At 61.1% G+C, this 57,671-nt stretch carries 40 protein-coding genes and 1 pseudogene (1 of these 41 running past the window's edge); 27 read left to right on the top strand and 14 right to left on the bottom strand.

What is annotated here, in order from left to right:
- Nucleotides 1–450: 450 nt before the first annotated feature.
- From I2E45_RS05505 to I2E45_RS05515, 3 genes are all read left to right on the top strand, one after another.
- Nucleotides 451–1,167 carry a YoaK family protein gene (locus I2E45_RS05505; protein ID WP_055285721.1) on the top strand — a complete coding sequence of 239 codons (717 nt, stop codon included), beginning with the start codon at nt 451–453 and terminating at the stop codon, nt 1,165–1,167.
- A gap of 165 nt (nt 1,168–1,332) precedes the next feature.
- Nucleotides 1,333–2,499 (top strand): lactaldehyde reductase, encoded by a 1,167-nt coding sequence (gene fucO, locus I2E45_RS05510; RefSeq protein ID WP_022094861.1) that lies wholly within the window; start codon nt 1,333–1,335, stop codon nt 2,497–2,499.
- A 266-nt stretch (nt 2,500–2,765) separates the two neighbouring features.
- Nucleotides 2,766–3,785, top strand: a complete 1,020-nt coding sequence (locus I2E45_RS05515) for a M42 family metallopeptidase (protein WP_195444893.1) — start codon at nt 2,766–2,768, stop codon at nt 3,783–3,785.
- A 136-nt stretch (nt 3,786–3,921) separates the two neighbouring features.
- Here I2E45_RS05515 and mnmA read toward each other — a convergent pair.
- Together mnmA and cysK are read right to left on the bottom strand one after the other, a co-directional pair.
- Nucleotides 3,922–5,025 (bottom strand): annotated as a pseudogene (mnmA, locus tag I2E45_RS05520) (tRNA 2-thiouridine(34) synthase MnmA); the annotation flags it as partial.
- 178 nt (nt 5,026–5,203) lie between these two features.
- A complete protein-coding gene (gene cysK / locus I2E45_RS05525; protein ID WP_138374806.1) occupies nt 5,204–6,142 on the bottom strand; it encodes a cysteine synthase A in 939 nt (312 codons plus the stop codon).
- A gap of 253 nt (nt 6,143–6,395) precedes the next feature.
- Here cysK and I2E45_RS05530 point away from each other — a divergent pair, with 253 nt between their 5' ends.
- The gene (locus I2E45_RS05530) at nt 6,396–6,824 is read left to right on the top strand and encodes an RrF2 family transcriptional regulator (RefSeq protein WP_022094857.1); all 429 of its coding nucleotides are present in this window, start codon (nt 6,396–6,398) and stop codon (nt 6,822–6,824) included.
- 138 nt (nt 6,825–6,962) lie between these two features.
- Here the strand turns inward: I2E45_RS05530 and I2E45_RS05535 are convergent, their stop codons facing one another.
- The gene (locus tag I2E45_RS05535) at nt 6,963–7,328 is read right to left on the bottom strand and encodes a phage holin family protein (RefSeq protein ID WP_138112940.1); all 366 of its coding nucleotides are present in this window, start codon (nt 7,326–7,328) and stop codon (nt 6,963–6,965) included.
- 324 nt (nt 7,329–7,652) lie between these two features.
- Between I2E45_RS05535 and I2E45_RS05540 the strand changes: the two genes are divergently transcribed.
- The 12 genes from I2E45_RS05540 to I2E45_RS05595 all read left to right on the top strand — a co-directional run bounded on the left by I2E45_RS05540 (nt 7,653) and on the right by I2E45_RS05595 (nt 30,467).
- On the top strand, nt 7,653–7,952 hold the full coding sequence (locus tag I2E45_RS05540) for a YerC/YecD family TrpR-related protein (protein WP_006235366.1): 300 nt from the start codon (nt 7,653–7,655) through the stop codon (nt 7,950–7,952).
- Nucleotides 7,953–8,171: 219 nt separating this feature from the next.
- Nucleotides 8,172–11,270, top strand: coding sequence for a PD-(D/E)XK nuclease family protein (locus tag I2E45_RS05545; protein WP_195444826.1), 3,099 nt, complete (start codon nt 8,172–8,174; stop codon nt 11,268–11,270).
- Nucleotides 11,271–11,273: 3 nt separating this feature from the next.
- Complete coding sequence (locus I2E45_RS05550) at nt 11,274–14,906, top strand: UvrD-helicase domain-containing protein (RefSeq protein WP_195444828.1); 3,633 nt, start codon at nt 11,274–11,276, stop codon at nt 14,904–14,906.
- 176 nt (nt 14,907–15,082) lie between these two features.
- On the top strand, nt 15,083–18,886 hold the full coding sequence (dnaE, locus tag I2E45_RS05555) for a DNA polymerase III subunit alpha (RefSeq protein ID WP_195444830.1): 3,804 nt from the start codon (nt 15,083–15,085) through the stop codon (nt 18,884–18,886).
- 157 nt (nt 18,887–19,043) lie between these two features.
- Nucleotides 19,044–22,508 (top strand): DEAD/DEAH box helicase, encoded by a 3,465-nt coding sequence (locus I2E45_RS05560; protein ID WP_195444832.1) that lies wholly within the window; start codon nt 19,044–19,046, stop codon nt 22,506–22,508.
- A gap of 165 nt (nt 22,509–22,673) precedes the next feature.
- Nucleotides 22,674–23,036, top strand: coding sequence for a desulfoferrodoxin family protein (locus I2E45_RS05565; protein WP_195444834.1), 363 nt, complete (start codon nt 22,674–22,676; stop codon nt 23,034–23,036).
- A 117-nt stretch (nt 23,037–23,153) separates the two neighbouring features.
- A complete protein-coding gene (locus tag I2E45_RS05570) occupies nt 23,154–25,139 on the top strand; it encodes an NAD(+) synthetase (RefSeq protein WP_195444836.1) in 1,986 nt (661 codons plus the stop codon).
- A 137-nt stretch (nt 25,140–25,276) separates the two neighbouring features.
- Nucleotides 25,277–25,798, top strand: coding sequence for a crossover junction endodeoxyribonuclease RuvC (ruvC, locus tag I2E45_RS05575; protein ID WP_118405685.1), 522 nt, complete (start codon nt 25,277–25,279; stop codon nt 25,796–25,798).
- Nucleotides 25,798–26,418, top strand: coding sequence for a Holliday junction branch migration protein RuvA (gene ruvA, locus I2E45_RS05580; RefSeq protein WP_195444838.1), 621 nt, complete (start codon nt 25,798–25,800; stop codon nt 26,416–26,418). The genes ruvC and ruvA overlap by 1 nt, the downstream gene beginning before the upstream one ends.
- Nucleotides 26,418–27,485 (top strand): Holliday junction branch migration DNA helicase RuvB, encoded by a 1,068-nt coding sequence (gene ruvB / locus I2E45_RS05585; protein WP_022095140.1) that lies wholly within the window; start codon nt 26,418–26,420, stop codon nt 27,483–27,485. The genes ruvA and ruvB overlap by 1 nt, the downstream gene beginning before the upstream one ends.
- A 144-nt stretch (nt 27,486–27,629) precedes the next feature.
- The gene (locus I2E45_RS05590) at nt 27,630–29,297 is read left to right on the top strand and encodes a formate--tetrahydrofolate ligase (protein WP_195444840.1); all 1,668 of its coding nucleotides are present in this window, start codon (nt 27,630–27,632) and stop codon (nt 29,295–29,297) included.
- A 180-nt stretch (nt 29,298–29,477) separates the two neighbouring features.
- Nucleotides 29,478–30,467 (top strand): hypothetical protein, encoded by a 990-nt coding sequence (locus tag I2E45_RS05595; protein WP_195444842.1) that lies wholly within the window; start codon nt 29,478–29,480, stop codon nt 30,465–30,467.
- An 18-nt stretch (nt 30,468–30,485) separates the two neighbouring features.
- On the opposite strand, the gene I2E45_RS05600 is transcribed toward I2E45_RS05595, so the two are convergent.
- A complete protein-coding gene (locus I2E45_RS05600) occupies nt 30,486–31,667 on the bottom strand; it encodes a cation diffusion facilitator family transporter (RefSeq protein ID WP_195444844.1) in 1,182 nt (393 codons plus the stop codon).
- A 218-nt stretch (nt 31,668–31,885) separates the two neighbouring features.
- On the opposite strand from I2E45_RS05600, the gene I2E45_RS05605 reads away from it, so the two are divergent.
- Nucleotides 31,886–33,223, top strand: a complete 1,338-nt coding sequence (locus I2E45_RS05605; RefSeq protein ID WP_195444847.1) for a TFIIB-type zinc ribbon-containing protein — start codon at nt 31,886–31,888, stop codon at nt 33,221–33,223.
- 425 nt (nt 33,224–33,648) lie between these two features.
- On the opposite strand, the gene I2E45_RS05610 is transcribed toward I2E45_RS05605, so the two are convergent.
- The gene (locus tag I2E45_RS05610) at nt 33,649–34,698 is read right to left on the bottom strand and encodes a PDDEXK nuclease domain-containing protein (protein ID WP_229028365.1); all 1,050 of its coding nucleotides are present in this window, start codon (nt 34,696–34,698) and stop codon (nt 33,649–33,651) included.
- A 168-nt stretch (nt 34,699–34,866) separates the two neighbouring features.
- On the opposite strand from I2E45_RS05610, the gene I2E45_RS05615 reads away from it, so the two are divergent.
- Nucleotides 34,867–35,136, top strand: coding sequence for a hypothetical protein (locus I2E45_RS05615; protein ID WP_138340451.1), 270 nt, complete (start codon nt 34,867–34,869; stop codon nt 35,134–35,136).
- Nucleotides 35,137–35,232: 96 nt separating this feature from the next.
- Here I2E45_RS05615 and I2E45_RS05620 read toward each other — a convergent pair whose 3' ends face one another.
- From I2E45_RS05620 to I2E45_RS05630, 3 genes are all read right to left on the bottom strand, one after another.
- On the bottom strand, nt 35,233–37,728 hold the full coding sequence (locus tag I2E45_RS05620; RefSeq protein WP_195444848.1) for a phosphatidylinositol-specific phospholipase C: 2,496 nt from the start codon (nt 37,726–37,728) through the stop codon (nt 35,233–35,235).
- A gap of 305 nt (nt 37,729–38,033) precedes the next feature.
- Nucleotides 38,034–38,639 carry a hypothetical protein gene (locus I2E45_RS05625; RefSeq protein ID WP_195444850.1) on the bottom strand — a complete coding sequence of 202 codons (606 nt, stop codon included), beginning with the start codon at nt 38,637–38,639 and terminating at the stop codon, nt 38,034–38,036.
- A gap of 241 nt (nt 38,640–38,880) precedes the next feature.
- Nucleotides 38,881–39,480: a hypothetical protein gene (locus I2E45_RS05630; RefSeq protein WP_138112912.1), complete on the bottom strand. Its 600-nt coding sequence runs from the start codon at nt 39,478–39,480 to the stop codon at nt 38,881–38,883.
- Between the two features lie 379 nt (nt 39,481–39,859).
- Between I2E45_RS05630 and I2E45_RS05635 the strand changes: the two genes are divergently transcribed.
- The 7 genes from I2E45_RS05635 (at nt 39,860) to I2E45_RS05665 (ending at nt 50,388) form a co-directional block, all read left to right on the top strand.
- Nucleotides 39,860–40,492 (top strand): cyclodeaminase/cyclohydrolase family protein, encoded by a 633-nt coding sequence (locus I2E45_RS05635; protein WP_055310221.1) that lies wholly within the window; start codon nt 39,860–39,862, stop codon nt 40,490–40,492.
- A gap of 2 nt (nt 40,493–40,494) precedes the next feature.
- Nucleotides 40,495–41,349: a bifunctional 5,10-methylenetetrahydrofolate dehydrogenase/5,10-methenyltetrahydrofolate cyclohydrolase gene (locus I2E45_RS05640; protein ID WP_195444852.1), complete on the top strand. Its 855-nt coding sequence runs from the start codon at nt 40,495–40,497 to the stop codon at nt 41,347–41,349.
- A 101-nt stretch (nt 41,350–41,450) separates the two neighbouring features.
- Complete coding sequence (locus tag I2E45_RS05645; protein ID WP_195444854.1) at nt 41,451–42,974, top strand: C69 family dipeptidase; 1,524 nt, start codon at nt 41,451–41,453, stop codon at nt 42,972–42,974.
- A 99-nt stretch (nt 42,975–43,073) separates the two neighbouring features.
- Nucleotides 43,074–43,490, top strand: coding sequence for a hypothetical protein (locus I2E45_RS05650; RefSeq protein ID WP_195444857.1), 417 nt, complete (start codon nt 43,074–43,076; stop codon nt 43,488–43,490).
- 8 nt (nt 43,491–43,498) lie between these two features.
- On the top strand, nt 43,499–45,262 hold the full coding sequence (locus I2E45_RS05655; RefSeq protein ID WP_195444860.1) for an ABC1 kinase family protein: 1,764 nt from the start codon (nt 43,499–43,501) through the stop codon (nt 45,260–45,262).
- Between the two features lie 350 nt (nt 45,263–45,612).
- A complete protein-coding gene (locus I2E45_RS05660) occupies nt 45,613–49,476 on the top strand; it encodes a DUF4430 domain-containing protein (RefSeq protein WP_195444863.1) in 3,864 nt (1,287 codons plus the stop codon).
- Nucleotides 49,477–49,485: 9 nt separating this feature from the next.
- Nucleotides 49,486–50,388: a DUF4430 domain-containing protein gene (locus tag I2E45_RS05665; protein ID WP_271742255.1), complete on the top strand. Its 903-nt coding sequence runs from the start codon at nt 49,486–49,488 to the stop codon at nt 50,386–50,388.
- A gap of 159 nt (nt 50,389–50,547) precedes the next feature.
- Here the strand turns inward: I2E45_RS05665 and I2E45_RS05670 are convergent, their stop codons facing one another.
- From I2E45_RS05670 to I2E45_RS05680, 3 genes are all read right to left on the bottom strand, one after another.
- A complete protein-coding gene (locus I2E45_RS05670) occupies nt 50,548–50,955 on the bottom strand; it encodes a GtrA family protein (protein WP_022095123.1) in 408 nt (135 codons plus the stop codon).
- 219 nt (nt 50,956–51,174) lie between these two features.
- A complete protein-coding gene (locus I2E45_RS05675; protein ID WP_022095122.1) occupies nt 51,175–51,570 on the bottom strand; it encodes a GtrA family protein in 396 nt (131 codons plus the stop codon).
- A gap of 78 nt (nt 51,571–51,648) precedes the next feature.
- Complete coding sequence (locus tag I2E45_RS05680) at nt 51,649–53,565, bottom strand: fructose-1,6-bisphosphatase (protein WP_195444866.1); 1,917 nt, start codon at nt 53,563–53,565, stop codon at nt 51,649–51,651.
- Nucleotides 53,566–53,885: 320 nt separating this feature from the next.
- On the opposite strand from I2E45_RS05680, the gene I2E45_RS05685 reads away from it, so the two are divergent.
- Complete coding sequence (locus I2E45_RS05685) at nt 53,886–54,776, top strand: DegV family protein (RefSeq protein WP_195444869.1); 891 nt, start codon at nt 53,886–53,888, stop codon at nt 54,774–54,776.
- Between the two features lie 80 nt (nt 54,777–54,856).
- On the opposite strand, the gene I2E45_RS05690 is transcribed toward I2E45_RS05685, so the two are convergent.
- A complete protein-coding gene (locus tag I2E45_RS05690) occupies nt 54,857–55,948 on the bottom strand; it encodes a beta/alpha barrel domain-containing protein (RefSeq protein WP_006235402.1) in 1,092 nt (363 codons plus the stop codon).
- A 191-nt stretch (nt 55,949–56,139) separates the two neighbouring features.
- On the opposite strand from I2E45_RS05690, the gene I2E45_RS05695 reads away from it, so the two are divergent.
- On the top strand, nt 56,140–56,310 hold the full coding sequence (locus I2E45_RS05695; protein ID WP_195444871.1) for a hypothetical protein: 171 nt from the start codon (nt 56,140–56,142) through the stop codon (nt 56,308–56,310).
- Nucleotides 56,311–56,334: 24 nt separating this feature from the next.
- Here I2E45_RS05695 and I2E45_RS05700 read toward each other — a convergent pair whose 3' ends face one another.
- Together I2E45_RS05700 and I2E45_RS05705 are read right to left on the bottom strand one after the other, a co-directional pair.
- Nucleotides 56,335–57,438 (bottom strand): RsmB/NOP family class I SAM-dependent RNA methyltransferase, encoded by a 1,104-nt coding sequence (locus I2E45_RS05700; protein ID WP_195444874.1) that lies wholly within the window; start codon nt 57,436–57,438, stop codon nt 56,335–56,337.
- A gap of 157 nt (nt 57,439–57,595) precedes the next feature.
- Nucleotides 57,596–57,671 carry the 3' end of a class I tRNA ligase family protein gene (locus tag I2E45_RS05705; RefSeq protein WP_117746340.1) on the bottom strand. The gene runs 2,075 nt beyond the window's last position, so 76 of the gene's 2,151 nt are visible here — the last part of the coding sequence; its start codon lies off the right edge, out of view — the gene reads right to left on this strand; its stop codon occupies nt 57,596–57,598.

Below are 57,671 nucleotides of genomic sequence, written 5' to 3' on the forward strand. Positions count from 1 at the left end.
GCCGGCCGTAAGCCGCGGAAGCGACACCCACATTACCCGGCCGTGGCCCGGTCCGGGCCCGGCACATCTCTATCAGTCGTTCCCCGCGGCCCCTCCCGCCCCGGCGGCAACACGTCCCGGGCCCTCTACGGGGCAGGGGCTGACGGCCGTCCGGGGCGGTCGGCCAGCGACCACCGGTACGGCTCAATCGTATAACCATGCAACGGAAAAGAGCCGCCCTTTCGGACGACTCAAACTGTAATGGGGCTAAAAAGACTGGTGGAGTACATGGGCTGGCGGATCGGCGCGTCGATGCGGGTGCCGTACCCGCCGTTTGTTTCCAGACTGTGTATCTGCGCGTTGGGGAAGCCGTCTCGCGCGCACGCCATGTTGTCAATGGGTTACAGTATGAACGGCGGCTATGTTTCCGCCAACGCACGAGAGAGTCGTCAACAAGGAGGATGCACGACGATGCAGCGTGCCAAACAGATATCGGAGTCTATTGAGCTGGGCATCATCTTGGCGCTCGCCGGTGGCTTTATGGACGTGTATTCGTACATTGGGCGCGACCATGTTTTCGCCAACGCGCAGACAGGCAACATCCTGCTCGTGGGCGTGAGCATCTCGGAGGGCAACTGGGCACTTGCGGAGCGCTACTTCTTCCCTGTGGTGTCGTTTGCCGTGGGTATTATGCTTGCCGATCTGGTACACGAGCGGTTTGGCAGCGTGATTCACTGGCGTCAGGTGACGGTGTTCTTTGAAGCCGTCATCTTGCTGGGCGTGAGCTTTATCCCGGGCGGCAATTTCAACCTGCTCGCCAACTGCCTCACCTCGTTTGCCTGCGGCATGCAGGTCGAGAGCTTCCGCAAGATCCACGGTCACGGCATCGCTACGACCATGTGCATCGGCAACTTGCGCAACGCGCTGCAAAACGTGGACGATTACATCATCACCCACAGGCGCGGCTTTTTGGAAAACGGCCTGCTGTACTTTGGCGTGATCTTTACCTTTGTGTTTGGCGCCGTGTTGGGCAACTGGTGTATTGAGCGCATGGGCCTGCACGCCATCGTCGTGGCGAGCTTGCTGCTGTTTGTTGCGTTTGCCATCATGTTCATCGACCGTGAGCGCGACTTGCGCTTACGCTGGAAGGTTGCGGCCGAGGCTTGGAAAGAGGGCTGTCGAAAGTAACCGAATGCGGCAAAGGGGCTGTCCCTTTGCCGCAATATTTTTCATCACCTGTTGAAACGCTTTAACAAATTTGACGTTCTCACGCGTTTTTTGTTTCAAAAGCGTTAGGATGGGACTCATAGCGTGGGGCGTAATGGGTGCCCCGCACACGATGGGAGGCTATCAATGGCTAATCGTTTCGTTCTCAACACCATTTCTTATCATGGTTCCGGCGCCATCAAGGAGATCCCCGGCGAGCTCCAGCGTCGCGGCTACAAGAAGATCTTCGTCTGCTCCGACCCCGATCTGGTCAAGTTCGGCGTTACCGCTAAGGTGACCGACGAGCTCGACGCTGCCGGCATCGCTTGGAGCCTCTACTCCGAGATCAAGCCCAACCCCACTATCCAGAACGTCAAGGACGGCGTCGAGGCCTTCAAGGCCGCCGAGGCTGACGCTATCGTGACCATCGGTGGCGGCTCCTCCATGGACACCGCTAAGGCCATTGGCATCATCATCAACAACCCCGAGTTCGCCGATGTCCGCAGCCTCGAGGGCGTTGCTCCCACTAAGAACCACGCCGTGTTCACCATCGCTGTGCCGACGACCGCCGGTACCGCTGCCGAGGTGACCATCAACTACGTCATCACCGACCCCGAGAAGGTCCGCAAGTTCGTGTGCGTCGACACCAACGACGCCCCCGAGGTCGCCGTCGTCGACCCCGACATGATGGCTTCCATGCCCGCCGGCCTGACCGCCTCCACCGGCATGGACGCTCTGACCCACGCCATCGAGGGCTATACCACCAAGGGCGCTTGGGAGCTCTCCGACATGTTCCACTTTGAGGCCATCAAGCTGATCAGCGAGAACCTACGCGACTCCGTTGCCGAGGCCAAGTCCGGCCAGCCCGGCTCCGGCCGCGAGGGCATGGCCCTTGGCCAGTATGTCGCCGGCATGGGCTTCTCCAATGTTGGCCTGGGCATCGACCACGCCATGGCTCACACCCTGTCCGCTCACTACGACACCCCGCACGGCGTCGCTTGCGCCATGCTGCTGCCGATCGCCATGGAGTTCAACAAGCCGGTTTGCGCCGAGCGTCTGGCCAAGGTTGCCGTCGCCATGGGCGTTGACACCACGGGCATGAGCACCGACGAGGCTGCCGACGCCGCTATCGCCGCCGTCAAGCAGCTTTCCGCCGACGTGAATATCCCGCACGTCTGCGAGGCCATGAAGGCTGACGAGATCGAGGTCCTGGCCAAGGACGCCATGGCCGACGCTTGTTTCCCGGGTAACCCGCGCGAGGCGACGCTCGACGACGTCATCGAGCTCTTCAAGAAGATCTGCCCGGCTGCCTAACTTGGTTCGGCGGGCCCCTGCCCGTTAGCCCCACAATCGTCCTCGGACATGTCGGAAGCCCCCGCTGCGCACTTCGTGCGGCGGGGGCTTCCTCCGTCCTGCGGAAAGATTGTGGGGCAAACGGGCAGGGGCCCGACGGCTCGTTATCGTGGCGGGCGCAGTTCTGAAGAGCTCGATGGGTCATCTCGCTAGGTAAAAAGATGGTTCGCGGTGGTATTGTTGCTGTGGGTTTAATTCGATACGAAAGGGTGACTTTGGTGTCCAAGATGGATTCTACGCTCTCCTATATTACTGACCAGTTGAAGGCGCTTACCTCGATTGCTTCGCCTACGGGCTATACCCGTGCGGCGACTGATTATCTGATGGAAACGTTGCGCGATATGGGCTTTGGGCCCGAGCGTTCTAACAAGGGCAATGTGCTCGTTGAGCTTGGTGGTGAGGGTGAGCCGCTCGTACTGGCGAGCCATGTCGATACCCTGGGCGCCATGGTGCGCTCCATTAAGGACAATGGCCGCCTGCGTCCCACGACGCTTGGTGGGCACCAGTGGTCTACGGCCGATGGCGAGAACTGCACCGTCTACACGCGTGGCGGCAATGTGTACACGGGCGTGGTTCTCAATACCGAGCCTTCGGCGCATGTGGCCGATGAGCCGGTCAAGACCATCGAGAAGAACATGGAAATCCTGCTCGACGAGAACGTTGACAGCAAGGACGATGTGCTCGAGCTGGGTATTCAAACCGGCGACATCATCGCTATGGATCCGCGCACCACGGTAACGGAGAGCGGCTTCATCAAGAGTCGCTTCCTTGACGACAAGCTGTCCGCGTCGATTCTGCTGGGTTTGGCCTGCGCTGTCGCCGACGGCGAGGTGACCCTTTCGCGCAAGGTTTCGCTGCTCTTTACGGTGTACGAGGAGGTCGGCCACGGCGGTGCCTTTGTGCCGGCCGACACGCGCGAGATGATCAGCGTGGACATGGGCTGCGTGGGCGACGACCTGGGCTGCACCGAGCGCATGGTTTCGATTTGCGCTAAGGATTCGGGCGGTCCGTACAACTACGACCTGGTAACCACGCTGTCCAACATCGCGCGCGAGCTGGAGCTCGATTACGCCATCGATGTGTACCCGCACTATGGCTCCGACGTCGAGGCCACGCTCTCGGCCGGCTACGACATTCGCCATGGTCTGATCGGCCCCGGCGTGTACGCGAGCCACAACTACGAGCGCAGCCACATCGACGGCGTGCGCAATACCTACGAGCTGGTTCGCGCCTACGTTCAGCGCTAACGATGCAGCGGCCTCGGCTGATACAGTAGTACCGACTGAGGCCGTCCTCTCTAAGTTGCGGTGAAATAGGGACTGTTTGGCGGTTTTAAACGTTTAAACAGTCCCTATTTCACCGCAACTTATGAAGGGGATGGGACTACTTGATGGCGGCAGTCACGGTGCCGCCGCCGAGGACGATGTCGCCGCGATAGACGACGACGGCTTGGCCGGGGGCGATGGCTCGCTGCGGCTCGTCAAAGGTCAGCAGCATTTGCCTGTCTTCGTCACGCGTAAGGGTCGCTGCCTGGTCTTTCTGACGGTAGCGGTATTTGGCACCTACGCGAATGCCGCCGGCGTCGAGCTCCGCCTCCATACGCTCTGCCGGAGCGCTCCAGATCCAGTCGTTTGCCGTGAGCGCTGTGGCCGCCAGGTCCTCGGCCTCGCCCAGATGCACGGTGTTGCTGGCGGCATCGACGCCCGTCACATACACGGGATGCGCCATCGCGACGCCCAGGCCCTTGCGCTGGCCGATGGTGTAGCGCAGCGCGCCGTTGTGGTGCCCGACCACGCTGCCGTCGCGCCACACAATGTCGCCCGGTGCAGCGGCATGTCCGCAGCGGCGCTCGATATAGCCTGCGTAGTCACCGTCCGCGATAAAGCAGATGTCCTCGCTTTCGGCCTTCTGGGCGTTGGTAAAGCCCTGCTCGGCGGCTATGCGGCGCACGTCGCGCTCTTTGTCCAGGCCAGCCAGCGGAAAGATCGTGTGCGCCAGGCGCTCCTGCGTAAGTGAATACAAAAAGTAGCTTTGGTCCTTTTTGGGGTCCTCGCCGCGATGTAGCTGCCAGGTGCCGTCTGCCGCCTGGCTTGTTTTGGCGTAATGTCCCGTTGCGATGTAGTCGCAGCCCATGTCCAGCGCCGCATCGAGCAGTGCGCCAAACTTAATGTGGCGGTTGCAGATAATGCACGGGTTGGGCGTCAGCCCCTCCTGGTAGGCGTTCACAAAGCGCTCGATAACACTGCGGTCGAAGGTCTGCTGCAGGTCGAGCACATGATGGGGTATCCCCAGACGCTCGGCGACCGCCTTCGCGTCGGCGATGTCGCGGCCGACCTTACTCATGCCCGTGGCGGGGTCGGGTGCGGGGCAGGTGAGGCGCATGGTGGCACCGACGCATTCGTAGCCCTGGCTTTTGAGCAGGTACGCGGTCACGCTGGAATCGACGCCGCCGCTCATGGCGACGAGCACGCGCTTGTTGTGCATGGGGAGGTTCTCCTTGGTGGCATGTGGCCAAAAAAGAAAAGCGGCGCGGGAGGCTGGTTCCGCGCCGCAGACATTGTAGCAAGTTCGGGCGTCGTGTGGGACACCCTAACGAGATGGGCTCAGGCGGCCAGAAGAGAGGGTAGACCGGCGTGCCTTGGGCCTATCGACAAGTGACGGGCCCTTAGTCCTGGAAGAGCGCCGTGGACAGGTAGCGCTCGCCGGTGTCGGCAAGCAGGGCCACGATGGTCTTGCCCTCGTTCTCGGGGCGCTTGGCCAGTTGCAGTGCGGCCCACACGGCGGCACCGGACGAAATGCCCACGAGCACGCCCTCCTTGTGGCCCACGGCGCGGCCGGTGGCAAAGGCGTCGTCGTTCTCGACGGGGATGATCTCGTCGTAGACCTGGGTGTCGAGGACGTCGGGCACAAAGCCGGCACCGATGCCCTGGATCTTGTGCGGGCCGGCCTGGCCCTTAGAGAGCACCGGTGAGGTGGCGGGCTCAACGGCGACGACCTGAATCTCGGGGTTCTGCTCCTTGAGGAATTCGCCCACGCCGGTCACGGTACCGCCGGTGCCAACGCCGGCGACGAAAATGTCGACCTGGCCGTCGGTGTCGTCCCAGATCTCGGGGCCGGTCGTGGCCTTGTGAATGGCCGGGTTGGCGGGGTTCACAAACTGGCCGGCGATGATGCTGTTGGGAGTCTCCTTCTGCAGCTCCTCGGCCTTGGCGATAGCGCCCTTCATGCCCTTGGAGCCGTCGGTGAGCACGAGCTGCGCACCGTATGCTTGCATCAGCTTGCGGCGCTCGACGGACATGGTCTCGGGCATGGTGATGATCACCTTGTAGCCGCGGGCGGCCGCCACCGAGGCGATGCCGACGCCGGTGTTGCCGCTCGTGGGCTCGATGATGGTGTAGTCGCCGCCGCGCACGAGCTTGCCGGCCTTCTCGGCCTCGTCAATCATGTTCTTGGCGACGCGGTCTTTAACGGATCCGGCGGGGTTGAAGTATTCCAGTTTGACGAGCACGCGAGCCTTGAGGTCCTCGTCGGCCTCAAAGTGGGTGAGCTCCAGAAGCGGGGTGTGGCCGATAAGCTGATCGATGGACGTGTAAACCTTGCTCATGGTGAACCTCCAAAGTGTTCAAGTTGCTGGTTGCCGTATGGTTTTACGGCGTGTCTAGCAGCCAAACCCATAAACCTTATAGGTTGTTCGTTTTGCTGTTGGCAAGCATAGTAGACAGTAAAGCCTAGTAACGCAATAGGAAATAGAAGATTATTACGAGTCGATTAACCATCTTGACCGGAACGGGTATTTTCAAAACCAATTTTTCGGCTAGAATTTCTACGGACTAAATGACCGAAAGGCAGCACTATATATGTTGGTTTCTACTAAGGGCAGATATGCCCTGCGCGTTATGGTCGATCTGGCCGAGCACCAGGCGGCCGGTCGCATCCCGCTCAAAGAGATCGCGGCGCGACAGGGGATTTCCGAGAAATATCTCGAGAACATCTTGGCTACGCTCGTACGTGCCAACATGCTCTCGGGTATGCGTGGCAAGGGCGGCGGCTACGTGCTCACGCGCCCGCCCGAGCAGTACACGGTGGGCGAGATCTTGCGTCTGACCGAGGGCAGCCTAGCACCGGTCGCATGCCTGGACGGCGACTGCAAGGGCTGTTCGCGTTCGGACGAGTGCCCCACGCTCGACGTGTGGAAGAACCTGGACAAGCTCATCAACGACTACCTCGACGGTGTGACGCTCGATCAACTTGTCGCTCCCAACCATGGCTACGACTATGTCATCTAACCCACACCTGCATTTGGGGACGGGGTAGAAATGGTAGATTCTCTCGTCCTTTGAGACTTGACAAATAAGAAGGCCGCCCATTTTTTGCGATGGGCGGCCTTCGTTTTGGGTCGATATGACGGTTCGTATTGAACAGTTCTAGCCCTCGGCGATGCTGTCGAGAATGCTGCGCATGATGGATACCAGGATGCTGCCCATAAAGGCCGATCCAAAGCCGGCAATGGAGATACCCGCGCCCAGCAGATTGACCGACAGGTAGCTGGCCAGCTCGAGCATAAAGCTGTTGACTACGAGCTGAAAAATACCAAGCGTGATAATAGTGAGCGGCAGCGAGATGACCGTCAGGAACGGCTTGACGAGCGAGTCGACGATGTTGAGGAACAGTCCCACGAAGGCAAAGCAGACCCAAGCCTCGGCAAAGCCGAAGGGTTGGATACCGGGGACGAGGAACGTGGCGATCGCGATGGCGATCGAGGTGAAGAGCCAGTTAAGCATAAAGCGCATGGCGTGAATCCTTTCTTGCGCCGGGGTTGCTGGCGTCGCGTGAAGCGGCTTGCGGCGGCGACTTGGATGGTTGCGCGGGCGCGCCGCGGTGTTTGGGCGCCCATTGTCTCAAATATTCGTGGAGCTTACGTGCGCATTCGGTTTCTAAACGGCGTTCGTCCTGAAAAACGTGCCGCTGGCAGAGAGTCTTGTCGCTTTAGTTTGGTGGTGTGCTACACTGCTACGGGCAAATAGCCCATGCATAGTTTTATTGCATATTACGGGCGAACGATGCCCGATGTCAGTATCAACTTCGATGCCTTATGGCGGGTTTGGCGGTGATCGATGAATATCGAGAACATGTTTGACAAGCCTGATGTCAAGCAGCTGGTCCACGCATTTAGCCTTTTGGATGACGAGAACGATATCCAGGCGTTTTTAACCGATATCTGCACGCCGCGCGAGATTTGCGATCTTTCTCAGCGCCTGCAGGTCGCGCGCTATCTGGATGAGGGCGAGCCCTATGTTGAGGTTCAGGCCCGCACCGGCGCTTCGTCCACCACGGTGAGCCGCGTGTCCAAGGCGCTCAACGGCGAGTACGGTGGCTATCGCAAGATCCTCATCAAACTGGAGGATGGCGAGTAGGCCAGCGGCAAAAATAAATTGCGCAGAACCGTCCCTTCGGGGGCGGTTTTTTGATCCCTCGGGGACGGGGGAAACGGATCACCGGGTTAGACTGACCCCCTCGTTGATCCGTTTTCCTCCGTCCCCAAGGGATCAAATCTGTTGGCGTGGGGCAAATCTGTCCGCGTGGGCGGGTAGGATGGATGCATTGATTATTGCGAACGGTTTGAGTGGAGGACCATGCCTGTTCGAATCTATACCACCAATACCGGTACGGACTTGAGCGATGCCGAGGCGGCGTTGCTCGCCGACCTGGTTGCCCGCCACGGGCGTGCTGTATTGCTGGCGCCCTCGTTTGCCGAGCTCGACGTGTGCCGTCACGATGCTGCGGTTGCTGGCGCCTCGCTGGGCGTTGACTACAAAACCCCAGCGTCGTGGCTCCGCTCGCTGTGGGAGCTTATGGGCGATGGCCGCAGCTTCGTCGACAACATGCAGCGCCAGATGCTGTTCTCGGACATGATCGCCCGTCGCGACGATGCCGACCTGCAGCCGCTTTCGCGCAGTCAGGGTACGGTGCGCATGCTCGCGCGCATGGCCCGCGATGTGCTGTCGGGCGTAGCGGGAACGACGGCCGAGCGATGCCGTGCCAACAATTGCCGGCCCGATCCCAAGAGCGACGCCGAGGCTCGCGTGTTTGAGCTGTTGAGTGCCTATGCGAGCGGCTTGGACCGTCGAGGCATGGTCGAGTCCTGCGAGGCTGCTGACCTTATGGCCGACGCTTTGGCCGACAGCCTACCGGCGTGCGCCCGCGCGGTATGTGTGCGCGGCGTCACGTCGTTTACGCACGGCCTGCTCGAGTTGCTGTCCGCCGTGGCAAACAACGGGGGAGAGGTCGTTGTGCTGCTTGCCCGCGAGCAGGCGGCAATGCGCGAGGACCTGGCTGCTGCCTTTGATGCCCGCGGTGTGCTGTTTGAGGCCGCGCCGCTGGGGGAGGGTGCCGCCGCGCCCCAGACTGCCTTCAAGTCCGCCGCTCAGCCTGCCTTTATAGAGGTTGCCGGCCCTCACGCCCATGCCCACGCCTATGTGGATGCAATCGATGAGCTGGTAAAAACGTGTGAGGACGTCGCGGTCGACGGCGGTGCCACGGCGTCCGCGGACGCCGTGCGCGTGCTCGTGGTGTCTGTCCGGGCGCCCCAGCTGTTCGGTGAACTCGCTGCCCGTTTGGCGGCGCGTCACATTGCTGCTGAGACAATCGAGTTCACGGCGTTTTCCCAATCCATCGCGGGCAGGCAGTTCACGGCGCTCGCCAATCTGATCGAGCGCATGAAGGCCGCCGACGAGGGCACCGCCTCCAAGACCGAGTGGTGGCCCGCGCCGGAGCTTACCGACTGGATTTACAGTCCGCTTTCGGGTGCCGACGCCGCCAGCGCGCGCACCTTCGACAAGAACATGCGCCTGTCGCGCGGCAAGACCGCCATGGCCGTCAAAAGCCTGCTGCAGAGCGTGCAGGGCCAGGTCAGGGGCACGCGCAAGGCCGCCAGCGATGAGAACTGGTTTAAGAACGTGCCGTGCGTGGTCTCGGACGTGTTCCAAGCGCTGTGGCGCGACAAACCCGTGACGGCGCTCAAGGCAATGCTCGCCGTCGCCGAGGCGTTGCCCGATCGCGCCCTTGGAGGCTTTGACGGTCAGGCTCGTCGCCAGGCGGAGACCGCCCTACTGCGACATGCCATCGACATCCTTATGAACGACGCCCGCGCGCTCGACGTGTCGCAGGCCGCGACCGTGCCCGTGCTCGACGGCGTTCGTACCAAGGTGGACAAGCGCAGCGCCGCATACGATTACGAGACCTACGAGGTCGACCGCACGCCGCGCGCCCAGGTGCGCTTTGCGTCGCTTGCCGATGCGGCAGCCCTGCGCCCCGCCAGCTACGATGCCGTGCTGTTTGCCGACGTCGACCTGGACAGTTATCCGCTCTCACATGAGGAGGGCCCGCTGGCCACGCTGACGGCAGAGCTGGGGCGCAGCGGCGTGACGCTTGAGCCCGCGGCCCTGCTGCGTGTGCGCTTTGGCCGCGCGATGCAGGCCGCGCGCGGTCCGGTTGCGCTTGCCCGCGTGACGCACGATCGCCAGGCACGCGAGTGCTACCCGGCTGCCGTGTGGACCGAGCTGCGGGCGCACGCCGAGGCTGCCGGCGCCGCCCAGGTGACATGCGTGGGCGAGGGCGGTATCGTCGCCGATTTTGATCCAGCGGCCGGCGAGGGCATCGAGTGCAAGCGCGTCGCGTGCGAGGCTCCTCAGCATTTGAGTGAGGCGGCTGTGCCGTACCTGGTCCTGCGCCGCCGCGATGGCGAGGACGAGAACGCGCCGCTCGTGCCGCGCCTGACGTCCGCCTCGCAGATTGAGGCGTACTCGACATGCCCGCTGTGCTGGTTCGTGTCGTATCGCGTGAAGCCCCAGTCCATCGACGCGGGCTTTGGCAACATGGAGAAGGGCAACTTTGTCCACGACGTGCTGGAGCACCTGCATGCCCGCCTGCCCCAGGAGGGCATGGAACGCGTGACGCCCGAGAATCTGCCACGCGCTCAGGAGCTGCTGCGCGAGGTCTTTGACGAGACGTTGGCCGAGCACGCCGGCAAGCGAGGCACGGAGGGCCCGCTGGTGCCGCTTTCTGCGGTGGAGGAGCGCCAGGTGGCCGAGATTTTGCCGCAGCTGGAGGGCGTGCTTGCCTACGAGTCCGAGGCACTTGCCCCCTTTGCCCCGCGCTACCTGGAGTTCGCCTTCAACGAGCTCAAGGTCGAGTATGCCGGTTGGCCGCTTGGCGGGCGCATCGACCGCGTGGACGTGGACGCCGAGAATCGTGCCGTGGTGATCGACTACAAGCATCGCACGGGCGTTGAGGAGTTTAAGCTCGCCGACCCCACGGTGCGCGACGAGGAATCGGGTACGGCGCCCATCGACGATCCGCGCTGGTTGCCGCCCCATACCCAAACGCTCATCTACGCGCAGGCCATGCGCCGGGCGCTGGATTTGGACACCCGCGCGGCGCTCTACTTTTCGACCAAGGGCGGCAAGCCGGCGCTGCGAGGCGCCGCGAGTGCCGAGCTGCTCGAGGAAGAGCGCGGCGACGGTCGCATCCCGGGCCTCAAGAAGGGCTTTCCGGGCGAGGGCGGCAGCATGGACTTCGACGCCCTGCTCGATCGTGTGGAGGCCGGCATCGCCGAGCGCCTGCGCGAGCTCGAGGCGGGCAACGTTGCCGCCGTCGACCCGATGTCGGCTCAGGCCGCGCATGCGCGCTGCTCGTATAACCACGAAGGAACGTTTGTAAGGAGGGACGTGTAGACCATGGATCTTTCGACTTTGATGCCGCAACAGCTGCGGATCGTCAAAACGCTCGACCGTCCGCTGTTTGTCTCGGCGGGCGCCGGTTCGGGCAAGACCTTTACCCTTACGCGCCGCATCGTCTACGCGCTCTCGCCCGAGTCTGGTCCGTTCGTTGAGCATCTGGACCAGGTGCTCGCCATTACCTTTACCAAAGATGCCGCGGCCGAGATCCGTGACCGCGTGCACCGCGCGCTCATCGACGAGGGCATGGACGAGGAGGCTCTGACCGTCGACGATGCGTGGATCTCGACCATTCACGGCATGTGTTCGCGCATCCTGCGCGCGCATGCGCTGGAGCTGGGCATCGACCCCGAGTTCACGGTGCTCACCGATACCGACGAGCTTATGGACCAGGCTGTTGAGCATGTGCTGGCCCGCGCGACGGCGCCCGATGCCGCCCCCGAGCTCGCGGCATCGCTCAAGGCCCTCTACGCCTGGTATCCCATGGCGGGCGAGGGCGGCCCCTTTGGCGCCGGCACCACCATCAAGGGCCTGGTGCGCGAGCTGCTGGAGCTCTCGAGCCAGCTGCCGGGCGGTATGGACGACGTGCGCGTGGCGCGCGGCCAGGCCGATACCTCGGCACTTGCCGATGCCTATCGCGCGGCGCTGGGCGTAAGCAAGGCCGCGACCGAGAAGGCACAGATGGCGCTCGATGCCATCGATGCATTCGAGGCCAGCGGCAAGACCATGGCCGATGCGGCGCGACTCATGATGTCGTGCACCATGCCGCGCGCGAGCAAGGCATTCCCTAAGGAGCAGGTCGAGCTGCTCAAGGCCGAGGCCGCCGATGCATTTATCAATATCGTGCTGGCCTGCGGTGGTCCCGCGCTCGATGCACTGGTGGGCTTGGCCCGCTCTGTAGAGGCCGAGTATCGCGTACTGAAGGCTGCCCAGTCCGCCCTCGACAACAACGACTTGCTGCGTATGGCCTACGAGGCCCTGCGCGATTACCCAGCCATCCGAGCGGCATACGAGGGCCGCTTTAAGATGGTCATGATCGACGAGTTCCAGGATACCGACCAGATGCAGGTCGACCTGATCCGTTACCTGACCGGCGCGGGGGAGCGTGCGCTGTGTACCGTGGGCGATGCGCAGCAGTCGATCTATCGCTTCCGCGGCGCTGAGGTCGAGGTGTTCCGTCGCCAGGAGCGCAAGGTGGGCTCGTCTGCCGCGCCCGAGGCGACTGCCGTGACTGACGCCCCCGCCGGCGAGCTCGTCAAGCTCGTGCGCAACTTCCGCAGCCATGACGAGGTGTTGCGTTACGTGGCACGCGTCTTCGACGGCGATGACGGCGGCCTGATGCAGGGCTTTTTGGACCTTGAGGCGAGCGACGGCCGCAAGGACACGCTGGTGGCAGACGCCTCGCGTCGCCAGGCCCTCTTTGTTGCCGGCGGCAGCACGCAGGAGCGCACACAGGCCAAGGCCCGTGCGATCGCCGAGCGATTCCGCGCGCTTGCCGATGCCGGCCAGCCCCAGGGCGGCATGGTGCTGCTGCTGGGCCGCATGACCAACGCAGACGTCTACGCACAGGCCTTCCGCGACCAGGGGCTCGACTGTGTTATCGCAGGCGGCTCGGTCTTTGCGCAGGCTGCCGAGGTGCAGACGGTGCGCGCCCTGGTTTGTGCGCTCGCCAATCCGGCCGATACGGCGCAGGGCCTTATGCCGCTGCTCGCCTCGCCGATGTTTGCGCTGGGCGCCCAGGAGTTTTTGGCGCTGGCGACCAAGCTCGATAGCGAGACGGGGGAGACCTCGCGCCGGAATATCGACGTGGGCATCATGAGCGATTCCGATGTGCCGGGTTTGCAAGACTTGCCGCTCGTGACGCGCGCCCGCGAGGTGCTGCGGTATGCGCTTCGTCGCGTGGGCCGCGATTCGTTCGCCGCCATCGCACGCGACGTGGTCAACGCTTCGGGCTGGTTCGTGCGTCTGGCGCAGCGTGGCCCCGAGGGCAAGGCCATTGCCGCCAACGTGCTCAAGGCGCTCGACGCTGTGGCCGAGGCGGAGGCCGAGTTCGGCAACTCGCCGCGTTCCATCGCGCTTGCCTTCGATCGCTTCCTAGCGGGCAAGGAAGCCCCGGGTGCCCTCAACGAGGAGGGCGACGGCGCGGTGCGCATCATGACGGTGCATGCCTCCAAGGGTCTGGAATATCCGGTCGTGGCGGTCGCCGAGTGCTTTGGCGTGCGTAAGTCCTCGGGTGCGGCACAGATGGGTCGCGTCGAGGGCGGAGCGCAGGTCGTGGCGCTGCCGGCACGCTTCGACGGCGTTAAGCTCGCCGACGGAACCTTTGTGAAGGGCGACGACGTTAAAAAGCAGTTTGAGCATGCGTTTAAGGGCAAGGGCACGTCGCTGTGGCTGCCGCCGGAGCTCATGGAGGACGTCTGCGCGACGGGTTCTCCCGCCGAGGCATTTGCTCGCCTGCGCAACGACGACCTGCAGCTTTCGCTCGAAGAGCGGGCTCGTTTGCTCTATGTCGCCATGACGCGTGCGCGCGAGCTGGTGATCTTGGCGATGGATGCCGGCGTGAGCCGTGGCAAGGTGACGGCGCCGACCTTCGACGTCGAGACCGATCTGACCTATGACGTGCTGCGCCGTATTTTGCCGACCGACGCTCTGGACATGCCGCAGCTCGATGCCGACCGCCTGGTGTTCGACAACTCCCGGCCGGGCGACTACGAGCTCATTTCGCTTGCGAACTTTATCTTTGGCGAGCAGGCGTTTGAGGCCAACGCTTCGCTGGATGCCGAGGGCAGGCTTGTTCGCGGCGATGTCGATACAGATACTGCCGACGATTCGGCCAGTACAATCGTCCCCGGTCCTGCCGACCTCGATCCCGATGCGTTTGAGCTCGTGTATCCCCAGGCGGCGGGCGTGCGCATGGGCACCTGCCCGTATCCGGAGCGCGATTCGTACAGCTACTCGTCAATTGCCGCGGCACTCCATGCCGAGACGGAAGACCGTGCCGCCGAGGCTCGTGTTCCCATGGACGAGTCCGGCGATGATGCAGAGTCGGATGGCTCGGAGATGACGGATGCAGACGTGGCCGCTGTCGAGCCCGCCGGCAATCCCATGGCGCTGGGCTCGGCCTTCCACGCCGCCTGCCAGTGGCTCATCGAGATGGGTGCCGATGCGTTGCCCGCCGCGCGTGCCGATGCGCTGGCACGCTTGTGGCGCCTGACGCCGGAGCAGCGCGAACGCTTCGACGTTGCTCTGGACCGCTGGCTCAAGTCGGCTGTTCGTGCCGATCTGCTCGCGTGGCCGTGCGTTCGCGCCGAGGTGCCGTTCTTTTCGCTGGGCTGCGAGGACGAGGACATCGCTCGCTACGGTGCCTATGCCGAGGGCGCCATCGATGCACTGGCCACCGACCCGGCCGATCCGTCACGCGCCCTGGTCATTGATTACAAGACGGGTGGCACGCAGGATGAGACGCCGGAACAGCTGCTCGAGAAGCACGCCCTGCAGGCGCGCGTCTACGCCGACGTGTTGCACAAGGCGGGCGTTGAGGCGGTGACGGTCAAGTTCGTTCGCGTGGAGCAGGCGAATCCAGCCATCTTCGTCGAACCCGCCGAGCCCCAAGTAGTCACCTACAATCTCTAGCCCTCAGATAACTTGCGGTGGAATAGTTCCTGTATTGCGGTCCAGGTGGCCCAAGCGGGAACTATTCCACCGCAACTGCAAGAGGAGCCGTGTTGGTTTGGCTAGGTTCGGGTGCCGTCCGCGCCGTGCGGTAAAATCGTTCAGTCAGAACACGAACCCGCATCGGAGCTCATCACATGGCATTCGTCCATCTGCACAATCACACTGTTTTCTCCATGCTCGACGGCGCAACCCGTATCCAGGATATGGTCAACCGCGCCGTAGAGCTGGGCATGCCCGCCGTGGCCATTACCGACCACGGCTACATGTATGGCGTGCCCGACCTGGCGCTGGCCTGCGACGCCGTCAATCACAACACGCCCGAGTACAAAACCTGGAGCCACGACAAGGCCTTCTTGGAAAAGGACCGCCGCGACGAGCTGGTGGAGCCCGACCCCGAGGCAAACCCGCGCGAGCATGCCCAGTACGTCAAAGACATGGCCATGTGGGACGAGAAGGGCAACATCGACGAGCTCAAACCGCCCCTGGTCATCAAGCCCATCTTTGGCTGCGAGGTCTACTTTACGCCGGACGAGACCCTTGCCCGCGACCACAAGCCCGAGCTCTACCATATGATCCTCCTGGCCAAAGACCAGGAAGGCTACGTCAACCTGATGCAAACGGTCTCCGAGGCCGCCGTGCAGGGCTTTTACTACAAGCCGCGCGTGACGCTCGACAACCTGCGCCGCCATGCCAAGGGCATGATCTGCACGAGCGCCTGTATCGCGGGCATCATCCCCAAATACATCGACCGCGGCGACATGGAAGGCGCCATCAAGTGGGCCGAGACCTTCCGCGACACCTTCGACCCCGGCGACTTTTACATCGAGATCCAGGAACACGGCATCACCACCGACAACGGCCTGACCGACGAGCAGATGGACCGCACGCTCATCGATATCGCCAAGCAGGTGGGCGTCAAGGTCATCGCCACCAACGACTTCCACTACCTGCGCCGCGAGGACGCGCCCGTGCAGGATGTCATCATGTGTATTGGCATGAACGCCAAGGTCGATGACCCCAACCGCATGCGCATGACCGGCTCGGAGTTTTACATGAAGACCGAGGAGGAGATGCGGGCGATGTTCCCGTATTGCCCCGAGGCCTGCGACAACACGCTCGAGATTGCCGACAAGTGCTACGTCGAGCTGGACTGGGACTCTATCATCCTGCCGCGCTTCCCGCTGCTCGATCCCGGCGAGACGCACGAGAGCCAGTTCCGCCGCGAGTGCGAGAAGGGCCTGCGCCAGCACTATGGTGACGACTGGGCCACGCGCGAGATCGGTGGCGTCAACATCAAAGAGCGCTTTGAGTACGAATACAAGGTCATCTGCGACAAGGGCTTTGCCGCCTACTTTTTGATTGTTGCCGAGTACGTGCAATGGGCCAAGGACAACGGCATCGGCGTCGGCCCCGGCCGTGGTTCGGCCGCCGGCGCTATCGTCGCCTACGCCATGAACATCACTGCGTTCGACCCGCTCGAGAACGGCCTGATGTTCGAGAGGTTCCTGTCCCCGCAGCGTACCGAGATGCCCGATATCGATATGGACTTCGACGATGAGCGGCGCCTCGAGGTCGTGGAGCACGTTCGCCAGCTCTACGGCCCCGAGAAGGTCACCCACGTCATCACCTACTCGACCATCAAGGCCAAGCAGGCCATCAACGACGCCGCGCGCGTCCTGGACTACCCGGTCTACATGGGCCAGCGCCTGTCCAAGATGGTTTCGAGCGACCCCAAGGTCAAGCTCAAGCAGGTGCTCGACAAACAGCCCGGCAAAGAAGATCTGTTTAACCCCGATTTTGCCGAGGCCTATAAAAAGGACGACGACGCCCGCCGCATCATCGACACGGCGCTCTCGATCGAGGGCCTCACCCGTGGCGAGGGCGTGCACGCGTGCGCCGTTCTGATCTGCCGTGACCCCGTCAACGAGCACGTGCCCACCAAGCTCGATACCAAGGGCGGCGTCGAGATTACCCAGTACGAGGGCCATACCGTCGCCGACATGGGCCTGCTCAAGATGGACTTCTTGGGCCTGCGTACGCTGACGGTTATCTCCAAGGCCAAGGCCAACATCAAAAAGAACTTCGGCATCGACATCAAAGAGGAAGAGATTCCCTTTGACGACCCCGAGATCTTTAAGCTCATGGGCTCCGGCCACACCGCCGGCGTCTTCCAGGTCGAGTCCGCCGGCATGACGGCCACGATCAAGAACATGAAGCCCACCGAGTACAAGCATGTCGTAGCATTGATCGCCCTGTACCGCCCGGGCCCGCTGGGCGCCGGCATGGTTTCGTCCTACATCAACCGTATGAACGGCAAGGAGCCGGCTGTCTCCTACGACGACCGTCTGGACGACATCCTGGGCGAAACCTACGGCACCATGGTCTACCAGGAACAGGTTATGCTCATCTCCGTCGAGATGTGCGGCTTCTCCAAGGGCGAATCGGACTCGCGTATCCGTAAGCCCGTGGCTAAGAAAAAGATTAAGCTGCTCACGTCGACGGTGCTCCACTGGGAGGATGGCTCGGACGAGACCACTTACGACCACTGGATGAATGGCGCTATCAAGAACAACTACACGCGCGAGGTCGCCCAGAAGATTTGGGACGATGTTCTCGAGTTCGCATCTTACGCCTTTAACAAGTCGCACTCCGCCGGCTACGCCATCCTGGTTATGCAGACGGCATGGCTTAAGGCGCACTATCCGCACGAGTACATGGCGGCCGTTCTGACGTCCTACACGGGCAAGACCGACAAGATCGTTCACTACGTCTCGGCGTGCCGTCACGACGGCATCCCCGTGCTGTCGCCAGATGTTAACGAGTCCGGTACCGAGTTCACGGCTACCAAGGAAGGCGTGCGCTTTGGTTTGGCCGGCATTCGCGGCGTGGGCACCGGCGTGGCGCAGGCGATTATCGCCGAGCGCGAGGCGGGCGGCCCGTTTAAGACACTGCACGACTTTGTCGAGCGCGTGGACTCGAGCCAGGCCAACCGTCGCGTGATCGAATCGCTCATCAAGGCAGGTGCTTTCGACTCCACGGGGTATCCGCGTCGCCAGATGATGCACTTCGTGGACAAGAACAACCCCGAGAACATCATCGATGCAGCGGTAAAGCGCCAGAAAGATCGCGCGAGCGGCCAGACGTCGTTCTTCGATATGTTTGGCGACGTTGAGGGCTCGGGCTTTGAGGTGAGCGTGCCCGATCCGGATGGCCAGGAGTGGGACCGCCACCTTAAGTTGAGCCAGGAGAAGGAGGTTCTGGGCATCTATGTCTCGGACCACCCGCTGCGCCCGTTTGAGTATGCACTAGCCAAGGCACGCGACTTCTCGTTCTCGCAGATCGATACCGGCTACGAGGTGCAAAACCCCACGGGCGGTACCATCAACCAGGAGATTCCCGAGGGCAAGGCGCTGTGGTGGGCCGGCATGGTCTCGAGCGTGTCCAAGCGCGTGACCAAAAACGGCGACCCCATGGGTATTGTGCAGCTCGAGGACATGGAAGGCGAGGCCACGGTCGTGGTGTTCCCCAAGACCTACAAAGAGGCCGAGGGATACCTGTACGGCGAGGTCGATCCCGAGACCGGTGCGCAGCTGTCTGATGCGTTTGTTCGCATTAAGGGCAAGCTCGAGCGTTCGGACCGCGGCGACCAGATCATCGCGCAGGAGATCGTGCCGCTTGAGCTTAACGAGGAGAACAACAAGCCCAAGGTGTTTGAGGTCATGGTGCCCAACAGCCGCTTTAGCCAGGGCAATATGGCGCGTCTTGCCACGGTGCTTACCGCAAACCCGGGCGGCGACCGCGTGGAGATCTTTATCGAGCAGGTGGACGGGCGCGTACTGCGTGCCGAGGTGCCGGCCAAGGTCAACGCACGCTCGATTCCGCTGCTGGCAGAGGCAAAGGCGATTGTGGGTAACCAAGGCAGAGTGACGGTAATTTAAGGACGGCGTTGGCGGGGTAGCTAATTTGGGACGGGGCTATTTTAGCTACCCTTTGACTGACGGCGAATGAGTCGGGGTCGGAATGCATCTCAACCGACATATGGGGGTAGCTAAAATAGCCCCAAATTAGCTACCCTGGGTGCGATTGGAGGAAGTGATGGCGCAGGGGACGTTTGTGCAGGCGCTTCGTAAGGAAGCGGCGCTCAGCGGCACCTTTATGAAGGGGCGTTCGCTCATGCTCAACGGCGCCGTGCTGTCGTTTGAGGACTCCGGTTCGCGCTTTTCCAAGAACGTGACGATCGAGGGTACGGTGCGCGGTTCGCGCGGCGACCTGTACAAGACGCACGTGGCGCTCGACATGGACGAGCACGAGGTGATCGACTACGACTGCGATTGCCCCGCCGCCTATCGTTACCCCGGTATGTGCAAGCACGCTATTGCCACGGCTCTGGCATATTTGGATGCCAGCGGCGCCGAGCCCGTCGAAGGTTTGCGCACGCCGGTCCGCACGTTTACGGCGCAGCCGAAACAGCCCGCGCGCACCGCGCTCAAAGCGCCGGCCGTCAATCCCAACTTTCCCTTTCCGGCGCCCGTCCCCACGAGTCCCAGCCTCATGGCGGCGCTCTCCGATCTTTCGGACGCACGCATGGATGAGCTGGCGAGCATGCGCCGCAAGCTTGCCGGTGCCGTTGATCCCGACGCTCCCAAAGCGGCGTTGGAGCCTTCGTTGGTGCCGTACTACAATCCGCTGTTCGCCGACCGCTTTAGCTGGGCGCTCGAGTTCCGCATTCGCTGCGGTTCGGTGTCCTACGTGGTCAAGGATATCGACGGCATGGCCGACGCCTATGTCCGAGGCGGCACCTTCTCGTACGGCAAGAAGCTCACGTTTGTCCATACGCCCGAAGCCTTCGAAGACGTGTCGACAAAGCTGCTCAACCTTGTTGTGACGACAGTTGCCTATCTCGATGACATCACAAGCTCGCGTTCGGCATCGTACGACTTTGCCCGCAGCGGTTTTGTCGCCGAGCGTCAGTTGCCGGTATCCGAGCATAGCATCGTATATGTGCTGGACCTGCTGCGTGGCCAGACCATCTCCTTTGAGCCCGCCTGGTCGCGGGGGACGACGACGCATCGCACCTATGACGTGGCGGTTGAGATGCCTCCGGAAGGGGAGGACGAGGCTCTGTCTAAGCGCCCACCGCTCCTTGCCGCCAAAATCGCGCCGGCGGCTGGCGGCAGCTACGATCTACGCCTGCCGGCCGATGCATACTGCTTTGCTTCGGGCGACGTTGCCTATCTGGTCGACACCCGCCGTGCGCGCCGCGCCGATGTAGCGTTTGCCCAGCATGCGGCGCCGTTCCTATCGCGCTTACTGCCCTGTCGCACGCCGATCCATATCGCTGTCGACCAGGTGGGGGAGTTCTGTCGTATGGCGCTGCCCATTTTGCGCGACTACACCGACCTTACCGCGCCCGCCGTGCTCGACACCGTGGCGCCCGAGCCGAGCTTTGCCATGGCAATCGGTGTCGACGACGGGCTCGTGACCTGCAAGATTACGGTTTCCTACGGCGACTGGTCGGCAGATCTCTTTAGCCTGGGTGCTCCGGGAAGCCCCTTCGAAGAACAGCGCCCGGGCGTGCCGCCGCGCGACGAGATAACAGAGTTTCGCGTTATGGACACGGCGGCCCTGTATTTCGACTTTTACGAGGGCGGCCTGGCGTTTGAGGAGCGCGACGACGAGAGCCTGTTCTGCTTGCTGACCGAGGGCCTGTCTGCCCTGTCCGAGCTGGGCGAGGTCATGCTCAGCGACCGCCTACGCCAGATCTCGGTGCGCCCCGCGCCCAAGCTCTCGGTTCGCGCGACCGTCAAGAGAAATCTGCTCGACGTCGAACTGGGCGCGAGCGGTCTTTCGGCCGCGGACCTTGCCATCTACCTCGACTCGTACAAGCGTCACCAGACGTTTGCGCGTCTCACGTCGGGCGATATCGTTCGCCTGGACGAGGGCGCCCGAGCCGCATTTGGCCTCGCCGAGGATCTGGGGGTCGATGCTGTTGACCTGCTCGACGGCGTGTCGCTTCCCGCATCGAGCACCCTGTTCGTCGATAGCATGCTCGCGCGCACGCCCGCGCTCGAGGCCGATCGCGACGCTGCGTTCCGCCGTACCGTCGAGCGTCTGGACACGCTCGGCAAGACGGACTTTACGGTGCCGGCATCGCTCAAGGCAACGATGCGCGGCTACCAGGTCGACGGATACCAGTGGCTCGGGTCGCTCGAACACCTGGGCCTTGGTGGCATTTTGGCCGACGACATGGGTCTGGGCAAAACGCTCCAGATGATTGCGCATGTCCTGGCGCGCGTGGAGGCGGGGGACACCAAGCCCACGCTCGTGGTGTGCCCGGCCTCACTCGTGTACAACTGGACCGCCGAACTGGAGCGCTTTGCCCCGTCGCTCGATGTGTGCGCCATCGTGGGCGCCAAGGCGCAGCGTCGCGTGCAAATCGCCGGCGTGGTCGAGCATAACGTGGTCGTGACGTCGTATGACTTCATGCGCCGTGATATCGATGAGTACGCCGAGCAGGATTTTGCCCGCGTTGTGCTCGACGAGGCCCAGTACATTAAAAACCCGCTCACCCAGGTGGCGCGTGCTGCCAAGCGTCTGCCGGCCGGCGTGCGCTTTGCCTTGACGGGCACGCCCATCGAAAACCGCCTATCCGAGCTCTGGAGCATCTTCGACTTTTTGATGCCGGGCCTGCTTGGCACGCGCGAATCGTTCGCAAAGCGCTTCGAAAGCCCGGTCGAGCACGCCGAAGGTGACAGCGCCGCCCGCCTGCAGGCGCTTGTGTCGCCGTTTGTGCTGCGCCGTGTCAAAGAGGACGTGGTGGCCGATCTGCCCGAAAAGATCGAGGACACAGTCGTGGCTCAGCTCACCGGTGAGCAGCGCAAGCTTTACCTGGCAAATCAGGACCGCATCGCCCAGCAGGTGCAGCACCGCGAGGCCGGGGAGTTTAAGAAGGATAAGCTCAAGGTGCTCGCCGAGCTCACCAAGCTGCGCCAGATCTGCTGCGACCCGCGTCTGCACTACGAGGATTACAAGGCGGGAAGCGCCAAACTCGATACGTGCATGGAGCTCGTCCACGGCGCGCTCGACGGTGGCCATCGCATCTTGCTGTTCAGTCAGTTTACGGGCATGCTCGATATCATCGGTAAGCGCTTGGCCAAGGAGGATATCGCCTTCCTTAAGCTCACGGGCGCATCGTCTAAAGAGAGCCGCGCCAAGATGGTCGCGCAGTTCCAAGCGGGCGAGGTTCCGGTCTTTTTGATTTCGCTCAAGGCGGGCGGCGTGGGCCTTAACCTGACGGCGGCCGACGTGGTCATCCACTACGACCCGTGGTGGAACGTGGCGGCGCAGGACCAAGCGACTGACCGTGCACACCGTATTGGCCAGCAACATACCGTGACCGTGTACAAGCTCATCGCCAAGGACACGATCGAGGAGCGCATTATGCGGATGCAGGAGTCCAAGCGCGATCTGGTCAACAGCGTGCTCGGCGGCGACGGCATCTCGTCGGCACTGTTCACGCGCGAGGATGTCCTGGCGCTGCTCGGCGGCGACGGGCGCTAGCCGCGCGCGGGGTGGGACTGCTGGAGTGGGCAGGACGGTCGACGCATTTTGGCCTGACCGCTTGCCTGATCCGTTATGTGTTCATTTGCAATGCCGTGGATGGTTTGTCTGCCTTTGGGCATAAGAACAATCAAGAACATTGGCACATCAGCAAAGGAGAACATCATGGCGAAATTCTTTAAGGACCCCGACGGTAAGCTCATCGCCGCCCTCGGCGACGACGTTGCGACCCCTGCCGGTTGCACGGAACTGATCGCAAACACTGAGGACGCGGCGCACGAGAAGCACGTGCCTGTTGTCGAGACCGAGCGCGACGGTCACGTGATTCGCGCACGCGTTGGCTCGGTCGAGCACCCCAGCCTGCCCGAACACTACATTGAGTGGATTGCGCTTGAGGCCGAGGGCCGCTTAGAGGTTCATTACCTTGAGCCCGGCATGAAACCCGCGACGTTTTTCGCGGGCGGCTCCAAGACCGGTACCGTCTATGCCTACTGCAACCTGCACGGGCTGTGGTCCGCGACATTCTAGGAGCGCGCCCCCGCTCGGGGTATCATAGCTAGCATATGCACATGCAAGCGCCGGCTGCATTATGCGGCCGGCGCTTTTACTACGATTTCGATGGTTTACGACGGAAAGGGCTGGGCCATGAAGCTCGCGCTTGCACAGATCGATATGCGCCTGGGTGATATTGAGGGCATTTGCGGCCGCATCGAGGACCAGGCTCGTTTGGCCCACGAGCGCGGGGCGCGCGTGCTGTGCGTTCCGGCTCCGCTCTTTATGGGCGCCATGCCCGGTGGCCTGGTGGGCGCTGCCGACTTTGAGCACGACGTGCTTGCCGGTTTGACTGGTGTCGCCGAGCGTATCCAGGAGCTTGACATGATCTGCATCGTGCCCGCGGCGGTTTCGTTTGAGGGCCAGCCGCTGCTCGACTACATGATGCTCAAGGACGGTCATGTGGTGCCGGCGCGTTCGAGCATTGCCTTGCAGCGTGGCGAGAACAACGACACGCGTTGGGCGCCGCCGGTGTTCGACGTGGACGGCGTGCGCATCGCCGTGATTTTTGACTTGGACCGCGAGCTCGAGATGTTGCCGACCGGCGTCGACCTCATCGCGTATTTCCAATTCAACGCGTTTGACATGACCGACCGCGAGACTGCCGCCATTGCCGCCGTTCGCTGCGGCGCCTACCGCAAGATCGCATCCAAGCGCAGCGTGTGGTTTGCCTGCATGGCGCCGGTCGGCGCCTATGACGAGTCGGTGTATACCGGCGGTTCGTTTGTGCTCGACGACTGCGGTCGCGTGGTGGCCCAGGCGCCGTGTTTTGAGGAGAGCCTGCTGGTCCAGGAGATTCAGCGCGGCGTGATGCTTGATGCCCTGGAAGATCACGAACTGCCCGAGTTCCGTTCCGAGGAGTGGCTGTGGCAGGCGCTGGTGCTCGCCGTGCGCGACAACGCCCGAGCACACGGTGCGTCGCGTGCTGTGGTGGCACTCGAGGGTGACTTGCCGTCGTCTTTGCTGACGGCGCTGGCCGTCGACGCTCTGGGCCCGCGCAATGTGATTGGCCTGGTGCTGGGACGCAACCGTATCTTTACGCCGGCGCAGGAAGAGGCCGAGGCTGCCCGCTGTGCCGCCGTCCGCGCCATTGCCGAGCGTTTGCACATTCGCACCGTCGAGCGCGATGCACCGGATGCGGCGCGTGTGCTCGATCGCGACGTGTCGGCGGGTGATGCCGAGCGTCTGCGCTCGCGCACGCTGGGCCTCATGCTGGAGGACACGGCGCTCGAGCTGGGTGCGATGGCGCTGAGCCCGCTGTCCAAAACCGAGTACGCGCTGGCGGCGCCGGCGCTTTGCGGCGGCTACCAGGGCGATTACGCGCCCTTTGGCGATGTGTACCTGTCGACGCTTGAGTTTGTGGCACGTGTGCGCAACCGCACGTCTGCCGTGGTGCCCCAAGAGCTCGTGACGCTCAACGCGGTGGAAGATTGTATGGAGCGAGTGCTGGCGCAGGCGCTCTCAACGCTCGACGGTCCGGTCGATATGCTCGACCGCGCGGCGCAGCTGCTCGGCGGGCTTGAGCCGGGTGAGGTCGATGGCGCGCTCGAGGCGCACGTGGACCGCAATCGATCTTTCGACGACATCCCGATGGCCGCTGGCAAGCCTGAGGCCTGCTCGCTGCTGCTGATGCTCGTTCGACAGGGTGAAGCTGCCCGCCGCATGTTGCCGATGGCGCCGATCGTCTCGGCCCGTTCGTTTGCCGAGCGTGCCTGGCCGTACATGCTCGCGTGGTCCGACCTGGGGCTGAGCGGCAAGGAACGCATGACGGTCGATGCGCTGGCGCGCGCCGAGGTGAACCGCTTTGCCGACGAGGATACAAGCGAGCGCATGCGTGGCGAGATGATGGGCATATTGGGTGACCTGTTGGGCATTTCGCCCGAGCAGATGGAGGAGCTGCGCTCTGAGGACGGTCAGCGTCGTTTACACGAGGGAATGAAAAAGTTCGAGGGCGAGGTTCAGGACGCCATCGATAAGATGATGGGCGGTCAGGGCGGCTCGCAAGGTAGTCCCCAGGGTGGCCCGATGCCGCACCCGCCAGTAGATCCGAGGCAGTTCCCCTTTTTCTCGCAGAACTAACTATGGGATAGGATTCGCTTCCAACCCCGATACTTCAACTAAGCATCTTGGCCCCGTTGTGTTATTCTAGAACAGACGTTCGTGAATGATGCGCGGGGCCTTGTCTTGCGCTGTGCTTGTGGCGAGGGGAGGTCGGCTTGGTTATCTTGGGCATTGACCCCGGTTTGGCTCATACGGGTTGGGGGATTATCGAGGAGCGGCGTGGCGAGGTTCGCTGCCGTGCCTACGGTTGCATCGAGACCAGCGCGGGCAGCCCGCTTGCGGTGCGCCTGTCGCATATCGCCCGTGACCTTAAGGATGTCGTCGAGCGTTATCGACCCGACACAGCTGCTGTCGAGAGCATCTACTTTGGTGCCAACGTTCGTTCGGCCATCCCCACGGCGCATGCCCGCGGTGCTGCACTCGTAGCGCTTTCGGAATGCGCGCTCGAGATTGGCGAGTACACGCCCATGCAGATCAAACAGGCTGTGGTGGGCACCGGCGCCGCGGACAAGCGGCAGGTCGCCTATATGGTACGCACGCTAACACAGCTCGACCACGACCCGCATCCCGACCATGCCGCCGATGCCCTGGCCTGCGCCATCTGCCACGTAAACCTCAGCCGCACCCGCGCCCTCACCGGTGGCGAGTTCTATCAACAGAGAGGAACCGGATACTGATGATTTCCCAGCTCCACGGAACGCTTGTCGAGTCCACGATGAGCTCTGCTGTCGTCGATGTGTCGGGCGTTGGCTTTGAACTCGGCATCTCGGGCAGCACTGCGGCCACGTTGCCGACGCCCGGCGGCGAGGTCCGTCTCTACACGCGTATGCAGGTGCGCGAGGACGCCATGACACTTTTCGGTTTTTCCTCAAAGGATGAGCGCACGATGTTCGACCGGCTCGTGTCCGTTTCGGGCGTTGGCCCGCGCCTGGCGCTTGCCGTGCTTTCCACCTATACCGTGGGGCAGCTGTATTCGCTGGTGATGGCCGAGGACGACAAGGGCATGGCCAAGGTACCCGGTGTGGGCAAAAAGACAGCTCAGCGCCTGATCCTGGAACTCAAGAGCACCTTTGCCAAGGATAAGGGCTTTGTGCCGGTCGACGTGATTCCCGGACAGGTTGCGATGCCCGTGCCCGCTGCCGCTCCCTCGGCGATCGACGATGCCCGTGCGGCACTCCTTTCCATGGGCTTTAGCCCGCAGGAGACCGATGTTGCCCTGAGCGGGTATGATGGGGAGAATATGCGTGTCGAGGATTTGCTCGGCGCGGCGCTTAAGCGACTTGGAATGGATGCGTGATGTGGGAAGCCGATGACTCTCAGGACCTGTGGGCGACGCCCGGCAACTCGCCGGCGGCATCCATGGCGCACGGCGAGCGCATGGTGGGCTCGGAGCTGACGGCCGAGGACCTCGATGTCGACCGCACTTTGCGCCCCCAGCGCCTGGACGATTACTGTGGCCAGGAGCACATCAAGCAGAGCCTGCGCGTGTTGATCGAAGCGGCGCAGAGCCGTGGTGAGACGCTCGACCACGTGATTTTCTCGGGTCCTCCGGGCCTGGGCAAGACCACGCTGGCCACCGTTATCGCCAACGAGCTGGGCGCTCAGATCAAGACCACGAGTGGCCCTGCCATCGCGCGCACGGGCGACCTGGCGGCCATCCTTACTAACTTGCAGCCGGGTGATGTGCTGTTTATCGACGAGATCCACCGCCTCAACCGTTCGGTCGAGGAGGTCCTGTATCCCGCGATGGAGGACTTTGCCCTCGATATCGTGATTGGCAAGGGTCCGGCGGCGCGCTCGATTCGCCTGGATATTCCCAAATTTACGCTGGTAGCGGCAACGACCCGCTCAGGCATGTTGACAGGCCCGTTGCGCGACCGCTTTGGCATTTCATATCGCCTGGATTACTACACGGTCGAGGAGCTCGCGCAGATTGTGACGCGCTCGGCGACTATCCTGGGCGTGACGATCGATCATCCCAGTGCACTCGAGATCGGCTCGCGTTCGCGCGGTACGCCACGTCTTGCCAACCGCCTGCTCAAGCGCGTGCGCGACTATGCACAGGTGCGCGGCAACGGTCCCATTGAGCTCGATATCTGCCGTCAGGCGCTCGAGTTCTTCGAGATCGACGAGCTCGGTCTGGACTGGATGGATATTCGTATCTTGGAGACGCTTGCCAAGACGTTCTCCGGTCGTGCCGTGGGACTTACGACCCTTGCCAGCGCGGTGGGCGAGGACCCGGGCACGCTCGAGGATGTCTATGAGCCCTATTTGCTGCAGTGCGGGTTGATGATTCGTACGCCGCAGGGCCGTCAGGCAACCCTTCGCACCTTTGAGCACCTGGGGATTGAACCTACCGTTTAGGGCGCTTTGTTTTGGCGGGCTGTTGGACTATCGCTGGGCATCGGGTAAACATATCGCCGTTCATCGGTTATGGGCGTTTTACTATTGCGCGCCCGTGCTATGCTGAATTGGTCTTTTTCTCATTCGGTAACGAAAGGACCGCCCATGCCTACTGACATCGAAATCGCACGTTCTGTCACGCCGCTGCCTATTACCGAGGTGGCCAAGAACGCCGGCGTCGACGTTAAGCACCTGATTCCGTACGGCTTCGACAAGGCTAAGGTCGACTATTCACTGCTCAACGAGCCGACTGATCACCAGGCCAAGCTTGTCCTCGTGACCGCCATCAACCCCACGCCTGCGGGCGAGGGCAAGACCACCACGACCATCGGTCTGGCCGATGGCCTGCGTCGTCGCGGCGTCAAGAGTGCCGTGGCCCTGCGCGAGCCTTCGCTCGGCCCCGTCTTTGGCGTTAAGGGCGGTGCTGCCGGCGGCGGCTGGGCTCAGGTCATCCCCATGGAGGATATCAACCTGCACTTTACCGGCGACTTCCACGCTATCGGTGCCGCCAATAACCTGCTGGCCGCCATGCTCGACAACCATATTCAGCAGGGCAATCAGCTCGGTATTGACGTTAAGCGCATCACTTGGAAGCGCGTCGTCGATATGAACGACCGTCAGCTGCGCCACGTCATCGACGGCATTGGCGGTAAGGCCCAGGGCGTGCCGCGCGAGGACGGCTTCGATATCACCGTTGCCTCCGAGGTCATGGCAATCCTGTGCCTGTCCACGAGCATCAACGATCTTAAGGAGCGCTTGGGCGAGATCGTTGTCGGCTACAGCTATGCCGGCGAGCCCGTCCGTGCCCGCGACCTCAAGGCCCAGGGTGCCATGGCCGCGTTGCTTAAGGACGCGCTCAAGCCCAACCTGGTGCAAACGCTCGAGGGCACGCCCGCGTTTGTCCACGGCGGTCCCTTCGCCAACATTGCCCACGGCTGTAACTCTATCATGGCCACGCGTATGGCGATGCGCTTTGGCGATGTTGCCATTACCGAGGCCGGCTTTGGTGCCGATCTGGGTGCCGAGAAGTTCCTCGACATCAAGTGCCGCATGACGGGCGTTCGCCCCAGCGCCGTCGTGGTCGTCGCCACTGCCCGCGCGCTGAAGTACAACGGTGGCGTCGCCAAGGCCGATCTCAACGAGGAGAACCTCGAGGCACTCAAGGCTGGCATGCCCAACCTGCTGCGTCACGTCGACAACATCCAGAACGTATATGGTCTGCCCTGCGTGGTCGCCATCAACCGCTTCCCGACGGACACCGAGGCCGAGCTTGCGCTCATTGAGTCCGAGTGCCAGAAGCTCGGCGTCAACGTTAAGCTTTCCGAGGTCTGGGCCAAGGGCGGCGAGGGCGCGCTCGAGCTTGCCGATGAGGTCATGCGTCTGATTGAGCAGCCGGGCGAGCTCAAGTTTGCCTATGAGGACGGCGCTGATGTCGCTGATGCCCTCGAGGCCGTTGCCACCAAGGTCTACCGCGCCGACGGCGTTGACTTTACGCCGGCCGCCAAGCGCCAGCTCGCCGAGCTGCGCGAGAATGGCTTTGGCAACCTGCCGGTGTGCGTCGCCAAGACGCAGTACAGCTTTAGCGACAACGCCAAGGCCCTGGGCGCTCCCGAGAACTTCCGCATCACGGTGCGTGAGCTCAAGGTTTCCGCCGGCGCCCACTTTGTGGTCGCACTGACTGGCAGTGTTCTGACCATGCCGGGCCTGCCCAAGGTCCCTGCGGCCGAGAACATCGGCGTCGACAACGACGGCAACATCACCGGCCTGTTCTAAGCTCGCTGCTCATAGCCGCTTGCCCGCCCCGTCGCGCCTACCAAGGCCCGGCGGGGCTTTTTGATCCTTAGGCCCGCGCATGTCTTGTAGATACCGACGGACTCTGCCCATCATAGGCTTTTGCGCTGGTAGAATGCATGGATAACTTGATGCTTACAGGCGACGGAAAGGAATCGTTGCATGGATCAGGACAAGACAACCGTGATGGGCGGCTACGGTTCCGCGCAGGCTGGCGATAGCGCCGATGCGACCCGCGTTGTTCCCAACCCCGGTTATGTCGACCCCGCCGCGACGCAGCCTTCTGCCGAGCCCACCCGGGTTATGGGCTATGGCGACACGGCGCAGGATTCTTACGCTGCATCTTCGCAAGGCCCCTATGGCAACGCAGCTCCGGATCCGTTTGATTGCGCGCCGCAGGATTCTTATGCTGCCTCGACGCCGAATCCCTACGACAACCTGCCGCAGAATCCCATTCCGCAGCCTCAGCAGACGACGTATATGCCTCGCACGGCGCAGCCTCGCTACGAGTCGCGCGAGCCGTATCGCGAGTACCCCAAGTCGATTCCGCAATATGGCGAGGACGAGGAGAAGAGGCCGTCGCGTTCGTCGAGCGCGATCAAGAAGATCCTCATCGTACTGGCGATCTTCTTTGCGCTGTCGGTTGTGTTTGCCATCGTGTCGGGCATGCTCAACAAGCGAGGGAGTTCAACGGCCGATGCCACTGCCGAGCAAACCGAGCCCGCCTCGTCTAGCACCGTTGATTTGAGCGATATCCCGGGGCAGTACTGGTCCAACGCCAAGAAGATCCTCAAGTCGCGCGGCGCCGATCTTTCGAATGCCGTGGTCCTGACTGATGATGGCTCAACGCCCGTCGTCGATGCCAACTGGGTCGTTACTTCTGCCTACTATAACGACAGCGGCAACCTCGAAATTCAACTCACGCACAAGAACAGCTCGGGCAACTCGTCCGGCGGCCAAAGCGGTACCGATAGCTCGAGCTCCAATACGCTGGAGGACTTGAGCAACAAGGCACAGGAGTTGGGAGACAAGGCGCAAGAGCTGGGCGACACGGCACAAAACCTGGGCGATACCGCGCAGAACTTGGGCGGCATGGCGACGGATGCCTGGAACGCCCTGCAAAACGGCATCTCGGGCGCGCAGGGAAACTAGCGGACGAGCGGAGCGGGGCTAAAGCTGTTCGGCCGGACGCTCGGGCGAACTAAAGCCCGAATCAAACGTGACGACGCACGAGACGTCGGGCCGGCGCTCGTGCACGATGCGCGTGACGAGCTCCAGCAGTTCCTCGTCGGATATGTCAAAGCCGTCGGGACGCACCAGGTCAAACGAAACGAACCCGTCGTGCTCGTGCAGGTCGTGGATGGAGAGCGCGGGATCGATCTGCATGACGCCGCGCTTGACCCAGCCGCGCAGGTCGTCGCCGGTGGTGGCGATGGGGTCGCAGTGCAGCGTGATGCCGATGCCCATCTGGCGCTTGATGTCGTGCTCGATGGTGTCCAGGATCTCGTGGTGTTCAAACGCGTCGCCCTCGCCGGGCATCTCTACGTGGGCGCTGGCAAACTGACGGCCGGGGCCGTAGTCGTGCACCATGAGGTCGTGCGTACCCAAGACCTGCGGATAGGACATGATCTTGTCGCGGATTGCCTGGACGAGCTTGGGGTCGGGCGCTTGCCCCAGCAACGGGCTGATGGCGTCGCGCACTAGGCCCATGCCGCTGATGCAGATGAAGATGCCCACACCCAGGCCTGCCCAGCCATCGAGGTCAAAGCCTGTCGTCTGCGAAATAAGCGCCGCCACCAAGACCGAGCCCGAGGTGATGACGTCGTTTTTGGAGTCCTGTGCCGTGGCGATGAGCGTCTCCGAGTCGATGCGATCGCCCAGCGTGCGGTTGAACGCTGCCATCCAGAGCTTAACGAGCATGGACAAGACGAGGGCGGCTAAGGAGAGCACCGAATATGCAGTGGGGGAAGGCTTGATGATCTTAGTGACCGACTCGAGGATCAGATTGATGCCGACGGCGCAAACCAGGACGGCGACGAACAGGCCGGCTAGGTACTCATAGCGACCGTGGCCATAGGGGTGACCTTCGTCTGCCGGGCGGCTGGCAAGGCGGAACCCGAGCAGACTCACGATGTTGCTCGAGGCATCGGAGAGGTTGTTGAAAGCGTCGGCGATGAGGGAGACGGAGCCGGCGAGCAGGCCCGCGATGCCCTTGGCCAAGCACAGGGTGATGTTGAGGCCAATGCAGACGAGGCTTGCGGAAAAGCCCGCGTTGGTGCGGCAAGATGCATCGACCGGCTCGCTCTCGCTGCCGGGAACAAGCGTATGTACCAGCCGATTTACAAATAGCATAGCGGTCGTCCTCACAATCATGTTTAAGGGGATAGTGTAGCTCGCGCGGGGGCGCCGTGCACCGATGCTCAGAAAATGCAGCAATAGTCTGCCGGTGCTAACGAGCGAGCCTTCTCGTCTGCCTGGGTGGTCCATTTTGGGCCACATGGGTATGGGCATGTGCCTGTTTGCTCGACATACTTAATGTCGACAGCCCCTGTGCAAAGGAGGACGTTTCCATGGACGAGATGTTTGCCATTAAATGTCAAAACTGCGGCGGCCCTATGTACTCGCACCAAGCTAAGCGCAGCTTTGAGTGCGCTTATTGCGGTGCGGTCATTCCGTGGCAGGCGGACGCCGGAGAGCCCAAGAGCGCTTTGGGCATTCGCCATACGCCGTTGACGGTAGTGGATGGACTGCTCAAGCTCACGCATGTGTCGCAACTCGAGCGCCCGGAGGACCCGGACTGGTATTTCTTCAATTCGCACTGGCGCAATCAGTCGGTCCTGGAACATCTGCTGTGGGAGGACCGCGGCACGGCGCAGGAGTTCCAAGAAGCGACGCACGTGAGCATTCCTTGTCCCTTCTGCGGAGCGTCCTTTGAGGGCGAGTCAACGCAGCGTGTGTTTGAGTGCCCGTCCTGCGGCAACAAGATCGGCATTGCCGACCTGCTCAAGCCCGGTACCTTCAGCAAGCGTCTGACCATGGGCGTGGGTGCAGAGTATGTGCCGGAGCAGGGTATTCCCTGCGAAATCTCGCCGCAGCAGGCACGTGCCAACGCGCTGCAGCTGGTGCGCCAGTATCCGGATGCCTTTGCCGGGCACGACGTGGAAGACGCGATCCAAAACGACATGATGCTCTTCTATTTCCCCATGGCGCTGGCGGACTTGCGCATGATGGCGAGCTTCCCGGGCAAGGGCCTGAGCAAGGAGGCCTTGGTGTACTACGAGGTGCTCGACTGGGCATACCCCAGGGCAAACTACCTGGACGTTCGCCTCATGGGCATTTTGGAGCCGTGGGACTTTGCCAAGGTCGGTCCGTTCGATCCCGCCATGCAGGAAGGTGACTTTCGCGTTGTCTCAGTCGATGCGTCTACCAAGGACCAGGTGGTCATTGATAAGTTGGCGCTCGACGTTGCGGGCAACGACGCCGAGGCTGTACTGGGGCTCAATAAAAAGAGCATTCGCATGTGGGCGCGCAAGGCCCGCAAACATAAGGACGGCCTGGTGATGGTGCCGGTCTACTTTGTCGATCGTCCGGCGACAGACGGCCGCGATGGCGAGCAGGTGCGCATTGCCGTAAACGGCCAGACGGGCCGCGCGGCCGCGGTGGTGTTTAGCGACAAGCGCGAAACGCATATCGTGGCGCCGCTCAGCCCGAGCCTGCATCTGTCCGGTGAGAGCACCGTGCACGCCACGCCCGTCGAGGTCAAATACGTTAAATCGCCCTTCCTGTACCAGATCGTGCGCCGTGGAGGCGGCGAGCAACCGCGCCAGGTTGCAGCCGCCGTCGAGGGTTCCTACCGAGAGGAGAAGCCCAAACGCCGCGGTCTGCTGGGTGCGCTATTTGGGAAGTAGGGGAGTAGCACCGGTTGTTGCCGTAAGGTGATGGCCGGGGGTGCGGGGCAGCTCTCAGGAGTGCGGGCTGCCGTCTGATTGTTTGAGGGTGCCAGATGTAAATAAACAGTGGAGCGGCTGCAAAAGAGCCTCCTCACTGGGTAAAATCAGGTTGTGCCGCGGAACCCGCTCCTCAGCTAGTCACACTTCGGAAGCGCGGGCAACGCAGGTATTATCGTCTAAAGGGCCGGCTGCAACCGGCCCTTTTCTGTGGCAGCCAATGGACCCACATCAGACGAAGGCCGCGTCTTTGCCTGTCAGGTCACGCTCGCCAGCCACGGCTAGAATGTCGTTGCCGGCGTCCATGACCGGTATTGTTTCGTAGCGTGCGTCGCAACCGCGAGTGCGCCTGCGACGGCTGCGGTGGCTTCGGTCGCAACGTGCTGCTACCCTTGCGTTTCGCCATTGGTCGCTTCGTTGATGGCGCGGTACTCGGCACTCAGCTCGCGCGCCAGCTCTTCCTTGCTTGGAAGATACGGCAGGTATTTGGCGGCAAACACTTGGTCGTTGTCTTCGGGCAGCGTGTACTCGACAATCGAATCGCTTTTGTCCGCGCAGAGCACGATGCCTATGGGCGGATTGTCGCCTTCGTTCATGAGCTCGCGCGTGTAGTAGTTCACATACATTTGCATCTGGCCCAGGTCCTGATGCGTAAGGTCGTCCGTCTTAAGGTCGATGAGCACGAAGCAGCGCATCAGATAGTTGTAAAAAACAAGGTCAATATAGAAATGGCGCCCATCAAAGGTGATGCGCTTTTGGCGCGCCTCGAAAGCGAAACCACGGCCAAGCTCCAGCAGGAACTTCTGAAGATGCGTGATGAGCGCCTGCTCTAGATCGCTCTCGCGAAACGCAGTATCGTCCGAGAAACCTAAAAACTCCAGTACATATGGGTCGCGGATGATATCCTCGGGGCGACGAGCCGGGGCGCTCTTTTGGATTTCCTGGGTGACGGCCTCCTTGTCCTTGCTGGCAAGTAGGCGCTCGCGGAACATGGTGTTGATCTGGCGTTCGAGCTGACGCGTGCTCCAACGAGAATCGGCGCATTCGTTCATGTACCATGTTCGAGCATCAGGGTCGGTTATACGCGATAACCTGCGGTAATGTGTCCAATTCAATTCGGAACGCAGCGCGTTCCGGATTGGGAACGCAAGATAAAACTGACGCATGTATCTTAAGCTTCTGGCGTTGAAGCCTCTGCCAAAATCCTTAGTCAATCTAACGGCAAGTTCGTCGATCAGTGCATCGCCATACTTGGCGCGCTCCTCTCCGCCCTGTTCATCAACAATACTCTTGCCGATCTCCCAATATGCCTCAACCATCGCAAAGTTAACGGCGGTATAGGCCTTGTCGCGAGCGGCGTTGAGAATCGAGGAGACCTGCTTGTAAAAACCTTCGGGCACGATTGCCGATTCTCCACGGTTTACTAGTTCACCCATCACTGTCGCCCCACTTTCCTCTTGTGGAATGCATCTTTAACGCATTTAGTTTAAAGCCTCGCGCGGGCACGAATTGCTATGTTGTCTGGCACCTTCGCATGGGAGCCTTGCGGTGGTTAAAATGTGACCATAGAGGCAGTTTTAGCGAACCCCGCGGGAGTGACGCGTATGGACAACAACACGCTGCTGTTCCAGGACAAAGGTTCGGGTAGGTTTAAAGACGTCAAGATCTACCCTAACCGCATCGAGGTGCTCAAGAAGGGCACTTTTGGTGGCAAGCACACCGAGATTGTTTATCTTAAGGACATTACGGGGGTCAGCAGGATCAAGGGCCGCGACGTTTTCCTACGTAACAGGCTGTTGACTGCCTGTGTCTTTAGTCTGAGCAGCCGCTCCCAAGCTCAGGAGTTCGTGAATGCGCTGAACATGGTGATGTAGCCGATAACGGTGTTCGGGCTAAGGTAAAAATCGGGGCGCAGAACGGTATTCTGCGCCCCCCCCAATTGAGTCGATGTGTCTAAAAGGCGGGCTTGCCTATTCGCTGTCGTCCCCAACGTTTTCGCGGTCATTGGCAAGCATCGCCGCGCCGGCGACCGTTGTCGCCACGGCGGCGGCAGCGAGCCCGGCGGCAACGCCAGAGCCGTCGCCCGTGTCGGCGAGTTTTCCGGTCGAGCCCTTGCTCTTGTTGCCGCCGCCGTTCTTGTCGGCGCCGTCTGCGTTGGAACCCGTGCCGCTACCGGTGCCTCCTGCACTGCCCGAGGCCGCTACGGTAAAGCTTGCGGCTCCATCGCTGGCGAGCGTGTAGCTCTGCGCCGCGTCGCCCAAGAGACCGTTCACGCGCACCCAGTACGTTCCCGCGGTAAATGCCTCGCCCTCGGCCATCGCCGTTCCCGGAGCGCCGTTCGCGTCGTGCACAAACTCGAGCTGGGCCGTGCAGGCATCGGTTTCGAGCTTGCCCTCGAGTGATGCCGCAATCTTGGCGCGCACGTCTTCGCCGGCCTTAAGGCCTTCGAGTCCCTCAAAATGGGGCGTCAGCGCGCGTGGATCGATATCGATGGGCACGGAGCCCCGCAGCTCCGTAACGGTCTCGTTGCCCAAGGCGTCGACATCCACATATTCGATGGCAAACGCATGGCCCGAAGCTGCCACGTTGAGTACGTTGCTGCTGTCGACGAGGCGGAAATGACCCTCGCCAACGGTCTTGCCGTCCTGGAATGAGGCATCGCTCAGCGAGTCGCCGTACGTCATGCGCATGCGGGTCGGGAGATAGTACGGGAGATAGTACGAAGCCGTCTGCTTGTGCTCCGTATCGTAATTGCGCTGGTAGATGCTCCGGGCCAGCGCCGCATCAACAAAGTCGGATGCGATGATGCCAATGTGCTTGAGGTAATCTGACTTTGTATCCTCGATGCCGCTGGGATTGATGTACGGGCTCTTATACAGATGCTCGTTGACTACTCGTGCCGAGGTAAAAGGATTGCCTCCGTGCGACAAGCCCGTGCAGCTGGTGTAGTTGATAGACCAGCAACGCTCCAGGACTTTCTCCTTGGCCCCGTTATCGTCCTCGACATCTACCTCGTTGCGCGTGCGCCCGGTCGTTTCCTTCAGCGCATTATCGACCCAGCTGAGCTTGTCGGTTCCCGTGAGTTTGTACTTGTCCTGGGCGTATACCTTGGTGCAATAGGGCTCTTTGTCGCCTGTTTCCCCCGCGGCTTCAAAGCCCCGCGCGTCTTGGACGAGGCACATGGAACTGCTGTCGGTGTGCGCTGCGATTTTGTTATCCCATTCGGTGAGGTCGAGTCCCCACGTGTGGCCGCTTACGCTGTCGCCGTCGAGTCCAAATCGACGTAGCAGGACGATCTTTCCGCGCACCTCGCCCAGTGTGGGAACGCGGCTCGACGTATAGAACAGTTTGGGGTTGTCGTCCAAAACCTTGGCGAAAGCCGTCGTAACACTTTCGTCGGTAGCCTCGTCGTTGCCTCGTGATACAAGCATGATGAGCGCTTCTGTCGGGTTTTCGTTCAAAAACGTTTTGAAGTAGCCTATGACATCGGAAAGATGCAAAAAGTACGCGTCTTTTTTGAGCAGGTAGTACATCCCATGGTCGATGCCAGGGTTGTTGCCCTTTCCGAGACGGATATCAAAATAGCGAATGCCTTCGAGCAGCTGCGTGGGAATGTAATCCTGCTGGCATTTTACTTGCGAGGATTGGGGCTCAGTGTCGTTGTCCACGCTGCAGGTGCCCGAATCGTGCGTGCCCGGGATGCTCAGCTCGTCGAGGAACTTGTTGTCGTCGACGTATTTCATCCAACATGGTCCGTCGACGTAGCTGCTGTACGTAATCCAGTCGAGGCTGCTAACCGTGGCATCGTTCTTTTTCATGTCGTAACCGATAAGTTCGAGCTCCCACGGAATGCTCTTACTCTTACTCTTATGGCAGATCTTATTGTTGTCCTGGTCTTCGCCGTTCGATTCTATTGCCAGGTACTTAATGTCTTTTTTCTCGGTTTCTTTCTCGACCGTGCGGTCTCGGATGATATAGGTTCCGTTTGATTGACGCTCGAACGCAAAAGAGCGACTGGGCTTGCCGTCATGCTCGCCACTCCATACGTGGATGACCTTTCCGTCTTTGTCCGAGTCGCCATCGACCGACCAAATGCTGTAGCCCGTCTTTTTATGCTCTTCGAAATTGAGCAAGGTGCGGATAGCATACCAGTTTGTATCGTCATTCTTGGTCGTTACGTTCTCAAGGATGAGCTTGCTGGACGTGCCGTCATTAAACAGATGGCAGACGTTGCCGATGACGTTGCCGTCTTCGTTAACGCTTGCGGTACGAAAATAGCCCGCGGGGCGAAGGCGAATGACGAAATTGTTGAGGCTGACCGACGCTGTGGCAGCGTCGTCTGCAAATGCCGCTCGTGGGCCAATGCCCAATGCCGCGGTTTCGGGCAGGCTTGCAAGTGGCGACAACGCCGCGAGTCCAAGGCCCAACGTAAATGCTCGGCGGCTGATGGCGTGGTGTTCGGTCATAACTTCTCCATTCGTAGAGTGCGGTTATGCGATAGTTTTGGTCACTATACTGCTCAGATGTTTAAAGATGCTGGTTTAATTGTCTGCGCGGCGCAATAAATCGGCGGGCGGACGTGTTGGGGTGTTTGTCGTTTTCGTACTGTTGCTACATTTGGAGCGGTTCCGGCGTCCGGCATCCTCGCGTTCGTTGGCTACCGGCATAAGAAAGGGAGGGTCGGTTTACCGGCCCTCCCTGGGTACGAAGCGCTGGGGTACCGCCGCTTGTTAGCACTGCGCCCGTGTTTCCCGCTGCGCTCGCCAGTTACTTAGCGCTTGATCTCGATATCGTCGAGCTTGACGTCCATGGCCTCGGTCTTGGCCTCGGCGATGTCGTCGGCAAATTCCAGAGACTTCATCATGGTCTCGACGGCGTCCTTGTGTTCCTCGACGTTGTCGATACGCACGTAGACGCTGCCGCCGCCTGATTCGATGAAGTACTCAGTCGTCACGCCGCCCGAGTGCGTGAAGTAGGCGCTGCGCCAGGTCTTGCCGTTGTACTTAACGGGATCGCTCTCGGTCCATCCAGAGTTGGCCTTCCACTTTGCCTCGTAGTCGAACAGCTCGTCGGCGTTCTTGTCAGGATCGAAGACGGGGATGAAGCGATCGCTGGCGTGCTCGCTCTCGGTGAACTTGAACTGGGCCCTGTCGGCGGTGTCGCCTGCGACGTCCGTGATCTCGACGCCCTCGGGCACCTCGACTTTAAACCAAATGAAGTCAGTCCTCATATCCACGGCTGGCTTTTCCGCTCCACCGCCACCGCCACCGCCACCGCCGCTGCCGGTAGCGCCGCCGCTGCCACCGCAGCCCACCAGGGCAACTGCGGCAAAGAGACTGATGCAGAGGGTGAGAATCGCAAAGGCCTTCTTTTTCATGGTCGTGTCCTCCTCGATCTGTAATCGTCCATGGGTTACCTGCCTTTACTGTACGCGTGGACGGCTCCTTCGGGTGGGCCATGTGTCCCATTCTGAGGGCCGGATTTGCGCCGTTAAGTGGCAATATGTTCGGGCGCAAAAGAGGGGAGGGCTGGTGCTGTCGGCCCTCCCCGGGTTGGGCGCCCGTTGTTTTAATGGGGCGCATGTGCGCGGGTGCGCGTAGGCGCGTGCGGGTGTCCCGTTACTTGATCTCGATGCTCGAAATCTCGACTTCGCGTGCCTCGGAAACTGCCTCTTCCATGTCATCGGGGAACTCGATGGAGTTGAGGAGTGCCTCGGCTTCTTTCTTGTGCTGGTCGAAGTTCGAGATGAGGACGTAGACGCTTCCCGGCTCAACATCGGTAAAAAGCATGGTTGAGATGCCGCTGTTGTCCTCGTATGTTCCGACGAGCCACGTCCTGCCGTTATACTCGACGGACCCGCCATCTTTCCACTGGAACGTATCCCCCTTCTTTTCCGCCTGGTCGGCGTGGGATTCCTCGGCCGTCAGCGCTTTTTTCCAAACGGGGATAAAGCGATCGGCCGAGGCGTTCTCGTCTTCGGGGAAGGTGAGCTGGACCCTGTCGGCATTCTTGCCGGCAGAGTCGCTTACGCCGACGCCCTCGGGCATCTCGACCTTAAACCAGATGTAGTCGGTCTTCTTGGCGACGGGGGCCTTTTCCTTGCTCTCGCTCTTGGGGGCGCTGCCGCCGCCCGATGCGCTCCCGCCGCAGCCCACAAGGGCGAGCGCGGCAAAGAGGGCGATGCAAAGGGAAAGGATTGATAGGGTCTTTTTCATCATGGTGGCGTCCTCCTTGTCTGCTGATGACATCACGGCGCCGCATGCTGTTGGGGTACTGATTGCGCTGGCGGCGGATGTCTCTGTGTACTGTGCGACTTATGCCTCCGTTCATCGCTTGTGGCCGTTGCGCGGCCGTTCCCCAACGGGTTCCTTACTTATAGATATGCCCCAGCTTGTGCTGCTCGGGAGTCTCGAAAGGTGGGCCATGTGTCCCATGTTTGCGTTGACATGGCCTATCGTGTGCCATAGAAATCCGCGATGGCCAGGTGCGCTGACGCTCGCGTACTTATGGGCTAGACTTAGCACCATTACGTGATCGATGCGGTCGGCCGACGTCGGCCGCCCGACCGATATATATGACTTGAAGGTGCGTGTGCGTATGAGCCAAGAGATGATGGATAAAACCTGTCGCGGTTTTGCCGAGGCGCTGGCCGCGCGCGAGCCAGTTCCCGGTGGTGGCAGCGCGAGCGCTTTTGTGGGCGCGCTGGGCGCCTCGCTGTGCGGAATGGTTGCCCGCTACGGTGCGACCAATCCCGCGCTTGCTGATCGTGCGGATGACCTGACGCGTGCGTTTGCCCAGGCAGACGAGTTGGCGCAGGAACTAGTGGGCCTGGTTGCCGAGGATGTGCGTGCGTACGGCCAGGTGTCTGCGGCATACGGTATTCCGCGCGAGGACCCGGCTCGACCGGCTGCGATTCAGGACGCGTTGCACGTGGCGGCCATGCCGCCGTATCGGATCATGGATGCCTGCGGGCGCGCGCTGGCGCTGCTCGAGGACATGGCAGACAAAGGCTCGCGCCAGTTGCTGTCCGACGTGGCGTGCGGTGCCGTATTCTGCCGCGCTGCCATGCAGGGCGCGAGCCTGACGCTCTTTGCCAACACCACATCTATGAAAGACCGGGCGCGCGCCGAGGAACTCGAGGCGGCGTGCGATGAGCTGCTGGATACGTGGCTGCCGCGCGCTGATGCGCTGGCGCGCCGCGCCGCCGATGCCGCGAGGAAGAGGGGGTAGCCATGGCAGAGCTGCTCAAGGGTGCTCCCGTTGCCCGTGCTTTGACCGAGGAGCTCGCCGCTCGCTGCACGGCTTTGCGCGAGCGCGGCGTTGTGCCGACGCTGGCCATCGTTCGCGTGGGCGAGCGCGAGGACGATCTATCCTACGAGCGCGGCGCCCTCAAGCGCTGCGAGAAGGTTGGCATCGAGGCTCGCCGCATTTTGCTTCCCGCCGATGTTTCGCAGGACGAGCTGCTGGCGGCTATTAAGGACATCAATGCTGACCCCGCTGTTCACGGCTGCCTGATGTTTCGCCCGCTTCCCGCTGGACTTGACGAGGATGCGGTTGCCGCGGCGCTCGATCCCGCCAAGGACGTCGACTCCATGACGCCGGCCTCGCTGCTTACCACGCTTTCGGGTCGTGGCGAGGGCTTTGCTCCCTGCACGGCCGAGGCCGTGTTGGCGTTGCTGGACCATTACGGTGTTGAGCTGGATGGGGCAAAGGTCGCGGTCGTCGGTCGGTCGCTGGTGATTGGTCGTCCCGTTGCCGCCATGCTTACGGCTTGCAATGCCACGGTGACGACGTGCCATACGCATACGCGCGACTTGGCTGCTGAGTGCCGTGCAGCTGATATTGTGGTTGCGGCCGTTGGACGCGCGCGCACGATTGGCGCGGATGCGGTTCGCGAGGGCCAGACGATCATCGATGTTGGCATTAATTGGGACGAGGCCGCTGGCAAGCTGGTCGGCGATGTCGATTTTGATGCTACGGAACCGATCGTTGGCGCAATTACTCCCGTGCCGGGCGGCGTGGGGGCTGTGACCACGGCGATCCTCGCCAAACACGTGATCGAGGCGGCGGAGCGCGCATCGAAATAGGCGTTTTTGCCCACAGGGGCTGCCGAAGCCGTGGTTTCGCCCTTTCTGCGCCGAAGCGATACACTGTTGCCGTTTGATTTCTTCGCTCAAGGAGGATGCGCATGCCGTGCACAACGATTCTGGTCGGTAAAAACGCAAGCTACGACGGGTCGACCCTGGTCGCGCGTAACGAGGACTCGTCCAACGGGGTATTTGAGCCCAAGCGCATGCGCGTAGTGCATCCCGACGAGCAGCCGCGTGTCTACACGAGCGTCCTGAGCCACCTGACCGTTGAGCTGCCCGATAACCCCATGCGCTATACGAGCGTCCCCGATGTTGTCCCGGGCCACGGTATCTGGGCCGAGGCCGGTTTCAACGAGCTCAATGTTGGCATGTCCGCAACCGAGACGCTTACCACCAACGAGCGCGTCCGCGGCGCCGATCCGCTCGTGGACTACGTGCCCGCCAAGGGCAACGAGGGTGAGGACGGCTATGTGCCGGCGCAGCCCGGTGGCCTGGGCGAGGAGGACATGGTGACCCTGGTGCTGCCGTATGCCAAGTCCGCCCGCGACGGCGTGCGTATCCTGGGCGACCTGCTCGAGCGCTACGGCACCTACGAGAACAACGGCATCGCCTTTAGCGACGTGGGCGAGATCTGGTGGCTCGAGACCATCGGCGGCCACCACTGGATTGCCAAGCGCGTGCCTGACGACGCCTATGTGACCATGCCCAACCAGCTGGGTATCGACAGCTTTGACCTGGATGACGCCGAGGGCGCCCAGACCGACCACATGTGCTCGGCCGACCTGCGCTCCTGGATGGCCGAGTGGCATCTGGACCTGACGCTGGGCGTCGAGGGCGACGGTCCGGCGACGGTCTTTAACCCGCGCGAGGCCTTTGGCTCGCACAGCGACAGCGACCATGTCTACAACACGCCGCGCGCGTGGTACATGCAGCGCTGCCTCAACCCCAGCGACGTGTGGGATGGTCCCGAGGCCGACTACACGCCCGAGAGCGACGATATCCCCTGGAGCCGCGTGCCCGAGCGCAAGGTGACCATCGAGGACATCAAGTACGTGCTTTCGAGCCACTACCAGGGCACGGAGTACGACTGCTACGGCAGCAAGGGCACGCCCGCTACGCGCGGCGCCTATCGCCCCATCGGCATCAACCGCAACAGCCAGCTCGCCGTGTTGCAGCTGCGTCCCTATGCGCAGCCGGCCTATCGCGCCGTGCAGTGGATGGCCTTTGGCTCCAACTCGTTTAACGCGCTGGTTCCGCTGTACGCCAACGTCGAGACCATGCCCGAGTACTATGCCGACACGCAGGCTCGCGTGACGTCCGAAAACTTCTACTGGGCCAACCGCCTGATCGGTGCCCTGGCCGACGTCCGTTTCCATGAGTGCGGCCGCGCGGTCGAGGATTATCAGGAGAAGATCGGTGGCATGGGCCACAAGCAGATCCATGACGTCGACGCTGCCGTAGCCGCTCTGCCCGAGGTCGAGGTGCCTGCCGAGCTTGCACGCGCCAACGAGGCCTTTGCCGAGCGTGTTCGCGTGGAGACCGATGCCCTGCTGGGCAAGGTGCTTTACACCACGAGCTGCGCCATGAAGAACTCTTTCGCGATGAATGACAACGTGAGGTAGGGATTTCCCGTCGATCGAATAGCGCTAAAACGCTTTGTCGCTTTCGCTCAATCTTGGGTACAAGAACGCCAATGCAGTTGTTTGTGATTGGAGATAACCATGGTTATGAAACTCGATCAGCTTGTTAACGGCGCCATTAACGTGGGCTTTGGCGCTGCCGCCGTTGCTGTCGAAGGCGGCAAGAAGGTCCTCGACGACCTTAACACCAAGGGCGAGCAGGTCCGCAAGGACACCACCACCCCCGATATCGCCCGCAGTGTGTCCGACATGTTCGAGCAGGCCGGCGGTACCATCTCCGATCTGACCGAGCGCTTGGGCATGCAGGGCGAGACCGCGGCCCAGCGCGTGCTTGACGAGCTCATCCTTGCCCGGGTCCGCGTCATGACCGCCCCCGAGCGCACGGCCTTCCTGGCCCATGTGCGCGACATCGTCGATTCGGTCGAGGACAACGTGACCTCGGTGCCCGTCGAGTCCGTTGAGCCCGACGATGCGAAGGATACCGAAGAGGCCGAGTAGCAGCGCAGATGGCAGATTCCACCACCGATTACAACAATCTAGATCCTTTGGGTGACGAGGCGGCGGTTGTCGATGAGGTCGATGCCGCCGTCTCGGGCGCTCGCAAAAAGCCGCGCGCTGTCGATATGGTGCCCGAAGAGCCCGACGCGATGGCGCCGGACGAGGAATACCAGCTCACGCCGGCGGGTCGTCGCGAACGCATCGGGCAGATTGTTCGCTTGGTCAAAAAGTACCGTGTGTGGGATAACCTCACGCCGGTTCGCTTGCGCCGCCTGCTCGAGGAGCTCGGCCCCATGTTCGTCAAGATGGGGCAGATTCTGGCCAACCGGTCCGAGATTCTGCCGCAGCGCTTTTGCGATGAGCTGCGCCGTCTGCGTTCCGACGTGGAGCCGGTGCCCTACGAGGTAGTGCTCCGCTGCTTGGAAGAGGAATACGGCCTGCGCCTGGGGGAGATGTTCGATGCGATCGACCCCAATCCGCTTGGTAGCGCATCGCTCGCGCAGGTGCACCGCGCCCGCCTGGTGACCGGCGAGGACGTGGCCGTTAAGGTGCAGCGCCCCGGTGCGCAGCAGGTTATGGCACAGGACATCGATATCATCCGCTCGGTGGTGCGTATCGTTTCCAAGTTCGTCAACACCGATCAATTCGTTGATCTGCACGGCGTAGTCGAGGAGTTGTGGACCTCGTTTCGCGAGGAGACCAACTTTTTGGCCGAGGCCAAAAACCTCAACGACTTCTACGAGTTCCATAAGAGCGTTCATGGCGTGACGTGCCCTAAATCCTATCTGGACCTGTGCACCGAGCACGTGGTGGTTATGGACTACGTCGACGGCATTTCGATCGCCGATCCCGAACGCTTGGTGGCCGAGGGCTATGACTTGGAAAAGATCGGTGCCGCGATTGTCGAGGACTACTCTACGCAGGTGCTCGATGACGGTTTTTTCCATGCCGACCCGCATGCGGGAAACATCATTCTCAAGGACGGCATCGTCTACTTTATCGACTTGGGCATGGTCGGACGCATGTCGAGTCACGATCGCGGTATCGTCAAGGACATGATTTTCGCCGTGGCCGAGGGTGACGTGCCCAAGCTCAAGGATTCGCTCATGCGCTTCGCCGTGACGCGTGGCGATTCGGCCGAGCTCGATCATTCGGCCTTTTTGTCCGATCTTGACTTTATCGTGGCTGACTTTGCGGGCCTTGACCTGAAGGATTTGGATATCGGCGAGTTTTTGACCTCGCTGTTAAACCTCGCGCGTAAGAATGACGTTGAGCTGCCGAGCGTGGTGACGATGTTCGCGCGCGGCATGGTGACGCTCGAGGGTTTGCTGACCGAGTACATGCCCAACGTCAACATGATCCAGATCATCCAAACCCACATTAAAATCGAGAAAAGCACCTATGCGCGCGTGCGCGACATGGGGCGCGATCTTGCCGCGAGCAGCTATCGCGCGGCGAAGGGCTCACTCGAGGCGGCTGAGTACCTGGGGCTGGCTTCGCGCATGCTTACGCGCGGCCAGCTTAAGGTGAACACGCAGATCATGAGCAGCGATAAGGCACTGCGACAGCTGGGCGGAATTATCGACCGCATGTCGATGGCTATCGTTATCGCCGGCCTGTTTATCGGTTCGTCGGTGGTGTACTACGCACGCATCGAGCCGGTTGTGTTTGGTATCCCGGTCATTGGCTTTATGGGCTACGTGAGCGCGCTGGTGCTGGCGCTTATGCTGGGCCGCAATATCTGGCTCAACAGTCACGGCGGCAAACACTAGAGGCTGCGACCGTCACCGCATTTTCCTATCGCAAACAATGGCTTTTACCTTGGGCTTCGCCTGTGTGCGGGGTCCTTTTGCGTGATACCATTTTGACGGTAATAATCGATGGCCTAGATGGTGGTGCGGAGACGCACGAACGCGCGGTTTTCCTGCGCGTTTGGGAGAATCGGGGTGCAAGTCCCCGGCTGTACCAGTAACCGTAATTCCTCTTGGCTCGGGATGTTCGCGTCGCAGATCGGACGATGCGCCTGAGCCGTTAAGGTTAAGTCGGATCGCCTCCCATCTTGCATGCGGCTGCGGCGTATGCCGCCGGTGTGCATAGGGCTCTGGAGGGAAGGGGGACCCCGATGGGGGAACTCGAGCGTAACATGCGCGATGACGTGGGGCAGCCGCTGGGCAATGCTCCAAGTACAGACAATGGGGGACAAATGGATATGTTTGAGGACGAGCGCGAGCGCGCCTCGCTGCATCGCCGTGGCGCGATTGCACGCGGCGTAGCCAAGCGCGGCCTGGTGGCATTCCTGGCCTTCGCGATGGCCTTCAGCACCACGCCGGCTCAGCTGTGGGCCGAGGGTGCCGAGGGCATTACCGACGCTGTGGCTCAGGCTACGACGCCAGGCGAGGACGCAGCGCTTGCGGGCGGTACCGCTGAGCAGAGCGGCGCCGAGGTTTCGGATTCCGGGAGCGCGCCTGCAGCCAGTGCCGCCACAACAGAGGCAGCAACTGGCGACGAAGGCTCGGCGACGGGGGAGAGCCCTGCCACGAGCGAGCAGTCTTCGACGGTATCCGCTGGCCAAGCAGGATCTGCCGCCGCGGCTGCCGTCCAGACAGAGAACCCGACAGAAACCGGCGATGTCGCCAAGAAGCAAGTCGAGGTCTCGTTCTCGATTATCGGCACCGATGCCGACGGCAAGGCTCAGACCTGGGTGGCACCTACGCAACTCAAGCTCGACGAGGGCGCGACGGCTGCGGATGCCTTCGTTAAGCTGCAGCAGAAGACGGGCTTCAAGGCGGATTACGATCCGAACACGGCATACGGTTTCTACCTCAAAAGCATCACATCCCCGAGCGATGGCCGTACGCTTGCCTTCGATCCGGCGACTTATGCCTACTGGCAGCTGTTCGTCGACGGCGCGTCTTCCTCGGTTGGCGCGAGCAGCGTCAAGCTCACCCAAGGGCAGAAGATTGAGTTTGCCTATACGGCTGGTAGCGCGTCCCCTGTCGTTAAGGACCAGGTTGCCGCAAATGTGACCGTCATTGGTCGCGATGCCCAGGGCAAGACTCAGACTTGGGTCGATAACGCGCAGTATGTGGTGACGTCCGGTTCGAGCGCGCTTGACCTTACGAAGGCCGCGCTCGAGGCGAATGATATTGACGCCGTTGCTGCGGGCTCCTTCATTCTGAGCCTTAAGTACAACGGTGTTGAGCTGGGTACGCCCCAAGATTATTCGACCTATTGGCAGCTGTTTATCAACGGCAAGTCGAGTGACTATACGGCGGACAATGTCACCATCCATGCTGGCGATACCGTCACGTGGTTCTACGGTGGCTGGGGAGACCAGTTGCCGTCCGATTCTGTCCATGCTTCCGTTCAGGTGCTTGGCAAGGACAAGGACGGCAAGCAGCAGGTTTGGGCTTCGACGGGCCAGACGAGTCTCAAGGCGGGCTCTACTGCTAAGGACCTGTTGGAGCAGACTGGTCTTAAACTCAAAGCTACAGAAGAGTCTTGGGGTTGGTACCTTAGGGGCATTACCTCGCCGCTTGACGGTAAGACCTATTGTGGCTCTGATGCTGCGACCAATAGCTATTGGCGCTTCTACGTAAAGGGCAAGTCCGACGCAAAGTACAAGTTCGCCGACGTTGGCGCTGGTGCCTACGAGCTCCATGAGGGTGACGCCGTCACCTTTATGTATGCTGGCGACAGCGATGCCCTCCCTGGTCAGGTGCTTGGATCCGCCGATATCATCGGCCCCGATGTCAACGGCAACAATACTCGCTGGGGCTCGGCAAGCAATGTTTCCCTGCCCGAAGGCTCTACGGCTCAGGACCTTATTGAGACGGTGCTGAAGGCGAAGGGCATTGATTACAAGGCCTTCCAGAGTGGTGCATACTGGTCCATTACTTCGCCGTTCGAAGACAAGTCTTACGGCTATGATGGTGCGACCGGTAAATACTGGCATCTGTATATCAACGGAGAGTCCTCATCTCTCTGTGCCAACCAGGTCACGCTCAAGAGCGGCGACAAGGTTACATTTGCCTACACCACCGAAAAATCGCCCATGCCCGATCCCGACAAGATTGTCGTGGACCCGAGTGCGACGACTCCTAATTGGGATGCCGAGTGGGCCGGCTACGGCAACAGTGGCAACGGTTCGACCGTAACGGATGCCAAGACGCCTGCGCAGGCCGCCGGTCTTAAGTGGGCCTTCGATTGGAAGGCCGAGTCTGGCCAGCAGTATGCCAACTGCAGCGAGCCTGTCATCGCTAACGGCTTTGTGTACATCGCGACCGAGAACGAGCTCATTAAGATCGATTCGTCCACGGGCAAAAAGGTTGCCTCTGCGCCGCTTGCCTCTAAGGTGAGCTATACCTCTCGCCCAATCTATACCAATGGCCTTATCATCGTTCCGCTCAACGGCGGTGCGGTCCAGGCGATTACTGCAGACAAGCTGATCTGCAAGTGGCTGTCGCCTGGTTTGACGGACTTGACGCAGAGCTCCTGCACCGTCGTTTCGGACGGCGAGTACGTCTATGTAGGCTCGGTCGATATTTCGTATGACGAGAATTACAACGCGACCTACGGCAACGGCTCCTTTATGCGCATTAAGATTGCCACGGGCGAAGTTTCTTGGCAGAACATTGACGCTTCCGAGGGCTATTACTGGACTGGTGCGGCTTTGACGGATAAGTATGCCATCGTTCCTACGAGCGCGGGCACGCTTAAGTGCATTGATAAGACGACGGGCGATGTCGTTTCGACCATGAAGCTCGGCGCTCTCGCGAACGCCGACTGTGTCGCCGATCCGTCCAATGGTTCGACCTTCTATCAGATGACGCACGATGGAAAGCTCCATGTGATTTCGCTTTCGGCGAAGGGCGTACTGAGCGAGCAGAAGACGGTCGACCTGGGTCTTACTAATAACATGAGCGCACCGGCGGTGGCTGGCGAAAACTTGATTGTCGGCGGACAGACGGCTACTGGCTCTGCTCTGGCTCTCTATAATCTGAAGACCGGTAAGACCACGATGGTCACCGCTGCTGACGGTAAAGAACTGCCGGCCGGATTTAACGGTATTGCTGCTACTCCGCTGGTGAGTGTTCAGGGTGGCAAGACCTATGTGTACTTCACCGTTAACAGCGCGGATAGCAAGGATTACGTCAACTACTCTGCTGGTGGTGGCGTGTATCGCTATACGCTCGGCGATGCAGAGGCGACGCAGATTTATGATGCGGCTGGCCATTACCAGCACTGCGACTCTCCGGTCATTGCCGATGCATCTGGCAACCTGTACTACATCAATGACTCGGGCACGCTGTTTAAACTTGGAGCTGTCGAGTCTTGGACGGTTGCCTTTAATTCCAACGGCGGGTCTGCTTGCGACACTAAGTTTGTTGCTACGGCCGACGGCAAGCTGGTCAAGCCGGCCGATCCGACGCGCGATGGCTACACTTTCGGCGGTTGGTATACCGATGAGACTTGCACGCAGGCGTATGACTTCAGTACGCCGGTGACGGCCGACCTGACGCTGTATGCCAAGTGGACTAAGAATGCCGTTAACCCTGGCGGTAATGGCGGTTCAGGCTCCAATGGCGGCAATGGCGGCGTTGGTTCGAATGGCGGCGGCGGTTCTAGTACCGGTACTGGTTCCGGCACTGACGCTGGCACGGGTTCTGGCTCCGGCTCGAAGGGCGGCGCTATTGCCCCGGGCAAGAAGCCGGTGACCAAGACGACGGTGTCGACCAAGACCGAGACCAAGGACAACAAGTCCGACAAGAAGTCCGACAAGAAGTCTGACAAGAAGGACAACAAGTCCGACAAGAAGTCCGATTCCAAGTCCGATACGGGTGCTGCTTCCATGACCACTGCTAAGAAGTCCTCTAGTGCTTCCGAGCAGGAGACGGGCACCAACCCGCTCGCCATTGTTGGCGTTGCCGCCGGCGTCATCGGTCTCGCCATCGTCGGCGTGTTCGTGTTCACCAAACGTCGGTAGGTGAGGGCTGTGTCCAATAAATCCAAGGACGCTGACCCCAAGCAACCAGATTCCTCGTTCATTCAGCTCGATGATCCAAAGCAAAAGGGCGCCGCTTCGGCGGCGTCCACCTCTCGTCGCAAGGCGCTCCTCGGCGTTCTGACTGCTGCATGCACCATTCTGATCGTCGTCTCGCTGGGTTTCGCCCATCCTTCCACAAGCGGTGCCTGGTCCATCGACTGGATCATTCAGACCGTGACGGGGGAGAGCGTCGTCACCAAGGACACCAAGGCGTCTGGCTCGACTACGACTTCGGGCGAGGCCAGTTCCAAGGATTCCAAGTCATCGAATGACGCAAAAGATGAGTCCAAGGGTTCGAACGACGACAAGGACGATTCCGAGTCTTCAAACAAGGAATCGGACAAAAACTCGGATAGCAAGAAGTCCGAGGACCGGGGCGGCAAGAAGTCTGGCGATAAATCCGCTGCCCAAAATACGGGAGCCAGTGATACTTCCAATGCGTCTGGCGGTGCTTCTTCGGGCGGTGGCCAGTCGTCTGATGGAGCCTCATCCTCTAATGGTGGAAACGCCTCCTCGGGCGGCCAGAGCGGCTCACAGGAGTCCAACTACGTTACGGTGACGGTTTCGGTCACATCGAGCGCTGTGGACAATCCTGTGTCCTCTGGTGGCACCTTTACCTTTAACGAAGGTGCTACCGTCTACGATGCCCTGTGCGCGCTGGGCCTCTCTGTCAACGCACACGGCTCATCGTACGGCACGTATGTTTCTGCGATTGGTGGTTTGGCCGAGAAACAGTACGGCGGCACGAGCGGCTGGATGTATTCCGTCAACGGCACAACGCCCATGACGGCCTGTAGTAACTACGTTCTCTCAAACGGCGACAACGTAGTCTGGTATTACGTTACAGACTAGAGGCCTCGACATAGCGCGCCAGACGGGCGGTTCGGACCAACATCCGAGCCGCCCGTTTTTCATGCGAATGTGACTGGATCGCCGGGTCTCTCGGCAAACAAAAAACCGGTTGGAACGGGAATTCCAACCGGTTATACATTCAAGCAAATAGTGAATCGACTACGACCGTGCGCCCTCGAGGAAGAAGCGGCGGCTGAAGTAGTTGTACCAGGTGACGAGGAATGTGGCGATGGCCTTCATGGCCTGGTAGCCGATGCTCAAAAACGTGACGCCCACAAACATGTACAGGTCGTTGAGGCCCAGGCCGATCACCGACAGGATGGTGAAGATCGTGAACTCGCGCTTGCGGCTCATGCCTTCGCGGTGGTCGAACACGTACTTCATGCTGAGCCAGTAGTTGACCACGACGGATGTGATAAACGAAACCGTGGTGCTCATCAAAAAGTCGAGGTGGAACAGCTCGACGAGCGCAATGAGCATGCCCCAGTCGATGCCAAAGGAGATAAGACCCACGACGGCAAACTTGAGGAACTGCTTGGTATGAGGTTGTGCCAGCGCCTTGCGCACGTAATCACATCCAATGCGTTGATGAATCGAGCAGAGGATACTTTAGAGCTTTTACAAGGGAAACGTAAGGTCTTTGCCAAGAACTATATGAACTCGCCAAATTTTCAAGAGCTAATCCGCAAACGTTGATAATTTGCCCGTAAACGAGCGACACCCACGGACGATACTGCGCTGAGTGCGCGTCGTCCGTGGGCGCCGTAATGCTGCAGGGGTTTCGAGCTATTTTGTCTCGTCGCCCTCCAGGAAGATTTTTCGAGTCACAAAGTTGTAGACCATGACAAGCGCGGTGGCGCAGATCTTGGCGATATTGGCCTCGAGTCCCAGGCCGGCGTTGAGCGCCAGCACGATGCCGTCGTTGAGCACCAAACCGATCACGGACAGCACGACAAAGATGATGAACTCGCGGCGGCGGCTCATGCCTTCCTTGTGCGCAAACACGTACTTCATGCTTGCGAGGTAGTTAAAGATGAGTGAGATGATAAAGCCGCTGGTGTTGGCGATTAGGATGTTGAGGCCCAGACCGTAGTGGAGCAGATTCATAATGCCAAAGTCGATAACCGTGGCAATGACACCGACGACGCCAAATTTCATAATCTGCGCAAGGAGCTTTTGCATGGTACCTGCCTTAAGCTGGCGCCGAAGCGCCGCGGGGATGACAAACTCAGCAAGTTTAGCCAATCCCCGCGGGTGGTGCTAGGCGCGCTCCTCGATAGCACCGTTTCTATATGCATCGAGCAGCTGACGCAGGTCTTGGATTTGGCTGCGGATCTTGGCGCCAGTATCGGTGTCGCTCACCATGCGGCGACGGTCCGCTTGGTCAAAACGGTTGGTCTCGCTTTCGATGTCCACGTTGCGCGTGAGTGCCTCGGCAACCGTCGTAAAGGCCCGGTGCGACTTGAGGCGGCAGCCGCGCGAGCTCGAGATGAGCGTATAGCCGGCGATGCCCGTCTTGGGATGGTAAGCGCGGCAGAAGCCGCCATCGATGACCAGCAGCTTGCCCTCGGCGCGGATGGGCTGCTCGCCCTTGGTGGTTTTAACGGGCGTGTGGCCGTTGATGATGTGGCCGGTCGGCGAACATGCCATGGGCGCGACGCCAAACTCGCGCATGATGTCGTCGCAGACCGAGGGCGACTTGGTAAGCGTAAAGTATGGGTCCATCGGCTCGACCCAGGTGCTCTTATCGGCGATATAGGCGCGCTCAAAGGTACGCACCAGGCGTCCGCTGGCGGGCGAGTTAAAGCCAATCCACAGGTACCACATCCAGTCGAGAGCGTCGCGGTCGCCCACGCGCCAGGCGCGGCGGGCGATGTGGTCGCAAAAATCGAGATAATCGCGGCCAGCGTGCCAGGTGCCCAGACAGTTCATGCTGCTAAAGGTGCCGTCTTCGTTGAGCGGAACGCAGCCGTGGAAGAGCAGGTTGCCGTTGGCGACCTTGTACATCGAGCCGTGGGAATAGAGGAAATCGATATGGCGATGCAGGTGATCGGCGGTGACAAACTCGGACACGAGCTTGTCGATGATGTGCTGCTCCTGAGACGTGAGCGTGTAGGGGTCCGCCGGGTCGACGGTGGGGAAGTCGTTGGTCGTGAGTGGCCACACGCTGCCGTCGGCGAGCGTGACCGTGCCGGTGTCGTGGTCGATCTTGTCGAGTAACAGACGGTCGGTCATGTCGAACTCGGGGTGGAGCTGGATAATCTGGCCCTCGAGCTTAAAGAGCAGCACGTTGATAGCCTTGATCAGCGGGGTGATGGACTCACCGGCGGTGTAGGTGGCATCGGCAAAGGCGACAAGCTCACGCAGCGAGATACCGTAGTCATTCTCGAGGATCTCGTAATTGTCGTAGCGTAGGTTGTTGCGCAGCACCGTGGCGATGCAGGCGGGCTCACCGGCGGCGGCGCCCATCCACAGCAGATCGTGGTTGCCCCACTGGATGTCGAGCGAATGATAGGTGAGCAGGCGGTCCATAATCTTGGCAGCGCCGCCGCCACGGTCGAAGATATCGCCCACCAGGTGCAGGTGGTCGACGGCCAGGCGCTTGATGAGCGAAGCGAGCGACTCGATAAAGTCGTCGGCGCTGGCGGTCTCCAGGATGGACTCCACGATGCGCTCGTGATAGCGCACGCGATAGTTGTTCTCGTCCGGGTGCGTGTGCAACAACTCATCGATGATATAGGCGTAGTCGCGCGGGATGGCCTTACGCACCTTGGAGCGCGTGTAGCGGCTTGAAAGCGAGCGAGCGACCATGATGAGCTGGTCAAGCATCGTCTTGTACCAAGTTGGCGAGTCCTCGCGCTGGCTGCGGACCAGCTCAATCTTCTCGCGCGGGTAGTAAATGAGCGTGCACAGCTCGCCCTTTTCGTCAAAGGAGAGCGTGTCGCCAAAAATCTCGTCGACATGCTCGCGCACGACGCCCGAGCAGTTGTTGAGGATGTGCATAAAGGCTTCGTACTCGCCGTGCACGTCGCTCATAAAATGCTCGGTGCCCTTGGGTAGGTTGAGGATGGCCGAGAGGTTGATAATCTCGGTAAATGCGGATTGTTCGGTGGGGAACTGTCTCGACAGCAGGCGCAGATACTTGAAGTCTTGCGGGTTGCGATCGAATGCGACCATGAAACACCTTCCGATGGGGCTGGTAAAACTGATAAACGGCGTCAAACGTTTATCAGTATGCGCCGCTTTTGTTTCGATTTTGCGCCAGCGGCTGAATTATCGGCTGAATGGTTTGGTAAATCGATTTAGTTGAGGTAGATATGGCGGTTGAGTGGAGACGACAGAGGGTGTTTTCTCAGATATTTATGCGTGGGGTCGGTGGAGACGATGGTGGTAAAGATGTTCGCTATTTTTGGTTCGATTTGGTAAATAGTGGACATATGTACCGTATGTAGGCTCACTGTGCGATAATTTGCGCAGCAATACGTAAGGAGCCTCATATGAGTGATTTTGTCCTGACCTGTGAATCTGCCGCCGACCGAACTCGGGAGTTCTTTGACTCGCGCAATATTCCTGTCGCGTATTTTCATTACGAGATCGACGATGTTGTCTATACGGACGATCTGTATCAGTCGATTACGCCGGACAAGTTTTTTGCCCAGATTGCCGCGGGCGCCATGCCCAAGACGTCTCAGGTGAGCGTGGGTGAGTACGAGGAGTTTTGGGAGCCGTTTGTTGCCGAGGGTAAAGACGTGCTGCACCTGACGTTGTCGTCGGGTATTTCGGGCACGTATGGATCGGCCTGCGTTGCGGCGCAGATGCTCGCGGATCGCTATCCCCAGGGCGGCAAGGTGCGCGTCATCGATTCGCTGGCGGCGTCTTCGGGCTTTGGCCTGTTGCTGGAATATGCCGCCGACGTGCGCGATAGCGGGGCTTCACTCGACGAGACGGCTGCCTGGATCGAGGAGCACAAACTCAACCTGCACCACTGGTTCTTCTCGACCGATCTGTCGAGCTACCTGCGCGGCGGTCGCATTTCGGCTGCGAGCGCGATCATCGGCACGGCGCTTAAGATTTGCCCGCTTATGACGGTCGATTGCGACGGCAAGCTGTCGCCACGTGAGAAGATTCGCACTAAGAAGCGCGCGATTTCCGAGATGGCCAAGACCATGATGGCACACGTGCAGGACGGTGCGGATTATTCGGGTAAGTGCATCATGTCGCACTCGGCGTGCCGCGAGGATGCCGAGGCAGTTGCGGCGCTGATTGAGGAACAGGTTCCGCAGCTTAAAGGCAAGATTGAGATCAATGACATCGGTACTCTGATTGGCTCGCATACCGGACCTGGTACGGTGGCGCTCTTCTTTATGGGCGACAAACGCATGGATTAACTTGGCCCATCACGTCGCGCACGATTGCTCAAACGAAAACGGCCCGCCTCACGTTTGTGGGGCGGGCCTTGCTGTTGGGGTTAGCGTTTCTTTCCGCGGAAGAAGAAGCCATGCAGTGACGGCTTGAGGCCGCGGTTGGCGCGATGCTCCTCGACGCGCTCGTGGATCGAAGCGACGCGCTCGATGACTTCGTCGGGAATCGGCACATCGGGATTCATGTTCTCGACTTGGCTGACCTCGGCGGCGGCGACCTGGTCGATAATGGGCACATCGTCGCGCGAGATGACAGGTGTGGCTTCTTCCTTCATCTTGCGATAACGCTGCATCATGTCGGTCTGTAGCTGCTGTGCCGAAGGCGGCGTCCAGATGATGGCGTTGGCGCCGGCGGCGATGGTCTCACGGATGCTCTCGGGCGTCTTGCCGCCCGGCGCGATGAGCGGCAGGTTGGGATAGTGCTCGCGCAGTTCACGCAGGACCTGGGGCGTGTTTTTGCCGGCGGCGATGTTGAGAATCTTGGCTCCGGCGCGCACTTTGGCATGCGCATCGTCGTCGCAACGTACGACCGTGGCGATGACGGGGATGTCGGCGATGTTGGTGATGTGCTCGACCATCTCGGCAGTAGCGGGGGAGTTGACCACGCAGCCCGCCGCGCCCTGCATCTCGGAGACGGCTGCCATCTGCACGGAGCGCTTACCGGTCGTAGTTCCGCCGCCCACGCCTACAAAGACCGGGCACTCGGCGACGGTCAGCAGCGCTTGCGTAATGGCGGGCTGCGGCGTGAAAGGGTAGACCGCAAAAACGGCATCGGCGTTGGAGTTGCGGATAACCGCGACATCGGTAGTGTAAATGAGCGACTTGATGCGGCGGCCGAAGAGCGTGAAGCCGCTGGCCTCCTCGATCTCGTCGGGCATGCGAAGAGCAGCCTTGCGCAGACGTCCGTCGATGGGCAGGGGCTCCATGGGGAGCAGTCCGTTGGGGGTCACGGCTACCTGGGGCTCGGTGAACTCGTCTGCGAGCTCGACCTCGGAGAAATCGACCGAGGCGACGATGTCCTCGTGAACCTCGGCGGGTACATCGATGGGAGCTTGGTCGTTTGCCGCGGCAGGCGTGTCGAAGGAGCTGGTGCCGACAAAGGCGTCGACGCGTTCGTTTAGGTCGTTGAGGGTATCCATGGAGGCTCGATTCTATGCGATGGTGGCCGGCGCGATGCAGCCGGAATTGCGAATGCTAAATCGTTTGACGAGTTGATTTTTCCCCGCCGCACCATCCGTTAGACCGAAGGGCGGGAGAACGTGAAGGAGCTGTGGTGGCGAGGATCGAGGTGCTATCTTGAAAGTCCCGTTTAAAAGAGAGGTGACGCGGTATGGAATTGGCAGCAATGTTTGGCTCGATTGGCCTGTGCGTGGGCGCAATCGTTGCCGCCGCGGTCATCTACTTTGTGGTCACGGCCATTAAGGGCAAAAGGGCCGAACGCAAGGAGCGCGCGATGCTTAAACAGCATCGCGACCAGCAGGGCAAACGCGCACAGAGATAGCTTGTTGAGTTTTTGATCCGTGCGCTAGCTGCGTTTTCGGATCAGGGCAATGTAGAAGCCCTCAAAATCGCGGCTAGGCGGAATGGTCAGCGTGCCGGGCATACCGTTGGCGATGGCCGAGACATGGCCGGCGGCGATGGCCTCGGTGAGGGCGTTGCACTCGATATGCGGCTCCTCGCCGGCATCCTGGGCGCGACGCGCTTCACTTTCGCTCGGTGTGCCGTCGAGGGGGATAAGCTCGCAATCCATGTGCTTGTCGAGGGCCTCTTGCAGGGCGTCCTCGTTTTCCTGCGGCAAGATCGAACAGGTCGAATAGACGAGCGTGCCGCCCGGTTTGAGGGCACCCATGGCGCGGTCCAGAAGTGCTCGCTGCGAGCGGGCGCACTTGCTCAGCAACTGCTCGGTGAGGCCGCGCAGGCTTTTCTCGTTGCCACTGATGACGGTGCCCGTGCCGGTGCAAGGAGCGTCGAGCAGGATGCGGTCAAAGCGGAAGAACTCGTCGAGCTCGCGTGCGTCGATGCGCATGACGGGCACGTTTTTGGCACCTTGGCGGTGGAGGTTGGACTCAAGCTTTTCGGCGCGGGGAATGCTCATCTCGCAGGCCGTGAGGTGTGCCTGGCCCTGGGTGAGGGCGGCGATCTGCGTCGTCTTGCCGCCAGGGGCTGCGCACATGTCCAGGATGTCCTCGCCTGCCTGGGCGCCCAGGACCAACGGCGGCATCATGGACGACAGGCTCTGCAGATAGATCTTGCCGTCGCGGTAGATGTCGAGATCCCACAGATCGGAAACCTGGGCCTCGGGCAGGATAAAGGCGTCCGGGTACCAGGCGACGGGGTTGTGGGCGATGCCAGCGGCATCGAGCGCCGCAGCGATGTCCTCGGCGGTTGCCTTGAGCGTGTTGGCGCGCAGTGTGACCGGGCGTGTGACCGCGGCGCCGAAGCCCTCGATCATGAGCTCGGCATCGGCGGGCGCATAGGCGCCGGCGACCGTGTCGACCATAAAGCGCGGCAGGTCGGCGGCGCAGGGAAGGGCGGCAAGCTGGTCGGAAAGCTCGGTGGCGGCAAATTGCCTGAGCTTGAGCTCGGGCTTGACCTGCTTTTTCTGCTTACGACGACGCGGCTTGGACATCCGTCTTTCCTTCCACCTAAATGATTATTCTGGGACGGGGATTAAATAATCATTCCATGACTCCCGTCACAAAAAGACTGTACTGTGGCGCCCGGGAATGATTTTTTAATCCCCGTCCCAGAATAATCATTCCCGGGCGCGTTGCTACTAGCGTGCTTTAGTACTGGCTCTCGTGCTTGCTGAAGAAGTCGAAGCGCGGGGGCAGCGGCTTCACGCGGTGGTCGCCGGGCTTC

Origin of the sequence: Collinsella aerofaciens (assembly GCF_015555045.1) — a bacterium.
GTDB classification, from domain to species: domain Bacteria; phylum Actinomycetota; class Coriobacteriia; order Coriobacteriales; family Coriobacteriaceae; genus Collinsella; species Collinsella aerofaciens_W.

Coding starts and splice junctions, on each gene's coding strand:
- I2E45_RS05685 (WP_195444869.1), top strand. CDS start 53,886: ATGAGTGATTTTGTCCTGACCTGTGAATCTGCCGCCGACCGAACTCGG.
- I2E45_RS05615 (WP_138340451.1), top strand. CDS start 34,867: ATGGACAACAACACGCTGCTGTTCCAGGACAAAGGTTCGGGTAGGTTT.
- I2E45_RS05625 (WP_195444850.1), bottom strand. CDS start 38,639: ATGAAAAAGAAGGCCTTTGCGATTCTCACCCTCTGCATCAGTCTCTTT.
- fucO (WP_022094861.1), top strand. CDS start 1,333: ATGGCTAATCGTTTCGTTCTCAACACCATTTCTTATCATGGTTCCGGC.
- cysK (WP_138374806.1), bottom strand. CDS start 6,142: ATGAGCAAGGTTTACACGTCCATCGATCAGCTTATCGGCCACACCCCG.
- I2E45_RS05630 (WP_138112912.1), bottom strand. CDS start 39,480: ATGATGAAAAAGACCCTATCAATCCTTTCCCTTTGCATCGCCCTCTTT.
- I2E45_RS05605 (WP_195444847.1), top strand. CDS start 31,886: ATGGACGAGATGTTTGCCATTAAATGTCAAAACTGCGGCGGCCCTATG.
- I2E45_RS05540 (WP_006235366.1), top strand. CDS start 7,653: ATGAATATCGAGAACATGTTTGACAAGCCTGATGTCAAGCAGCTGGTC.
- I2E45_RS05570 (WP_195444836.1), top strand. CDS start 23,154: ATGAAGCTCGCGCTTGCACAGATCGATATGCGCCTGGGTGATATTGAG.
- I2E45_RS05560 (WP_195444832.1), top strand. CDS start 19,044: ATGGCGCAGGGGACGTTTGTGCAGGCGCTTCGTAAGGAAGCGGCGCTC.
- I2E45_RS05690 (WP_006235402.1), bottom strand. CDS start 55,948: ATGGATACCCTCAACGACCTAAACGAACGCGTCGACGCCTTTGTCGGC.
- I2E45_RS05600 (WP_195444844.1), bottom strand. CDS start 31,667: ATGCTATTTGTAAATCGGCTGGTACATACGCTTGTTCCCGGCAGCGAG.
- I2E45_RS05550 (WP_195444828.1), top strand. CDS start 11,274: ATGGATCTTTCGACTTTGATGCCGCAACAGCTGCGGATCGTCAAAACG.
- I2E45_RS05620 (WP_195444848.1), bottom strand. CDS start 37,728: ATGACCGAACACCACGCCATCAGCCGCCGAGCATTTACGTTGGGCCTT.
- I2E45_RS05640 (WP_195444852.1), top strand. CDS start 40,495: ATGGCAGAGCTGCTCAAGGGTGCTCCCGTTGCCCGTGCTTTGACCGAG.
- I2E45_RS05675 (WP_022095122.1), bottom strand. CDS start 51,570: ATGCAAAAGCTCCTTGCGCAGATTATGAAATTTGGCGTCGTCGGTGTC.
- I2E45_RS05645 (WP_195444854.1), top strand. CDS start 41,451: ATGCCGTGCACAACGATTCTGGTCGGTAAAAACGCAAGCTACGACGGG.
- I2E45_RS05610 (WP_229028365.1), bottom strand. CDS start 34,698: ATGGGTGAACTAGTAAACCGTGGAGAATCGGCAATCGTGCCCGAAGGT.
- I2E45_RS05545 (WP_195444826.1), top strand. CDS start 8,172: ATGCCTGTTCGAATCTATACCACCAATACCGGTACGGACTTGAGCGAT.
- I2E45_RS05530 (WP_022094857.1), top strand. CDS start 6,396: ATGTTGGTTTCTACTAAGGGCAGATATGCCCTGCGCGTTATGGTCGAT.
- I2E45_RS05635 (WP_055310221.1), top strand. CDS start 39,860: ATGAGCCAAGAGATGATGGATAAAACCTGTCGCGGTTTTGCCGAGGCG.
- dnaE (WP_195444830.1), top strand. CDS start 15,083: ATGGCATTCGTCCATCTGCACAATCACACTGTTTTCTCCATGCTCGAC.
- I2E45_RS05660 (WP_195444863.1), top strand. CDS start 45,613: ATGGGGGAACTCGAGCGTAACATGCGCGATGACGTGGGGCAGCCGCTG.
- I2E45_RS05655 (WP_195444860.1), top strand. CDS start 43,499: ATGGCAGATTCCACCACCGATTACAACAATCTAGATCCTTTGGGTGAC.
- ruvA (WP_195444838.1), top strand. CDS start 25,798: ATGATTTCCCAGCTCCACGGAACGCTTGTCGAGTCCACGATGAGCTCT.
- I2E45_RS05515 (WP_195444893.1), top strand. CDS start 2,766: ATGGATTCTACGCTCTCCTATATTACTGACCAGTTGAAGGCGCTTACC.
- ruvB (WP_022095140.1), top strand. CDS start 26,418: ATGTGGGAAGCCGATGACTCTCAGGACCTGTGGGCGACGCCCGGCAAC.
- I2E45_RS05535 (WP_138112940.1), bottom strand. CDS start 7,328: ATGCGCTTTATGCTTAACTGGCTCTTCACCTCGATCGCCATCGCGATC.
- I2E45_RS05650 (WP_195444857.1), top strand. CDS start 43,074: ATGGTTATGAAACTCGATCAGCTTGTTAACGGCGCCATTAACGTGGGC.
- I2E45_RS05565 (WP_195444834.1), top strand. CDS start 22,674: ATGGCGAAATTCTTTAAGGACCCCGACGGTAAGCTCATCGCCGCCCTC.
- I2E45_RS05680 (WP_195444866.1), bottom strand. CDS start 53,565: ATGGTCGCATTCGATCGCAACCCGCAAGACTTCAAGTATCTGCGCCTG.
- I2E45_RS05595 (WP_195444842.1), top strand. CDS start 29,478: ATGGATCAGGACAAGACAACCGTGATGGGCGGCTACGGTTCCGCGCAG.
- I2E45_RS05700 (WP_195444874.1), bottom strand. CDS start 57,438: ATGTCCAAGCCGCGTCGTCGTAAGCAGAAAAAGCAGGTCAAGCCCGAG.
- I2E45_RS05505 (WP_055285721.1), top strand. CDS start 451: ATGCAGCGTGCCAAACAGATATCGGAGTCTATTGAGCTGGGCATCATC.
- I2E45_RS05695 (WP_195444871.1), top strand. CDS start 56,140: ATGGAATTGGCAGCAATGTTTGGCTCGATTGGCCTGTGCGTGGGCGCA.
- I2E45_RS05590 (WP_195444840.1), top strand. CDS start 27,630: ATGCCTACTGACATCGAAATCGCACGTTCTGTCACGCCGCTGCCTATT.